The organism is Ancylobacter sp., assembly GCF_965249975.1.
Lineage (GTDB): Bacteria > Pseudomonadota > Alphaproteobacteria > Rhizobiales > Xanthobacteraceae > Ancylobacter.
In genome coordinates this window covers 56,066-111,620 of the sequence record NZ_CBDFNE010000009.1, presented here as the reverse complement: position 1 = coordinate 111,620, position 55,555 = coordinate 56,066, and the positions used below count along the sequence as shown (strand labels likewise).

Annotated in this window: 53 protein-coding genes and 1 tRNA gene (1 of these 54 only partly in view); 31 read left to right on the top strand and 23 right to left on the bottom strand. The window is 67.8% G+C overall.

Going from position 1 to position 55,555, the window contains the following annotated elements; translation table 11 throughout:
* The 6 genes from ACP2AH_RS10070 to ACP2AH_RS10045 form a co-directional block, all read left to right on the top strand.
* Positions 1-166 carry the final stretch of a Bug family tripartite tricarboxylate transporter substrate binding protein gene (locus ACP2AH_RS10070; protein ID WP_425105673.1) on the top strand. The gene continues 845 nt to the left of window position 1, outside the view, so only the last 166 of its 1,011 coding nucleotides appear in the window; the start codon falls outside the window, past its left edge; its stop codon occupies positions 164-166.
* Positions 167-426: 260 nt separating this feature from the next.
* Complete coding sequence (locus ACP2AH_RS10065) at positions 427-927, top strand: tripartite tricarboxylate transporter TctB family protein (RefSeq protein ID WP_425105672.1); 501 nt, start codon at positions 427-429, stop codon at positions 925-927.
* Between the two features lie 45 nt (positions 928-972).
* Positions 973-2,487, top strand: a complete 1,515-nt coding sequence (locus tag ACP2AH_RS10060) for a tripartite tricarboxylate transporter permease (protein WP_425105688.1) — start codon at positions 973-975, stop codon at positions 2,485-2,487.
* A 333-nt stretch (positions 2,488-2,820) separates the two neighbouring features.
* The gene (locus ACP2AH_RS10055) at positions 2,821-3,549 is read left to right on the top strand and encodes a GntR family transcriptional regulator (protein WP_370874165.1); all 729 of its coding nucleotides are present in this window, start codon (positions 2,821-2,823) and stop codon (positions 3,547-3,549) included.
* Positions 3,550-3,795: 246 nt separating this feature from the next.
* Complete coding sequence (locus ACP2AH_RS10050) at positions 3,796-4,257, top strand: TerB family tellurite resistance protein (RefSeq protein WP_425105671.1); 462 nt, start codon at positions 3,796-3,798, stop codon at positions 4,255-4,257.
* A gap of 118 nt (positions 4,258-4,375) precedes the next feature.
* Positions 4,376-5,137: a glutamine amidotransferase gene (locus ACP2AH_RS10045; RefSeq protein WP_425105670.1), complete on the top strand. Its 762-nt coding sequence runs from the start codon at positions 4,376-4,378 to the stop codon at positions 5,135-5,137.
* A 131-nt stretch (positions 5,138-5,268) separates the two neighbouring features.
* Here the strand turns inward: ACP2AH_RS10045 and ACP2AH_RS10040 are convergent, their stop codons facing one another.
* The 3 genes from ACP2AH_RS10040 to ACP2AH_RS10030 form a co-directional block, all read right to left on the bottom strand.
* Positions 5,269-5,733: a MucR family transcriptional regulator gene (locus ACP2AH_RS10040; protein ID WP_421699295.1), complete on the bottom strand. Its 465-nt coding sequence runs from the start codon at positions 5,731-5,733 to the stop codon at positions 5,269-5,271.
* Positions 5,734-6,139: 406 nt separating this feature from the next.
* Positions 6,140-6,784, bottom strand: a complete 645-nt coding sequence (locus tag ACP2AH_RS10035) for a TenA family protein (RefSeq protein ID WP_425105669.1) — start codon at positions 6,782-6,784, stop codon at positions 6,140-6,142.
* 152 nt (positions 6,785-6,936) lie between these two features.
* Positions 6,937-7,746 (bottom strand): SDR family oxidoreductase, encoded by an 810-nt coding sequence (locus ACP2AH_RS10030; RefSeq protein WP_425105668.1) that lies wholly within the window; start codon positions 7,744-7,746, stop codon positions 6,937-6,939.
* A 202-nt stretch (positions 7,747-7,948) separates the two neighbouring features.
* On the opposite strand from ACP2AH_RS10030, the gene pucL reads away from it, so the two are divergent.
* From pucL to uraD, 5 genes are read left to right on the top strand one after another with little or no spacing between them, the layout of a single operon-like run.
* Positions 7,949-8,788 (top strand): factor-independent urate hydroxylase, encoded by an 840-nt coding sequence (gene pucL, locus ACP2AH_RS10025; protein ID WP_425105667.1) that lies wholly within the window; start codon positions 7,949-7,951, stop codon positions 8,786-8,788.
* Between the two features lie 33 nt (positions 8,789-8,821).
* Complete coding sequence (locus ACP2AH_RS10020; RefSeq protein WP_425105666.1) at positions 8,822-9,655, top strand: FAD binding domain-containing protein; 834 nt, start codon at positions 8,822-8,824, stop codon at positions 9,653-9,655.
* Positions 9,652-12,378 (top strand): molybdopterin-dependent oxidoreductase, encoded by a 2,727-nt coding sequence (locus ACP2AH_RS10015; RefSeq protein ID WP_425105665.1) that lies wholly within the window; start codon positions 9,652-9,654, stop codon positions 12,376-12,378. Before ACP2AH_RS10020 ends, ACP2AH_RS10015 begins: the two co-directional genes overlap by 4 nt.
* Positions 12,375-13,739, top strand: a complete 1,365-nt coding sequence (guaD, locus tag ACP2AH_RS10010) for a guanine deaminase (RefSeq protein WP_425105664.1) — start codon at positions 12,375-12,377, stop codon at positions 13,737-13,739. Before ACP2AH_RS10015 ends, guaD begins: the two co-directional genes overlap by 4 nt.
* Positions 13,736-14,623: a 2-oxo-4-hydroxy-4-carboxy-5-ureidoimidazoline decarboxylase gene (uraD, locus tag ACP2AH_RS10005; RefSeq protein WP_425105663.1), complete on the top strand. Its 888-nt coding sequence runs from the start codon at positions 13,736-13,738 to the stop codon at positions 14,621-14,623. Before guaD ends, uraD begins: the two co-directional genes overlap by 4 nt.
* Positions 14,624-14,643: 20 nt before the next feature.
* On the opposite strand, the gene ACP2AH_RS10000 is transcribed toward uraD, so the two are convergent.
* The 5 genes from ACP2AH_RS10000 to ACP2AH_RS09980 form a co-directional block, all read right to left on the bottom strand.
* Complete coding sequence (locus ACP2AH_RS10000) at positions 14,644-15,186, bottom strand: flavin reductase (protein ID WP_425105662.1); 543 nt, start codon at positions 15,184-15,186, stop codon at positions 14,644-14,646.
* 74 nt (positions 15,187-15,260) lie between these two features.
* The gene (locus ACP2AH_RS09995) at positions 15,261-16,574 is read right to left on the bottom strand and encodes an NtaA/DmoA family FMN-dependent monooxygenase (protein WP_425105661.1); all 1,314 of its coding nucleotides are present in this window, start codon (positions 16,572-16,574) and stop codon (positions 15,261-15,263) included.
* A 4-nt stretch (positions 16,575-16,578) separates the two neighbouring features.
* Positions 16,579-17,427, bottom strand: coding sequence for an ABC transporter ATP-binding protein (locus ACP2AH_RS09990; RefSeq protein ID WP_425105660.1), 849 nt, complete (start codon positions 17,425-17,427; stop codon positions 16,579-16,581).
* The gene (locus tag ACP2AH_RS09985; RefSeq protein WP_425105687.1) at positions 17,428-18,246 is read right to left on the bottom strand and encodes an ABC transporter permease; all 819 of its coding nucleotides are present in this window, start codon (positions 18,244-18,246) and stop codon (positions 17,428-17,430) included. It abuts the gene before it with no gap.
* 217 nt (positions 18,247-18,463) lie between these two features.
* Positions 18,464-19,543, bottom strand: coding sequence for a putative urea ABC transporter substrate-binding protein (locus ACP2AH_RS09980; protein WP_244450275.1), 1,080 nt, complete (start codon positions 19,541-19,543; stop codon positions 18,464-18,466).
* Positions 19,544-19,679: 136 nt separating this feature from the next.
* Here ACP2AH_RS09980 and ACP2AH_RS09975 point away from each other — a divergent pair, with 136 nt between their 5' ends.
* From ACP2AH_RS09975 to ACP2AH_RS09965, 3 genes are all read left to right on the top strand, one after another.
* The gene (locus ACP2AH_RS09975; protein ID WP_425105659.1) at positions 19,680-20,303 is read left to right on the top strand and encodes a TetR/AcrR family transcriptional regulator; all 624 of its coding nucleotides are present in this window, start codon (positions 19,680-19,682) and stop codon (positions 20,301-20,303) included.
* A gap of 153 nt (positions 20,304-20,456) precedes the next feature.
* Positions 20,457-20,915: a (2Fe-2S)-binding protein gene (locus ACP2AH_RS09970; RefSeq protein WP_425105658.1), complete on the top strand. Its 459-nt coding sequence runs from the start codon at positions 20,457-20,459 to the stop codon at positions 20,913-20,915.
* A gap of 5 nt (positions 20,916-20,920) precedes the next feature.
* Complete coding sequence (locus ACP2AH_RS09965) at positions 20,921-23,140, top strand: molybdopterin cofactor-binding domain-containing protein (RefSeq protein WP_425105657.1); 2,220 nt, start codon at positions 20,921-20,923, stop codon at positions 23,138-23,140.
* An 81-nt stretch (positions 23,141-23,221) separates the two neighbouring features.
* Here the strand turns inward: ACP2AH_RS09965 and ACP2AH_RS09960 are convergent, their stop codons facing one another.
* The 5 genes from ACP2AH_RS09960 to ACP2AH_RS09940 form a co-directional block, all read right to left on the bottom strand.
* Positions 23,222-24,667, bottom strand: coding sequence for an NAD-dependent succinate-semialdehyde dehydrogenase (locus ACP2AH_RS09960; RefSeq protein ID WP_425105656.1), 1,446 nt, complete (start codon positions 24,665-24,667; stop codon positions 23,222-23,224).
* A 179-nt stretch (positions 24,668-24,846) separates the two neighbouring features.
* On the bottom strand, positions 24,847-25,206 hold the full coding sequence (locus tag ACP2AH_RS09955; RefSeq protein ID WP_425105655.1) for a DUF1428 domain-containing protein: 360 nt from the start codon (positions 25,204-25,206) through the stop codon (positions 24,847-24,849).
* A gap of 140 nt (positions 25,207-25,346) precedes the next feature.
* A complete protein-coding gene (locus tag ACP2AH_RS09950) occupies positions 25,347-26,126 on the bottom strand; it encodes a Bax inhibitor-1/YccA family protein (protein WP_425105654.1) in 780 nt (259 codons plus the stop codon).
* Between the two features lie 171 nt (positions 26,127-26,297).
* Positions 26,298-28,901, bottom strand: coding sequence for an ABC transporter permease (locus ACP2AH_RS09945; RefSeq protein WP_425105653.1), 2,604 nt, complete (start codon positions 28,899-28,901; stop codon positions 26,298-26,300).
* Positions 28,898-29,617 (bottom strand): ABC transporter ATP-binding protein, encoded by a 720-nt coding sequence (locus ACP2AH_RS09940; protein WP_425105652.1) that lies wholly within the window; start codon positions 29,615-29,617, stop codon positions 28,898-28,900. Before ACP2AH_RS09940 ends, ACP2AH_RS09945 begins: the two co-directional genes overlap by 4 nt.
* Before the next feature lie 114 nt (positions 29,618-29,731).
* Here ACP2AH_RS09940 and ACP2AH_RS09935 point away from each other — a divergent pair, with 114 nt between their 5' ends.
* The 4 genes from ACP2AH_RS09935 to ACP2AH_RS09920 all read left to right on the top strand — a co-directional run bounded on the left by ACP2AH_RS09935 (position 29,732) and on the right by ACP2AH_RS09920 (position 35,857).
* On the top strand, positions 29,732-30,397 hold the full coding sequence (locus ACP2AH_RS09935; protein WP_425105686.1) for an arylesterase: 666 nt from the start codon (positions 29,732-29,734) through the stop codon (positions 30,395-30,397).
* A 134-nt stretch (positions 30,398-30,531) separates the two neighbouring features.
* A complete protein-coding gene (locus tag ACP2AH_RS09930; RefSeq protein ID WP_425105651.1) occupies positions 30,532-32,565 on the top strand; it encodes an acyltransferase family protein in 2,034 nt (677 codons plus the stop codon).
* Positions 32,566-32,659: 94 nt separating this feature from the next.
* On the top strand, positions 32,660-34,702 hold the full coding sequence (locus ACP2AH_RS09925; protein ID WP_425105650.1) for an acyltransferase family protein: 2,043 nt from the start codon (positions 32,660-32,662) through the stop codon (positions 34,700-34,702).
* Between the two features lie 108 nt (positions 34,703-34,810).
* Positions 34,811-35,857 carry an aldo/keto reductase gene (locus tag ACP2AH_RS09920; protein ID WP_425105649.1) on the top strand — a complete coding sequence of 349 codons (1,047 nt, stop codon included), beginning with the start codon at positions 34,811-34,813 and terminating at the stop codon, positions 35,855-35,857.
* A 30-nt stretch (positions 35,858-35,887) separates the two neighbouring features.
* Here the strand turns inward: ACP2AH_RS09920 and ACP2AH_RS09915 are convergent, their stop codons facing one another.
* The 4 genes from ACP2AH_RS09915 to dapF are packed head-to-tail and all read right to left on the bottom strand — an operon-like array spanning position 35,888 to position 39,644.
* On the bottom strand, positions 35,888-36,490 hold the full coding sequence (locus ACP2AH_RS09915) for a septation protein A (protein ID WP_425105648.1): 603 nt from the start codon (positions 36,488-36,490) through the stop codon (positions 35,888-35,890).
* Positions 36,491-36,493: 3 nt separating this feature from the next.
* The gene (gene ftsY / locus ACP2AH_RS09910; RefSeq protein ID WP_425105647.1) at positions 36,494-37,447 is read right to left on the bottom strand and encodes a signal recognition particle-docking protein FtsY; all 954 of its coding nucleotides are present in this window, start codon (positions 37,445-37,447) and stop codon (positions 36,494-36,496) included.
* Complete coding sequence (gene mtaB, locus ACP2AH_RS09905; RefSeq protein ID WP_425105685.1) at positions 37,444-38,745, bottom strand: tRNA (N(6)-L-threonylcarbamoyladenosine(37)-C(2))-methylthiotransferase MtaB; 1,302 nt, start codon at positions 38,743-38,745, stop codon at positions 37,444-37,446. Before mtaB ends, ftsY begins: the two co-directional genes overlap by 4 nt.
* 2 nt (positions 38,746-38,747) lie before the next feature.
* Positions 38,748-39,644 (bottom strand): diaminopimelate epimerase, encoded by an 897-nt coding sequence (gene dapF / locus ACP2AH_RS09900; protein WP_425105646.1) that lies wholly within the window; start codon positions 39,642-39,644, stop codon positions 38,748-38,750.
* Between the two features lie 259 nt (positions 39,645-39,903).
* On the opposite strand from dapF, the gene ACP2AH_RS09895 reads away from it, so the two are divergent.
* From ACP2AH_RS09895 to ACP2AH_RS09880, 4 genes are all read left to right on the top strand, one after another.
* The gene (locus ACP2AH_RS09895; RefSeq protein ID WP_425105645.1) at positions 39,904-40,656 is read left to right on the top strand and encodes a GyrI-like domain-containing protein; all 753 of its coding nucleotides are present in this window, start codon (positions 39,904-39,906) and stop codon (positions 40,654-40,656) included.
* A gap of 103 nt (positions 40,657-40,759) precedes the next feature.
* Positions 40,760-42,007 carry a 23S rRNA (adenine(2503)-C(2))-methyltransferase RlmN gene (gene rlmN, locus ACP2AH_RS09890; RefSeq protein WP_425105644.1) on the top strand — a complete coding sequence of 416 codons (1,248 nt, stop codon included), beginning with the start codon at positions 40,760-40,762 and terminating at the stop codon, positions 42,005-42,007.
* A 9-nt stretch (positions 42,008-42,016) separates the two neighbouring features.
* Positions 42,017-42,520, top strand: coding sequence for a hypothetical protein (locus tag ACP2AH_RS09885; protein ID WP_425105643.1), 504 nt, complete (start codon positions 42,017-42,019; stop codon positions 42,518-42,520).
* An 87-nt stretch (positions 42,521-42,607) separates the two neighbouring features.
* Entirely contained in the window at positions 42,608-43,837 is a 1,230-nt protein-coding gene (locus tag ACP2AH_RS09880; protein WP_425105642.1) for an argininosuccinate synthase, read from the top strand.
* 112 nt (positions 43,838-43,949) lie between these two features.
* Here ACP2AH_RS09880 and ACP2AH_RS09875 read toward each other — a convergent pair whose 3' ends face one another.
* Positions 43,950-44,702, bottom strand: coding sequence for an SDR family NAD(P)-dependent oxidoreductase (locus ACP2AH_RS09875; protein WP_425105641.1), 753 nt, complete (start codon positions 44,700-44,702; stop codon positions 43,950-43,952).
* Positions 44,703-44,836: 134 nt separating this feature from the next.
* Between ACP2AH_RS09875 and ACP2AH_RS09870 the strand changes: the two genes are divergently transcribed.
* On the top strand, positions 44,837-45,724 hold the full coding sequence (locus tag ACP2AH_RS09870; RefSeq protein WP_425105640.1) for an AraC family transcriptional regulator N-terminal domain-containing protein: 888 nt from the start codon (positions 44,837-44,839) through the stop codon (positions 45,722-45,724).
* Between the two features lie 18 nt (positions 45,725-45,742).
* On the opposite strand, the gene ACP2AH_RS09865 is transcribed toward ACP2AH_RS09870, so the two are convergent.
* The gene (locus tag ACP2AH_RS09865) at positions 45,743-46,240 is read right to left on the bottom strand and encodes a pyridoxamine 5'-phosphate oxidase family protein (protein WP_425105639.1); all 498 of its coding nucleotides are present in this window, start codon (positions 46,238-46,240) and stop codon (positions 45,743-45,745) included.
* 151 nt (positions 46,241-46,391) lie between these two features.
* On the opposite strand from ACP2AH_RS09865, the gene ACP2AH_RS09860 reads away from it, so the two are divergent.
* Positions 46,392-47,519, top strand: a complete 1,128-nt coding sequence (locus ACP2AH_RS09860) for a site-2 protease family protein (RefSeq protein ID WP_425105638.1) — start codon at positions 46,392-46,394, stop codon at positions 47,517-47,519.
* A gap of 22 nt (positions 47,520-47,541) precedes the next feature.
* Here ACP2AH_RS09860 and ACP2AH_RS09855 read toward each other — a convergent pair whose 3' ends face one another.
* Entirely contained in the window at positions 47,542-47,820 is a 279-nt protein-coding gene (locus tag ACP2AH_RS09855) for a hypothetical protein (RefSeq protein ID WP_425105637.1), read from the bottom strand.
* A 194-nt stretch (positions 47,821-48,014) separates the two neighbouring features.
* Here ACP2AH_RS09855 and ACP2AH_RS09850 point away from each other — a divergent pair, with 194 nt between their 5' ends.
* The 3 genes from ACP2AH_RS09850 (at position 48,015) to ACP2AH_RS09840 (ending at position 50,874) form a co-directional block, all read left to right on the top strand.
* On the top strand, positions 48,015-48,248 hold the full coding sequence (locus ACP2AH_RS09850; RefSeq protein ID WP_425105636.1) for a hypothetical protein: 234 nt from the start codon (positions 48,015-48,017) through the stop codon (positions 48,246-48,248).
* 127 nt (positions 48,249-48,375) lie between these two features.
* Positions 48,376-50,205: a translational GTPase TypA gene (gene typA, locus ACP2AH_RS09845; protein WP_421699328.1), complete on the top strand. Its 1,830-nt coding sequence runs from the start codon at positions 48,376-48,378 to the stop codon at positions 50,203-50,205.
* Between the two features lie 159 nt (positions 50,206-50,364).
* Positions 50,365-50,874: an N-acetyltransferase family protein gene (locus tag ACP2AH_RS09840; protein WP_425105635.1), complete on the top strand. Its 510-nt coding sequence runs from the start codon at positions 50,365-50,367 to the stop codon at positions 50,872-50,874.
* Positions 50,875-50,963: 89 nt separating this feature from the next.
* Here the strand turns inward: ACP2AH_RS09840 and ACP2AH_RS09835 are convergent, their stop codons facing one another.
* Positions 50,964-51,299: a DUF167 family protein gene (locus ACP2AH_RS09835; RefSeq protein WP_425105634.1), complete on the bottom strand. Its 336-nt coding sequence runs from the start codon at positions 51,297-51,299 to the stop codon at positions 50,964-50,966.
* On the bottom strand, positions 51,296-51,580 hold the full coding sequence (locus ACP2AH_RS09830; RefSeq protein ID WP_244450303.1) for a YggT family protein: 285 nt from the start codon (positions 51,578-51,580) through the stop codon (positions 51,296-51,298). The genes ACP2AH_RS09835 and ACP2AH_RS09830 overlap by 4 nt, the downstream gene beginning before the upstream one ends.
* Before the next feature lie 237 nt (positions 51,581-51,817).
* On the opposite strand from ACP2AH_RS09830, the gene ACP2AH_RS09825 reads away from it, so the two are divergent.
* Positions 51,818-51,893 (top strand) — tRNA-Ala (locus ACP2AH_RS09825).
* 35 nt (positions 51,894-51,928) lie between these two features.
* Here the strand turns inward: ACP2AH_RS09825 and ACP2AH_RS09820 are convergent.
* On the bottom strand, positions 51,929-52,369 hold the full coding sequence (locus ACP2AH_RS09820) for a hypothetical protein (protein WP_425105633.1): 441 nt from the start codon (positions 52,367-52,369) through the stop codon (positions 51,929-51,931).
* A gap of 227 nt (positions 52,370-52,596) precedes the next feature.
* Here ACP2AH_RS09820 and ACP2AH_RS09815 point away from each other — a divergent pair, with 227 nt between their 5' ends.
* The 3 genes from ACP2AH_RS09815 (at position 52,597) to ACP2AH_RS09805 (ending at position 55,419) form a co-directional block, all read left to right on the top strand.
* Positions 52,597-53,166, top strand: a complete 570-nt coding sequence (locus tag ACP2AH_RS09815) for a hypothetical protein (RefSeq protein ID WP_425105632.1) — start codon at positions 52,597-52,599, stop codon at positions 53,164-53,166.
* Positions 53,167-53,327: 161 nt separating this feature from the next.
* Positions 53,328-54,599, top strand: a complete 1,272-nt coding sequence (locus ACP2AH_RS09810) for a hypothetical protein (RefSeq protein ID WP_425105631.1) — start codon at positions 53,328-53,330, stop codon at positions 54,597-54,599.
* Positions 54,600-54,603: 4 nt separating this feature from the next.
* Positions 54,604-55,419, top strand: coding sequence for an ATP-dependent Clp protease proteolytic subunit (locus tag ACP2AH_RS09805; RefSeq protein WP_425105630.1), 816 nt, complete (start codon positions 54,604-54,606; stop codon positions 55,417-55,419).
* Positions 55,420-55,555 lie beyond the last annotated feature (136 nt).

Genomic DNA, 55,555 nt, shown 5'->3' with positions numbered 1-55,555 from the left:
TCTGTTCAAGAAGGTGCGCGAGACCCCCGAGTGGCAGCAGCTCATGAAGGACGGCGCGTTCAATCAGACCTTCATGGCCGGCGACGAGTTCAAGGCGTGGCTCGACCAGTCCGAGAAGACGCATAAGGACCTGATGACGGCGGCTGGCTTCATCGCCGGCAACTGATGCGCCTTCTGACGGCGTAGCCCCGAGCACGGCCGACCCCCTAAGGGCGATCCCTAAGAGCGATCCTCACGGGCCGGCCGCGCGATCCTCGACCGGATCGCGGCATGCGCGGCGGGAAAGCGGAGACGGCTCCTCGTCTCCGCCGGGCCGCACCCCGGCCGGGACACAACAACAATCATTCAGCGGGCTGGCGCCAGTGTGCCGTCGACGGGCCTTGTCCCGCCGGCCCGGCTTTTGCGCGGATTTTCGGAGACATCTCGATGGAACAGTCTCACCACGGAGCCGAGTCGGGGCCCAAGCAACGCGCCGTAGAAGTCGGCACGGCGCTGCTGACCCTGGTCTTCGGCCTCATCGTTCTCTACGGCAGCGTGATCGTCGGCTTCGGGTGGGGTTCCGACGGCCCGCAGGCCGGCTTCTTCCCCTTCTATGTCGGGCTCATCATCTGCGTGTGCAGCATCATCAACATGGTGTCCGGCCTGCGCGAAGATCCCGACGCGCTCTTCGCCGAGAACCAGCAGCTCGTGCAGGTGCTGAAGGTCCTCATTCCCGCCTGCATCTATGTGGCGCTGGTGCCCTTCCTCGGGATCTACCTTCCCTCGGTGGCGCTCATCGTCCTCTTCATGGTTTGGCTCGGCCATTATGGCTGGCCGCTCTCCCTGGCCGTCGCCCTCGGCGTCCCGGCCTTCTTCTACATCACGCTCGAACGGTGGTTCATGATCCCCCTCCCGAAGGGGCCGATCGAGGCCATGCTCGGTCTCTGATCCGGACAGACAAGAAGGCCACCCAAGGGGATAGCGCCCATGAACATGATTGCTGAGAATTTCACCTTCCTCTACCACGGCTTCGGCATCGCCTCCGATCCGTTCAACATCCTTTTGATGGCCATCGGCATTCTGCTGGGCGTCATCATCGGCGTGCTGCCGGGCCTCGGCGGCGCCAACGGCGTCGCCATCCTGCTGCCGCTCACCTTCTCCATGTCGCCGACCTCGGCGATTATCCTGCTGACCTGCATCTACTGGGGCGCGCTGTTCGGCGGCGCCATCACCTCCGTGCTGTTCAACATCCCGGGCGAGCCCTGGTCGGTGGCAACGACGTTCGACGGCCATCCCATGGCGCGGTCGGGGCGGGCCGGCGAGGCGCTGACGGCGGCGTTCACCTCCTCCTTCGTCGGTGCGTTCTTCGCGATCGTCATGATCACGCTGATCGCCCCGCTGGTCGCACAATTCGCGCTGCAGTTCGGGCCGGCCGAGAAGTTCGCGGTCTACTTCCTCGCCTTCGCCTCCTTCGTCGGCATGAGCAAGGAACCGCCCGCCAAGACCATCGTCTCCATGATGATCGGCTTCGCCCTCGCGGCGGTCGGCCTCGACATGGTGACCGGCCAGCTGCGCCTGACCTTCGGCATCACCGAACTGCTCAACGGCTTTGACTTCCTCATCGCGGTCATCGGTCTGTTCGGCATCGGCGAAATCCTGCTGACGATGGAAGAAGGCCTGGAGTTCCGCGGCAAGGCGGCGAAGATCGACCCGAAGGTGGTGTGGAAGACCTGGAAGACGCTGCCGCGCTTCTGGATGACCTCGCTGCGTTCCTGCATCATCGGCTGCTGGATGGGCATCACCCCGGCGGGCGCCACCCCGGCCTCCTTCATGGCCTATGGCATCGCCAAGCGCGTGTCGAAGAACGGCAAGAACTTCGGCAACGGTGAAATCGAAGGCGTCATCGCCCCCGAGACCGCCGCGCACGCCGCCGGTACCGCCGCCATGCTGCCGATGCTGGCGCTGGGCGTTCCCGGTTCGCCGACCGCCGCGGTTCTGCTCGGCGGCCTGCTGATCTGGGGTCTCCAGCCCGGCCCGATGCTCTTCGTCGAGCAGGCCGAATTCGTGTGGGGCCTCATCGCCTCCATGTATCTCGGCAACATCGTCGGCCTCATCCTCGTGCTGACCACGGTGCCGCTGTTCGCCTCGATCCTGCGCATCCCCTTCTCGATCATCGCTCCGGTGATCCTGGTGATTTGCGCCATCGGTGCCTACACGGTGAACAACAACGTGTTCGACGTGATCATGATGATGGTGTTCGGTGTCCTCGGCTACCTCTTGAAGAAGACGAACTACCCGCTGGCGCCGCTGGTGCTGGCCATCGTGCTCGGCGACAGTGCCGAGGAAGCCTTCCGCCAGGCCCTGCTGTCCTCTGGTGGTGCCGTCTCGGTGTTCTGGTCAAACGGCCTGGTGTCCTCGATCATGGGTCTCGGCCTCGTCGCCGGCCTGTGGCCGCTGATCGGCCTGGCGTTCAGCAAGCTGCGCGGCAACTCCGCCCAGCCGGCCTGAGCCCGGTAATCAACGGACCCGCCGCGCGGCAGCGTGCGGCGGGTTCAGCCGCGAGAAGGGTGACGTATTGTCATCCGCCTCGGGCGCCCAGGCGAAGGGCGGGGCCAATCGCTCTTCCGCCGAATCCCTCGCCCCCGGAGAGGGAAATCGGGCCATCAACGGTCGCGGGATATTCCGGCGCCCGAGCCACGCAGCAGAAGGTGGCCGGCGGATGGAAGCGCGAACCGACGTTTCGGGGGGACGGGAGGCAACGCCAATGATCTACGCCGATACGGAGCTTCATCGCCGATGCCCAGGGCCGACGCCCGGGCGCAGGCAGGGGATGGAAGCCTCATGATGAGCGTCGAGAGCACGATCCGCCGGGTCAATGGAGGAGCGGCCAAGCTCTCCGTGGCGCCGCTCGAAGACACCTCCACCTTCAAGAACCGCGCTTATACCGCGTTGAAGGAGGTGATCGTCTCGCTCAACATCTACGACCAGGCCGGCGAGGTGCGCCTCGACGAGCGCCAGCTGGCGCAGAGCCTCGGGGTCAGCCGCACCCCGGTGCGCGAGGCGATGGCTCAGCTGGAACGCGAGGGCTTCGTGCATTCCGTGCCCCGGCGCGGCATCTATGTGGTGCGCAAGACGCGCCGCGAAGTCATCGAGATGATCCAGGTCTGGGCGGCGCTCGAAAGCCTCGCCGCGCGGCTGATCACGGTCCATGCCAGCGACGAGGAGATCGGCCGGCTGCGGCAGATGTTCGCCTCCTTCGACGAGGCCGGCGGCCCGCATGCCAAGCTGGACGAATATTCGGAGGTGAACATCCAGTTTCACCAGACGATCATCGCCATGGGCGGCAACGGCATTCTGGTCAATCTGGCGGAAAACCTGTTCACCCATATGCGGATGATACGTCGCAAGACCATCGGCGAGGAGAACCGGGCCGACCGCTCGATCCAGGACCATCTCGCCATCATCCAGGCGCTGGAAGCGCGCGACACCGACGCGGCCGAGGTGCTGGTGCGCAACCACGCGCTGGGCCTCGCCGACCACGTCGCGCGCTACGCCGACTATCTCGAATAGGGGCCGCGCCACGGCGGCGGCGCCCGATCCCACACTCCGACCCGGCGGGTTCCTCGACCCCGCCGGGCTTTTTTGCCTGGGGGGCGGCGAGGTGTGGCGCGGCTGCACCGGCGTCGCGCCTTCGGTCGCGCGCGGCAGACCGGCCGTTGCGCCCTTGCGGTGATTGGGTTACCCACGCTTCAGGTCCACCCTCGGGCCCCATCCCATCGCCGTACCGACCGACCCGCCGCGGAGGAGCCGCCCTTCATGCTGCGCTCGCTGACCGATTTCATCGCCGAGATTGCCGGGGGCGGTCGCGAGACCTCCGCCTTTGCCGAGAATGACTACCGGCTGGCAGCGGCGGCGCTGCTGGTGCATGTCGTCACCATTGATGGCGTGATCGGCGCCGACGAGATGGACAAGCTGCGCCGCCTGCTCGCGGCGCGCTTCACCCTTTCCGAGGATGACGCGGAAAAGCTGCTGGAGGCCGCCATCGCCCGCGACGCCGAGGCGGTGGACCTCTACGCCTTCACCAGCGTGCTGAACCGCGCCATGGACGAAGAAGGCCGCCGGCGGGTGGTGGAGATGATGTTCGAAGTCGCCTATGCCGATGGCGGGCTGACCGAGTTCGAGGACAATCTGGTGTGGCGGGCGGCGGAACTGCTCAACGTCACCTCCCGCGATCGGGTGAACATCCGCAGGCGCGTGCGCGACGCCTTCGAGGGCTGAGGCCGGCACTCGCGGCGAGGTAGGCGAGGGCGGGGTTGAGGCGCGGCGCGAATCGTGGCGTCATCCTTGCTTGCGGGGATTCTCAGCACTCTCCGTCCCGTTCGTGCCGCACGAGATCATGGCTGTCGCAGAAACCCCGCTTCCCATCCTTATCGTGCTCCATCAGGAGCATTCCTCGCCCGGCCGCGTCGGGCGCCTTCTGGCCGAGCGCGGCCACAGGCTCGACATAAGGCGGCCCTGCCTCGGCGATGAACTGCCCGCCACGCTCGCCGGTCATGCCGGGGCGGTGGTGTTCGGCGGGCCGCAAAGCGCCAATGACTGCCATGATTATGTGCGGGCCGAGATCGACTGGATCGGCGTGCCGCTACGCGAGGGCAAGCCCTATCTCGGCATCTGCCTCGGCGCGCAGATGCTGGCGCGCCAGCTCGGGGCGCGCGTCGCCCCGCACCCGGACGGGCTGGTCGAGATCGGCTATTACCCGATCCGCGCCACCGAGGCGGGAACGCGGATGCTGCACGCGCCGCCCATGTCGACCTTGCCCGGCCCGGCCTGGCCCGACCATGTCTATCACTGGCACAGCGAGGGTTTTGAACTTCCCAGCGGGGCGGAGCTGCTGGCGAAGGGCCCGACCTTTCCCAACCAGGCCTTCCGCTACGGCCCGCGCGCCTTCGGCATCCAGTTTCACCCTGAGGTGACGCACCACATGATGTGCCGCTGGACGGTGCAGGGCGGCGAGCGGCTGGATCTGCCGGGCGCCCGCCCGCGCCGGGCGCATTTCACCGACCGGCTGCAGCATGATGCGCGGATCCGGCTCTGGCTGGAGGCGTTTCTCGGCCGCTGGCTGGGCGATGAGGACGCGCTGCCCGCCTCCGGCCATTAGGTCGCCGATCGCCAGCGGGCGGCAGCGCCGAGGAGCCAAGGCGAAAAAGGCCGCGCGGTTGCCCGCGCGGCCTTTTCTCATTCACTCTTATAACCTTGCGCAAACCGCCAGCGGACCGCTGACGGTGCGTCTCAGGCTACCTTCTTGGCGCGACCGCGCGGCTTGGCCACCGGGGCCGGCGCGGGCTTCTTGCGCTGCTGGCCGAGGCCCATCTTCTTGGCCAGATTGGAGCGCGCCTCGGCATAGCTGGGGGCGACCATGGGATAGTCGTTGGGCAGGCCCCATTTGGCGCGGTATTCTTCCGGCGTCATGTTGTACTTCGTGCGCAGATGACGCTTCAGCGACTTGAACTTCAGCCCGTCTTCCAGGCAGATGATATATTCCGGCGTCACCGACTTCTTCACCGGCACCGCAGGCTTCAGCACCTCTTCGACGACAGCCGGAGCGGGAGCGGAGAGGCGAAGCAGGGCGCCGTGGACCTTGGCGATCAGATCGGGAAGTTCGGCGGCGGGCACCGAGTTGTTGCCGACAAATGCCGCAACGACATCCGCAGTGAGGCCGAGATAATCAGCCGACACGCTTTCCTGCTCAGACATCTATTTTCTCCATTGAGACTGAGATCGATTTAACATCAAACGGGCAAACGTCAATAAGCAATTGACAAGCAAAGCGGCGTTCATGTGGCAGCTTTCTCGGCTCTAAATGAAAAATACCACGCCGAGCGTTGTGTTTTGGAGGCTTCCACTGACACACGGCTTTGCTGCGGCGGCTTCTGACCAAGTCGAACGAAGTGGCGCGCCGAAAAAGGTTTTTCGCCCGCGCCGGCCACGCCCGCCACCAAGACTAAATGGGTGCCCTTGTACTGCCGCAGCGTCACGGCGTGACGTCAGCAATGAAGGAATGTGGCTAAGAATAATCGGATCGGCACCCACAATTTCTTGATGAGGGTTGCCGCCAAGTACAATCTCTGAGCGGCCGGGGCACAGCGCACACTTACTCGAATCACTCATAGATGTGATCGAAGAAAGCCCGCTCCAGCGTCACGGCGCGACGGAAAAAGGCGGCGGCATCGGCCCGCCCGGCGTCGTCGATGACCGCGCCGACGCGGTCGAGTTCGCCGCGCAGCCAGGTGACGAAGCCACGGAAGCCCTCATTATTGTGCAGAGTGATCCATTCCGCATGCACGAAGTCCGGCGGCAGTGCTGCACCCGCCCGGTCGGCCCAGCTCAAATAGAGCCATTCGGCGACGGTGAGCACGGCGAGGCAATTTGCGTAGCCGCGGCTGGCGGCGGCATCCTTCATCAGGGTCTGGAAGCCGGCGGTGGGCGCGGTGAGCACAGGATGCGCCCGCTCCGCCTCCGGCACGCCGAGCGCGACGAAGGCGCGCTGGAAATAGGTGTTCTCGTCGCTGGTGATCATGGCCGCGAACTGGGCGAAGCGGATGCGCGAGTCGAAGCGGTCGGCGGTGGCGATGGCCATGCCAAGCAGAGCGACGAAACCGTCGATGAACTGATAGTCCTGCGCGAGGTAGCGGCGCATGACATTGGGCGCAACGGTACCGGCGAAGATCTCCCGGACGAAACGGTGCTCGACACAGGCCTGCCAGTCCTGTGCGTTCGCCTGCCGAAGTTCATCGCTGAAGCTCATCGTTTCCTCTCCGCCGTGTGTCCGTCGTCGGGAGTTTATCTAGAGCCCTTTGCAGACAAGTGAAATCATTGGCTGAGGAAGAGCGGCGCTATCCTTAACGCCCCCCAGCATGTCGCGTCGCCCGGGTAAGATGTGAGGCGGCGGGGTGGCGCTCACATGCGGACCGACTGTCCGCCATCGACCACGAGCACATGGCCGTTGACGAAGGAGGCCTCGTCCGAAGCCAGGAACACCGCGGCGGCGCCGATTTCCGGCGGATGGCCCCAGCGCCCGATAGGCACGCGGGTGTCGACGAAGGCGGAAAAGGCGGCGTCGGCGACCAGGCCGGCATTGGTCTCTGTCGCGAACATGCCGGGCGCGATGGCGTTGCTGGTGATGCCGACGCGGGCATAGTCCACCGCCAGCGCCCGCATCAGCCCGGAGAGCCCGGCCTTGGCGGCGGTGTAGACCGGGTCGTGCCGGTTGGCGATGTGCGCGGCGATGGAGGTGACGGTGATCAGCCGGCCGTGGCGGTGCGCCGCCATGTGCTCGGCCGCCTCGCGCGCCAGCAGCATCGGGCCGATGAGATCGGTGGCGATCAGCGCCGTGGCTTCACCGGCGGTGAAGTCTTTCAGCGGACGGCGGTCGCGGGCGCCGACATTGTTGACCAATATGTCGAGTCGGCCGTGTTCCGCCGCGATGCCGGCGATGGCCGCGCGCCCGGCGGCGGTGTCGGCGATATCGAACGGGGCAACACCGACCGGCCGTCCCGTGGCTGCGGCCAGAGCCTCCGCCGCCGCCCCCAGCCGCCCGGCATGGCGGCCATTGATGACGACATGCGCGCCGGCGGCGGCGAGCGCCTTCGCCATTTCGAAGCCGAGCCCGCGCCCGGCCCCGGTCACCAGCGCGACCCGCCCGTCAAGGCGGAAGGGGCGCGGCAGAGGATCGGGAGTCGAGGAGGCAGGCGGCGGTAAAATAGTCATGATGGACTCGGTTTGGGCAGGAGCGCGCAGTTTCGCCCGCCCGGCGGGCCGGCGCCACCCGCTTTCGCGATGCCCACGCCGCCGGCGTTTCGGTCCGGCCGGTCCGGGTCTCTTTCGCACCGCGCCGCGCGGTGCCAGACTGGCACCGGTTTCGCATAACCGATCGTTCCGAACGACCGATCCGCACGGGGGGACAGTGCCGATGCCGCTTATTTCCAACAGCTATGGCAAGGGCCGCGTGCGCATCATGCGCGTTGAGCGCGACAGCGCCCGCCACACGGTGCGCGAGCTGTCCGTGCAGGCGATGCTGACCGGCGACTTCGCCGCTGCCTACACGCAGGGCGACAACCGGCAGGTGATCGCCACCGATTCGATCAAGAACATCATCAACATCGTCGCCCGCGACCATGTCGGGGCGGAGAATGAGGTGTTCGCCGGCGCGCTGGCGCAGTATTTCCTCGATCGCTACCCCCATGTCGCCGGCGTCTCCATCACCGCCCACGAGACCAAATGGCGGCGGCTGGACGTGAACGGCGCGGCGCATGACCACGCCTTCGCGCTCGACGGTAATGGCCGCCCCGTCGTCCGGCTGGAGGCGACGCGTGAGGGCAGCCACCTCGCCTCTGGCGTCGAAGGCTTCACCTTCCTGAAGACCACGCAATCCGGCTGGGAGGATTACTGGTTCGACGAGGCCACGACGCTGAAGCCGACCGCCGACCGCCTGTTCGCCACCGCGATGGAGGCGCAGTGGCGCTGGAGCGGTGTGCCCGCGAGCTATGAAGCCGCCAATGCGGCGGTGCTCGACGCGGCGCTGAAGGTGTTCGCCACCACCTACAGCCCCGGCGTGCAGGCGACGCTGTACCAGATGGGCGAAGCGGTGCTCGCCGCCGTGCCCGAGGTGGCGGACATCTCCATGGCCTGCCCGAACAAGCATTACCTCCCCATCGACCTCTCGCCCTTCGGCCGTGCCTTTGACGGGCAGGTCTTCACCCCGACCGACGAGCCGCACGGCCAGATCGTCTGCACCATCGGTCGGGGCTGAGCGGGCGGGAAGGGCGGCGACGGGGATCGGCCGATGGACCTCAACACGGTTTCCGAGGTGCTGCGCCCGCGTGCACGGGCGGAGCTTCCGACCGCCGGTGCGGGCGACGCGGTGCTCGGCGGCGGCACCTGGCTGTTCTCCGAGCCGCAGCCTTCGGTGCGGCGGCTGGTCGATCTCTCCGGCTTCGGTTGGGAGCCTTTCCGCGCCGGGACGGGCGGGCTGAGCATTGCCGCGACCTGCACCATCGCCGAACTCGCCGGATTCGAGCCGCCGGCGGAGTGGCGGGCCGGTTTCCTCATCCGCGAATGCTGCCGCTCCTTCCTCGCCTCGTTCAAGATCTGGAACATGGCGACGGTGGGCGGCAATATCTGTCTTGGCCTACCGGCCGGGCCGATGATCTCGCTCGCCGTCGCGCTGGAAGGCGAAGGCGTGCTGTGGGGACCGGACGGGGCAGAGCGGCGGGTACGCATCGTCGATCTCGTGCGCGGCCCGCGCGAGGTGGCGCTGGTGCCGGGGGAGGTGCTGCGCGCGGTGGAACTGCCGGCGTGGGCGCTGCGCCGTCGGGCCGCCTTCCGCCGCGCCTCGCTCACCCCGCTCGGCCGCTCCGGCGTGCTGCTGATCGGCACACGCGCGGCGGACGGCGCCTTCGCGCTCACGGTGACGGCCTCCACAAGGCGGCCGGTGGAAATCGCCTTTCCCGCCTTGCCGGGCGCGGCGGAGCTGGCTGCGCGGCTGGCGGCGGCGATCCCGCAGGCGCTCTATTATGACGACATGCACGGGCGGCCCGACTGGCGCCGCCACATGACGCATCTTCTCGCGCAGGAAATCCGCGACGAACTGAGTGAACCGGGCGAGGGGCGCGCGTGAGGCTGACCGTCAATGGCCGTGCCGTCGAGACCGAGGCCCGGCCGGGCCAGTGCCTGCGCACCCTGCTGCGCGAAATGGGCTGGTTCGGCGTAAAGAAGGGCTGCGATGCCGGCGATTGCGGCGCCTGCACGGTGCATCTCGACGGGCGGCCGGTGCATAGCTGCGTCACCCCGGCCTTCCGTGCCGAGGGGCGGGTCGTCACCACCATCGAAGGGCTGGCGGACACGGCGGAAGGTGACGGCCTGCACCCGATGCAGGAGGCGTTCCTTGCGGCGCAGGGCTTCCAGTGCGGCTTCTGCACCGCCGGCATGGTGATGACATCGGCCGCACTCGACCAAGGCCAGAGGGCGGACCTGCCGGATGCGCTGAAGGGCAATCTGTGCCGCTGCACCGGCTATGCCGCCATCGCCGATGCGGTGGCCGGGATCGCGACAGTGGAGGCCGACGCGCGGCAGGGCCGCGTGGGCTGCTCCGTCGCCGCGCCGGCCGGGCCGGCCATCGTCACCGGCGCCGCGCGCTACACCATGGATGTGGCGCCGGAGGGCGAACTGGCGGGGCTGCTGCACATGAAGCTGCTGCGCTCGCCGCATCCGCATGCCCGCATCCGCGCCATCGACACGGCGGCGGCGCTCGCACTGCCGGGGGTAGTGGCCGTGCTGACGCATGAGGACGCGCCTTCCCGCCTGTTCTCCTCCGCCCGGCACCACCACGCCACCGACGATGCCGACGACACCCGCGTGCTCGACGATGTGGTGCGCCATATCGGCCAGCGTGTGGCGGCTGTGGTGGCGGTGAGCGAACAGGCGGCGGAGGCCGGCTGCGCGGCGCTGCGCGTGGATTACGAGCCGTTGCCGGCGGTGTTCGACCCGGAGGAGGCGATGCGCCCCGGCGCGCCGCTGGTGCATGGGGACAAGGGGCCGGACAGCCGCATCGCCGACGCTTCCCGCAACATCGTCGCCGCGCTGGCGGGGGAGGTCGGGGACATCGCCGCCGGCTTTGCGCTGGCCGATGTGATCCATGAGGCGACCTATGAGAGCCAGCGCGTCCAGCACGCGCATCTGGAAACCCATGGCTGCATCGGCTGGCGCGACAGCGAGGGCCGGCTGGTGATCCGCAGCTCCACCCAGACGCCCTTCCTCACCCGCGACGCGCTGGCGGCGCTGTACGACCTGCCGCGCGAAGGCGTGCGCGTCTTCGCCGCGCGGGTGGGCGGCGGTTTCGGCGGCAAGCAAGAAATGCTCACCGAGGACATCGTGGCGCTCGCCGTGCTGAAGACCGGGCGGCCGGTGAAGCTGGAATATACCCGCGCCGAGCAGTTCGCCGCCTCCACCAGCCGCCACCCGATGAAGGTGACGGTGAGGCTCGGTGCGACGCGGGACGGGCGGCTCACCGGCTTTTCCATGCGCATGCTGCTGAACACCGGCGCCTATGGCAACCATGCGGCGGGCGTGCTGTTCCACGGCTCGGGTGAGAGCGTCGCGCTGTATAATTGTCCGAACAAGCGGGTGGAGGGCTGGTCGGTCTACACCCATTCCCTGCCGAGTGGCGCCTTTCGCGGCTATGGGCTGAGCCAGACCATCTTCGCGGTGGAATCGGCCATGGACGAGCTGGCGCATAAGCTCGGCCTGGACCCCGTCGCGCTGCGCCGGCTGAACATGGTGCGGCCGGGCGACGCCATGGTCTCTTCTGGCGAGCCGCACCACGATGTCGAGATGGGCAGCTACGGCCTCGACCAATGCCTCGACCGGGTAGAGGCGGAACTGGCCAAGCCCTCGCCGGCGCGGCTGGGGGCGGAGTGGCTATTGGGGCGCGGCGTCGCGGCGGCGATGATCGACACCATTCCCCCGCGCGGCCATGTCGCCCAGACGCGGCTGACGTTGACGCCCGACGGCACCTATGAGCTGCGCACCGGCACGGCGGAATTCGGCAACGGCACCACCACCGTGCATGTGCAGATCGCCGCCACGCTGCTCGGCGCGCGGCCGGAACAGATAAGCGTGCGCCAGTCCGACACCGCCCATGTCGATCACGACACCGGCGCCTATGGCTCGACCGGCACGGTGGTGGCCGGAAGCGCGACGCAGGCGGCGGCGGAAAGGCTGGCGGTGGCGATCCGCGCGGCGGCGGCGGCACGGCTCGGCGTGCCGGCCGAGACCTGCCGGATCGACGGTGAGGCGGTGGTGGCGGGGGAGAGGCGGATCGCCCTTGCCGCGCTGGCGCCACTGGAGGCGGTGGGCGACGCGGCGGGCAGCCCGCGCTCGGTGGCGTTCAATGTGCAGGGCTTCGAGGTTGCGGTGCATGGACGCAGCGGCGAAATCCGCATCCTGCGCTCCGTCCATGCGGCGGATGCCGGAACGGTGGTCAACCCGATGCAGTGCCGGGGGCAGGTGGAGGGCGGCGTCGCTCAGGCGATCGGCGCCGCGCTCTATGAGCGGCTGAGGATGGACGAGGCGGGCGCGGTGACCAATGCGAGTTTTCGCGGCTATCATATCCCCGCCTTCGCCGATGTGCCGCGCACGCTGGTGTTCTTCGCCGAGACGTTTGACGCCATCGGCCCGCTGGGAGCGAAATCGATGAGCGAGAGCCCGTTCAATCCGGTGGCGGCGGCGCTCGCCAATGCGATCTTCGACGCCACTGGCGTGCGGTTGCGCGCCACGCCCTTCGTGGCGGATGAACTCTACGCGCTGCTGCCCGCCCAGGCGGCGGAAGAGGTGGCGTCATGAGTGGGAGCCTTCAATCGCGGGTGCTGCGCGGGCCGGCGGCGACGCTGGCGGGCAATCCATTCGAGCAGCCCTCGCGCGGCTGCCTCATCACCCATGACGACGCGCTCATCGTCATCGAGGATGGGCGGATCACCGCCTTCGGCCCCTATGCGGAGCTCAGCGACACGCTGCCCGAGGGCGTGGCGGTGGAGCATTATCCCGGCCATCTCCTCGTGCCCGGTTTCATCGACGCGCATGTGCATTACCCGCAGATGCAGGTGATCGGCGCCTTCGGCACGCAATTGCTGGAATGGCTGGAGACCTACACTTTCCCCGCCGAGATGAGCTTCTCCGATTCCGGCCATGCCGGGCGGGTGGCGCATCTGTTCCTGCGCGAATTGCTGCGTGCCGGTACCACCACGGCGATGGTGTATTGCACCGTGCATCCGCAATCGGTCGACGCTTTCTTCACCGAGGCAGCACGATTCGACGCGCGGATGATAGCCGGCAAAGTGCTGATGGACCGCCACGCGCCCGCCGGCCTGCTCGACACGGCCCAGCGTGGCTATGATGAGAGCCTCGCCTTGATCGAGCGCTGGCACGGGCGGGGGCGCGCCCTCTATTGCGTCACCCCGCGCTTCGCCCCGACCTCGACCGACGCCCAGCTCGATGCCGCCGGGGCGCTGCTGAAGACCCGTGACGGGCTCTTCCTGCAGACGCATCTGTGTGAGAACCTGGCCGAGATCGAATGGGTGCGCGAACTCTTCCCCGCACGCGCTTCCTATCTCGATGTCTATGCGCATGCCGGGCTGGTCGGGCCGCGCTCCATGTTCGGCCATGGCATCCATCTGCATGAGGGCGATTTCTGCACCTGCCACCAGGCGGGGGCGGCGCTGGCGCATTGCCCGACCTCAAACCTGTTTCTTGGCAGTGGCCTGTTCCGCCTGTTCGAGGCGGTGGACCCGCGCCGGCCGGTGAAGGTGGCGCTCGGTACCGATGTCGGCGGGGGCACGTCGCTGTCGCAGCTGCAGACGCTGAACGAGGCCTATAAGGTCGCGGCCATGGTCGGCCACAAGCTCGACGCGGTGCAGGGCTTCTATCTCGCGACGCTGGGCGGGGCGCGGGCTCTGGGGTTGGACGACCGGATCGGCCGGCTGGCGCCGGGGATGGAGGCCGATATCTGCGTGCTCGACCCGAAGGCCACCCCGTTCATGGCGTTCCGCGCCGGCTATTGCGCCTCGATGGAGGAATTGCTGTTTCTCCTGATGACGCTGGGCGACGACCGGGCCGTGCGCGCCACCTATGTCGCCGGCCGTCCCGTCTATGACCGCGACCGGCCGGGCGATCCGTTCCGGCCGGCGCATGGTGAGGAGCAACCGTGACGCATCCCGTCTCCCTCGACACGCTGAACACGCTCGACCGCGACGGCTTCATCGCCGCGCTGGACGGCATTTTCGAGCACGCGCCCTGGGTGGCGGAGGCCGCTTTCGCCCATGCGCCCTTCGCCACCGTGTCGGGACTTCACGAGGCGCTGATGGCGGCCGTGCGGGCGCGGCCGGAGGCGGAGCGCGTCGCCTTCGTCGCGGCGCATCCCGACCTCGCCGGCAAGGCCGCGCGGGCCGGCGACATCGCCCCCGCCTCGGTGTCGGAGCAGGCGGGGCTGGGGCTCGACCGGCTGTCGGAGGCCGAATTCGCCCGCTTCGAGCGGCTGAACAGCGCCTATCGCGCCCGCTTCGGCTTTCCCTTCGTCATCTGCGTGCGACGGCAGACCCGCGACGCGCTGCTCGACGCCTTCGAGGCGCGGCTCTTGCACAAGCGCGACGAGGAACTCGCCGCCGCCTTGGTCGAGATCGGCCATATCACCGCGCTGCGGCTGGTGGAGCGGGTGACGGGTCCCGGCCAGCCGAAAGTGCATGGCCGGCTCTCCACCCATGTGCTCGACACCCATAGAGGCGGGCCAGCGCAGGGCGTGCGGGTGGAGCTCTACGAGGTGGGGGCGAGCGCGCGGGCGCTTCTCACCGAGGCGGTGACCAATGCGGACGGGCGCACCGACGCGCCACTGCTCTCCGGCGCGCCGCTGCGGGCGGGGCGCTATGAGCTGGTGTTCCATGTCGGCGCCTATTTCACCGCGCGCGGGCTCGATCTGCCCGGCCCGGCCTTTCTCGACACGGTGCCGCTCCGCTTCGGTATCGCCGAGCCGGAGGGGCATTATCATGTGCCGCTTGTGGTGACGCCGTGGAGCTATTCCACCTATCGCGGCAGCTGAGGGGCGGGCCCGCGCCCGCTTCAGTCGTCGGTGGGGCCGGACAGCGTGTGGTAGCGGCGGCTGTAATAGATGAGGCTCTCATTCGAGCCACCCTCGGCGACGCCGACCACCTCGCAGAACAGCACGTCATGGGTGCCGACCTCGACCGTGCGGACGATGCGGCAGTCGAAGGCGACGACCGCGCCGTCCAGCATCGGCGCGCCGGTGACGGCCGGCCGCCAGCTGCCGCTGGCGAAGCGCTCCTCCGGGGGGGTGCGGCCGCCGAAGAGGTTGGACAGCGGCTCGTGCCCGGCGGCCAGCGTGTTGATGCAGACCACGCCATTGGCATGGACGGGAGCGGCGGCGGAGGAGCCCTTGTTGAGGCACACCAGCAGGGTCGGCGGGCTGTCGGTGACCGAGCACACCGCCGAAGCGGTGAAACCGTGTCGGCCACCGGGTCCATCTGTCGTGACGATGTTCACCGCCGCGCCGAGGCGGGCCATGGCGTTGCGAAAGCCCTGCCGGGTCACCGGCGGCGGGCCGTTATCGGGAGCGCCGTCGAGCGGCGAGCACGGGGGGGACATGCCCTTCTCCTTCCTGCCGGTTCAACGCCGGCGCCGGCGGGCGTGGGGAATCCACGCCCGATGGTTCGCGCGGGTCAGAACTCGCGCAGATTGTCGCGCAGCAGCTGGTGCTTGTATTCGGTGCGCACGAGGCCGCGGGCCTGCAGCTCCGGCACCAGCCCGTCGCAGATTTCGGTGATGTAGCGGCGGGAGACGCGCAGTACCGGGGTGGTGATGAGGAAGCCGTCGCCGCCCACTTCCGCCATCGCCTCGCCCATCTTGTCGGCGACCTGCGCCGGGGTGCCGATCAGCTCCATGGAGGAGACGAGGCCGCCGCCGCCCGAGGCGGCGAGCTCGCGCAGCGTCTTGCCCGAGCCCCATTGCTGGAACTTGTCGAGCGTGCCGGATTCGCCGTTGGTGACGAGCTTTTCCGGCAGCGGCTTGTCGAGATCGTATTTGGAGAAGTCGATCTCGGTGATGGCGGAGATGGAGATCAGCACGTCGGTGACGAAATTGTCCGACATGGTGACGTTCTCATAGCGGGCGCGCGCCTCCGCTTCGGTCTCGCCGAGGCTGGGGCAGATGCAGAAGAACACCTTGATGTCGTCCGGGTTGCGGCCGATGACTTCGGCGCGGGCGCGGATGTCGGCGCGGAACGCCTTCATGCCCTCGACGCCATTGGCCACCGAGACGATGGCGTCGGCATAGCGGGCGGCGAAATCGCGCCCGCGCGGGGAGGCGCCGGCCTGCAGATAGACCGGGCGGCGCTGCGGTGAGGGCACGGTGTTGAGCGGGCCGCGCACCTGGTAATACTTGCCCTTGTGGTCGATGGTGTGGACCTTGGAGCCATCGGCATAGATGCCGTTCTTGCGGTCCAGCACCACGGCGTCCGGCTCCCAGCTGTTGAACAGCTTGTCGCAGACTTCCATGTACTCCTCAGCCATGGCGTAGCGGTCCTCGCGCGGAGGCAGCTTGTCCATGCCGAAATTCTTCGCCATCAGGTCCTCGGCCGAGGTGACGACGTTCCAGCCGAAGCGGCCCTTGGTGAGGCTGTCGATGGTGGAGGACAGCCGCGCCAGCATGAAGGGCGGGTAGGCCATGGTCGACATGGTGGCGACGACGCCGAGATGCTGCGTCGCCATGCCCATGGCCACCGCCAGCGGAGCGGGGTCGGCCTTCGGCACCATCATGGCGTGCTTGAGCGACAGGTCGCGCGAGCCGCCATAGGTCTCCGGCACCATCAGCTTGTCCTCGATCATGATCAGATCGAAGCAGGCGCGCTCCATCGCCTGGGCCATCTCGATGTAGAAACGGCCGTCCCACGGGTTGCCGCCCTGGCCGAAAGGTTCGCGCCATTCGTCGGGCGTGAAGTTCATGAACCAGGCGAGGTGGAAGCGCTTGTCGGCCATTGTGTCAGTCCTTCACTAAAGCAGTCTCGAATGCCGGAACGGCCGGGTCGTCCCCGGTGGCGGACGCGGCGGCGAGCAGGGCGAGGCGCACACGGGCGCGCTCCGCCTCGAACAGGCGGGATTCGCGCACGCTGCGGCACTTGGCTTCGAAATCGGAGACGATGCTGGCGCCGAAGCGCTCCGGCGCCTGCGGGTCGTTGCGCCGCTTGTCGACGGCGATGACGCGGGTGCCGAGCAGGAAGGCTTCGGGCAGATCATGCGTGACCATGACGATGGTCATGCGGTTCTCTTCCCAGAGTTCGCCCACCAACTCGTGCATGGATTTGCGGGTGCCGGGGTCGAGCGCCCCGAAGGGCTCGTCGAGCAACAGCACCTTCGGCTTCATGATCAGCGCCTGCGCCAGGGCGAGGCGCTGCTGCATGCCGCCGGACAGCTGGGCGGGGTATTTGTGCGCGTGCTCGCCGAGCCCGACTCGGGTGAGCAGCGCCATCGCCTTGTCTTCCAGGGCCTTGCGGCGGGCGCCGAAAAAGCGGCCGAGGAAGGGCGCGCCGGCCCATTGCGGGCCCATCATCACATTGCCCAGCACGGTGCGGTGCGGGAACACGGAATAGCGCTGGAACACCACGCCGCGATCGGCGGTCGGCTCGCTGGCGATGGGTTCGCCATCGATCAGGATGCGCCCGCGCGTTGGCTGTTCCTGCGAGAGCAGCATGCGCAGCAGCGTGGTCTTGCCGACGCCGGACGGGCCGATGATGACGAGGAACTCATGGTCGTCGAGCGACAGGTTGACCTGTTCGAGCACGACCCGCTCGTCATATTCCTTCCAGACATTCTCGAAGGTGATGGTGGTCATTCAGGCCGCCTTTATCTGGTCCCAGGGATAGGCGGCGACGGCGAGGCGGCGCAGCGCGTAATCCATGAGGAAGGCGAGAAGGGTGATCCAGATGACGTAGGGAAGGATCACATCCATGGCGAGGTAGCGCCGCACCAGGAAGATGCGGTAGCCGAGGCCGCCCTCGGAGGTGATGGCTTCCGCCGCGATGACGAACAGCCAGGCGGCGCCGAGGGAGAGCCGCACCGAGTCGATGAGGCGCGGCATCACCTGCGGCAGCACCACGCCGGAGATCATCTGCCAGGTCGAGGCGCCGAGCGTCTGCGCCTTGATGATCTGTTCCGTCGGCAGGGCGGAGACCCGCAGCATCACGTCGCGGATGATGAAGGGAGCGATGCCGAACACGATCAGCACGATCTTCGAGGCTTCGCCGAGGCCGAACAGGATGAACAGGATGGGCAGCACCGCCAGCGGCGGGATAAGCGAGAAGGCGGCGAAGAACGGCTCGAAGGTGGCGCGCAGATAGGGCACGAAGCCGACGATGATGCCGAGCACAAGGCCGAGCAGGGCGGAAATGCCGAGGCCGAGGAACAGGCGCTGCAGGCTGAGCCAGGTGTCCCACCAGAGCAGATACTGGCTCGTCGCCTTGTCCACCGTGGTGGCCATGCGCAGCATGGTGTTCCAGAAGCTGGCGAAGCTCGGCATCAGCTTGTCGGCCGGCTCCACCGCGAGGCGGGCATTCGAGCCCAGCATGTAGATCGCCAGCACCACGACGAAGGGCAGGATGGCGAGGATGAGCCGGACGCCGGGCCGGGGGGCGTAGTTGATGATGCGGCGCATGCGGGGCCTTTCGGTTGCGATCGTCATCCAGAGGCTGATCCGCGCCCGTGATGACCGTCATCCTGAGGCGCCCGTCCGCAGGGCGGGGCCTCGAAGGATGGTTGGGTGGCGCTTGGGGAGCCCATCCTTCGGGGCGCGCCATGCTTACGCCTCAGGACGACGGTGCTGTTGAGCGGTCTCTCAGGCGTCGCCGGGAACGGGCGCAGAAACCTGCCGCTCACAGCTTCCCGTCGGCCGCGTCCTTGGTGAAGCTGGCATTGACCCGCATCTTGATGTTGGCCTTGTCGCCCAGCACGGTGCCGTCGGCGACTTCGATGCCGATGGAATCGACGCTGGTGGCGCCCTGGCCGAACAGGCCCTGCTGGAAGCAGAAGGTGCGGATGTTGTTCCAGATCTTGGCGTTGTCCGGCGAGAGCAGGAAGCTGGCGGCCTCCTGGGGGGTGTAGAAGAAATGGGTGGTGTCGAGCTGGGCCTGCAGGCCGCCGGCATCCGTGCCCATGGCGCTGGTCATCACCGCGCGCATTTCCTCGCCCGCCGCGCCGCCGGCCTTGAGGATGCCGAGCGCCTCGTACCAGGCGCCGACCACGGCCTTGGCGAAGTCCGGATTATCCTTGAGCGTGGCGGTGTTGCCGATGAACACGTCCATGATCTCGCCGGGGATCTTGGATGAGTCGAACAGGTTGGTGGTGCCGGAGACCTTAAGCATGTCCTCGGTGAGCGGCTTCCACGACACGGCGTGCTTCATGTCGGCTTGCGAGATGAAGGCGGCGGAGATTTCCGAATCCGAGATGTTCACCGTCTTGGTGGCGGTGGGGTCGTCGATGCCGGCGAGCTGAAGGCCGCGATTGAGCAGATAGTGCGAGACGCTGTACTGCAGCAGGTACACGTCCTGCCCGGCGAGTTCCTTCACGTTCTTCGCGGTCTTGGACAGTACGATGTCGTTGCCGTTGGAATAGTCGGTGATCAGCAGGATAGAGGTGTCGACGCCGCCGGCTGCCGGCATGGTGAGGCCGTCCATCGAGGCCACGCCCACCGCATCGATCTCGCCGGCGATGAACTGGTTGATCGAACCTACATAGTCGTTGGCCTGGATGATCTCGACATCGATGCCGTATTTGTCGGCCCATTTCTTCATGATGCCGGAAGACTTCATGTAGGCGAAGGGCATGAAGCCGATATAGACGGTGTAGGCGACCTTGAAACTCTTCTTCGGGGCGGCATGCGCCGCAGGCGCCCCCGCAAGAGCTGCGGCGGCGAGGCTGGCGAAGACGGCTGCAGCCCTGATTATGCGCTTCATGAGGGGTGGCTCCGGTCGCTGAAATGGCTGGACCGGGCTATTAAACGGTGACTTAATATGACGTGCAAGCCCAACAAATGGGCACGCTTAGCATATGAGCAAGGCAGAAAATTCCGTACAAATACGGAGGAAACGCATGACCGCACGCACCGCGCGCAAGCGCCTTCAGCCCGCCGAGCGGCGGGTGCTGATCCTGGAAGAAGCGTTGCGGCTGTTCGCGTCGCGCCATTTCTCCGTCGTCACGGTGCGCGACATCGCGCTGGTCTGCGACATCAATGTCGGGCTGCTCTACCACTATTTCGAGAACAAGGACGATCTGGTGCGCCGCGCGCTTGGGCACGCCATCGAGCAGCTCGTGGCCGGCTATGAGGAGCGGCGCGCTGCCGGGGCGGAACCACTGGCGGAAATCCTCGCCTGGCTCGACATCCATATGGAGCTGGCGCCGACCCTCGCCCTGATGGTCAAGCTGATGAGCGACTATGCCTCTTCCGGCCTGCGCGACGCGGAACTCGACGCGCTGATTGCCGGCTTCTACGGTCGCGAGCAGCAGCTGCTGGAGGGCGCGCTGGCGCGCGGGGTCGCGAGCGGCGCCTTTGCCCCGGTCGACATCGGCCGCACCGCCCGGCGGATTGGGCTGATGCTCGACGGCATCTTCCACGCCTCCGCCAGCCGCGGCGACGACCGTATCGTCGCCGACATCGCCGATCTCGCCGATTTCGTGCGCGAATTGCTGGCGGTGCGCCGGGGCTCGGTGGCCTGAGCGACCCTGCCTTCACGTAAGGGTGATTAGATGACGCTCATCATGAAGCGCTAGCCTCCCGCCGGGAGCGCAGACACCCCGTCCAGCCGTTGCTGTTGCGGTGGACAGGGTGCCGTTGCGCGTCCTCATCCCCGGGAAGGAGAGGGCGTTCTGATGAAATTCACACTCAATGGTCGCGAGCAGACGCTGGACGCTGACGGCGCTATGCCGCTGCTCTGGGCGATCCGCGACTTGGCCGGGCTGACCGGCACCAAGTTCGGCTGCGGCGCCGCCCTGTGTGGCGCTTGCACCGTGCATGTGGACGGGGCGCCGGTGCGCTCCTGCCAGACCTTCCTATCCGATGTCGAGGGCAAGAGCGTCACCACCATCGAGGGCGTCGCCGCCACCGGCAAGGTGGGCGCCGCAGTGGTCGACGCCTGGCGCAAGCTGGACGTGGTGCAGTGCGGCTATTGCCAGTCGGGGCAGATCATGTCGGCCGTCGGCCTGCTGAGCGAGAACCGTGCCCCGAGCGACGCCGATATCGACGCGGCCATGGACGGCAATGTCTGCCGCTGCGCCACGTATCAGCGCATCCGTGCCGCCATCCACGAAGCCGCCTCCAACCTCGGGTGATCGCCATGCACCTCCTGACACCCGACCAGTACCGGCAGATGCTCGCGGGCATGGGCGCCCCGGCGGCGGCCACGCGTCGCGGCTTCCTCAAGGGGCTCGCCGCCGCCGGCGGCGCGCTCGTCATCGGCGTGCATCTCTCCCCGCGCCTCGCGCAGGCGGAGGAAGCCGCTGCCGCCCCGCCCGCGCCGCCGATGCCCAATGCCTTTGTGCGCATCGCGCCCGACAATACGGTGACCGTCCTCATCAAGCATGTCGACATGGGGCAGGGCGTCACCACCGGCCTGCCGACCATCGTGGCGGAAGAACTCGACGCCGACTGGGGCCAGATGCGGACCGCCTTCGCCCCGGCCGATGCCAAACTCTACAACAACCTCGCTTTCGGCCCGGTCCAGGGCACGGGCGGCTCCACCTCCATCGCCAATAGCTGGGACCAGCTGCGCCGCGCCGGCGCGGCGGCCCGTGCGATGCTGGTCGAGGCGGCGGCCCGGCAGTGGGGTGTGCCGGCCGACAGCATCACGGTCGAGAAGGGCGTGCTAAAAAGCGGCACGCATTCCGGCAGCTTCGGCGACTTCGCGGAAGCCGCTGCCCGGCTGCCCGTGCCGGCCGAGGTGAAGCTGAAGGACCCCAAGGATTTCACGCTGATCGGCACGAAGCTGCCGCGGCTCGATTCCGCCACCAAAACCGACGGCACCGCCACCTATGCGCTGGACATGCGCCGGCCGGGCATGCTCACCGCCGTGGTCCGCCGGCCGGATCGCTTCGGCGCGACGGTGAAAAGCTTCGACGCCACCGCCGCGAAGAAAGTGCCTGGTGTGGTCGAGGTGGTGGCGGTGCCGTCCGGCGTCGCGGTGCTCGCGACCAATACCTGGGCGGCGATCCAGGGCCGCGACGCGCTTGCCGGCCTCGTCTGGGACGAGACCAAGGCCGAGACCCGCGGCTCTGCCGCGCTGTTCGAGGAATACGCCAAGCTGGCGAAGACGCCGGGCCTCCCCGCCGCCCGTCGGGGCGACGCGGCCAAGGGGCTGGAACGGGCGGCGAAAATCATCGAGGCCGAGTTCAGCTTCCCTTATCTCGCGCATGTGCCGATGGAGCCGCTGAACTGCGTGATCGAGAAGACCGGCGAGGGCGTCACCATCTGGACCGGCTCGCAGTTCCAGACCATCGAGCAGGCGGTGACCGCCGGCATTTTCGGCCTCAAGCCGGAGCAGGTGAAGATCGAGTCGCTCTATGCCGGCGGCTCCTTCGGCCGCCGCGCCAACCCGCCGGCGGACTATGTCGCGGAGGCCGCCACCATCCTCAAGGCGATCGACGGGCGCGCGCCTGTGCATCTCGTCTGGACCCGCGAGGACGACATCAAGGGCGGCTATTACCGGCCCATGTTCTACCACTCGGTGCGGGCCGGCCTGACGGCGGACGGCAAGATCGCCGGCTGGGACCAGCGCATCGTCGGCCAGTCCTTCATCGTTGGCACCCCGTTCGAGGCCTTCATCATCAAGGAAGGCGTCGACGGCACATCGGTGGAGGGGGCCTCCGATACCAATTACGCCATTAATGATTTCCGGGTCGACCTGCACACGGTGAAGGTCGGCGTGCCCACGTTGTGGTGGCGCTCCGTCGGCCACACCCACACCGCCCATGTGGTGGAGGTGATGATCGATGAACTCGCCCATGCGGCGGGACGCGATCCCGTGGCGTTCCGGCTGGAGCTGCTGAAGGACAAGCCGCGCCACGCGGCCGTGCTGAAGCTGCTGGCGGAGAAGGCGGAATGGGGCGGGAAGCCCGGCGCCGGCAAGGGGCGCGGCGTGGCGCTGCATGAGAGCTTCAACACCGTGGTCGGCAGCGTCATCGACGTGTCGGTGGTCGAGGGGCGGATCAAGGTCGAGCGCGTCGTCTGCGCGGTCGATTGCGGCATCGCCATCAACCCGGACGTGATCGCGGCGCAGATCGAAGGTGGGGTCGGCTTCGGCCTCGGCGCGGCGCTGCATGACGAGATCACGCTCGACGGCGGCGTGGTCGAGCAGGCCAATTTCGACACTTATGTGCCCCTGCGCATGTCGGAAATGCCCAAGGTCGAGGTGCATATCCTCCCCTCGGCCAACCCGCCGACCGGCATTGGCGAACCGGGCGTGCCTGGCGTGGCGCCCGCCCTCTCCAACGCCATCTTCGCCGCCACCGGCCAGAGGCTACGTTCGCTGCCCTTCCGCTTGGAGGACTTCAAGGTCTGACGGCGCGTCCGGCGCAACCCATCGTAAAATGAAAAGGCCGGTCGCGAGACCGGCCTTTTGACTCAAGGGTATTTTGCCGGCTTACAGGCCGCCAATGCACACATATTTCACATCGAGATATTCCTCGATGCCGTATTTCGAGCCTTCGCGGCCGACGCCGGATTCCTTCACCCCGCCGAAGGGCGCGACTTCCGTGGTGATGACGCCGGCATTGATGCCGACCTGGCCATAGCGCAGCTGCTCCGAGACCCGGAAGGCGCGGGCGAGATCGCGCGTGTAGAAATAGCAGGCGAGGCCGAACTCGGTGTCGTTGGCGAGGCGCACCGCCTCTTCCTCGGTCTCGAAGCGGAACACCGGGGCGACCGGGCCGAAGATTTCCTCGCGGGCGAAATTCATCTCCGCCGTTGCATCGGCAATGACGGTGGGCTGGAAGAACTGGCCGCCGAGGGCGTGCCGTCCGCCGCCGGTGACCACCTTGCCGCCCTTGGCGAGCGCGTCGGCGACGAAGCTCTCGGTCTTCGCCACCGCCTTGTCGTCGATCAGCGGCCCCTGCACCACGCCTTCCTCAAGGCCGGAGCCGACCTTCAGCTTGGCCGAGGCGGCGGCGAGCTTCTCGACGAAAGCGTCATAGATGCCGGCCTGGGCATAGAAGCGATTGGCGCAGACGCAGGTCTGGCCGGAGTTGCGGTATTTGGAGGCGATGGCGCCTTCCACCGCCTTGTCGAGATCGGCGTCGTCGAAGATGACGAAGGGCGCGTTGCCGCCGAGCTCCATCGACACGCGCTTCACCGTGTCGGCGGCCTGCTTCATCAAGAGCTTGCCGATGGGGGTGGAGCCAGTGAAGGTGATCTTGCGCACGATCGGGTTGGTGGTCATCTCGCCGCCAATGGCCGAGGCCGAGCCGGTGAGGATGTTGACCACGCCCTTGGGATAGCCGGCCTGTTCGCACAATACGCCCCAGGCGAGGCCGGAATAGGGGGTCTGGGTCGCCGGCTTCATCACCGAAGTGCAGCCGGTGGCGAGCGCCGGGCCGATCTTGCGCGCCGCCATGGAGGAGGGGAAGTTCCACGGCGTAATGGCCGCGACCACGCCGACAGGCTGCTTGGTCGCGAGGATGCGCCGCTCGCCCCAGGGCGAGGGAATCACGTCGCCATAGACGCGGCGGGCTTCTTCCGAGAACCACAGCACATAGGCGGCGCTGGCGCCGACCTCGCCCATGGATTCGGTAAGCGGCTTGCCCTGCTCGATGGTCAGCAGTTCGGCGAGCGCGCGCTGATTGTCCATGATGGCGGTGTAGAGGCGGCGCAGCAGCTTTGCGCGCTCATCCGCCGTGGTGCGCGAGAAGCTCTCGAACGCTCGCTCGGCGGCGGCAATGGCGCGGCGGGTTTCGTCCGTGCCGGCATTGGGCACGGTGCCGATCACTTCCCCCGTGGCCGGGTTGGTGACCTCGATCGTGCCGCCGCCATCGGCGCCGACCCACTGCCCGTCGATGAGATTCGCGTCGCGCTTGAAATCCGCCCAGCTCATGGGTTCCGCCTCTCCGTCAGGGGGAGGCTGGAGAACCCGTCAGGCGGTACGCCCTGACCGGCTCAGCCTCCCGGGGCGCGGCTCTTTTGGCCGGCGCCGGCCAAGGCTATGTAGCGCCCGGCCAGCATGGCGACAATCACTCGCCGGTCACATCCGTTGTGAAGGCGTGGGGCAAGGCTTCAGTCCGGCCGCATGTCGACCAGCGGGGTGAAGCCGCCAAAGATCATGCGGGCACCATCGAAGGGCATGTCGGTGAATTGCTTGAGCCGCGGGTCGTCCATGAACGCCTTCATGCCGGCATCGCGCGCCTCGCGCGAGGGCCATTCGATCCAGGAAAACACCACGGCTTCCTCGGGCGTCGCCTTCACCGCCCTATGGAAATCGGTCAGCTTGCCGTGCGGGACGTCGTCTTCCCAGGTCTCCATCAGCCGCAGGGCGCCGTGATCGAAGAAGATCGGCGCCGTCTTTTCCGCCATGGTGCGGTAGGCCTCCTTCTTGGCGGTCGGCACGGCGATGACGAAACCGTCGATATAGCTCATGGCGTCCTCCTCCCTTGGCCGGGTTGGACGCGATAGTAGGTCCATTCCCCTGTGGAAGAACGGTAAGCCGGGCGGGAGCTCCAACGAAAAAGCCCCGGTGCGAACCGGGGCTTCTCCTCATCTTGGTGTCGTCAGATCGCTCAGTTGTTCCGGTTGCCGAACAGCTGCAGCAGCATGAGGAACATGTTGATGAAGTCGAGATAGAGCGTCAGCGCGCCCATGATCGCCTTGCGGCCGGCCACCACGTCGTCGTCGCCGGCGAAGTACATCTCCTTGATGCGCTGGGTGTCGTAGGCGGTGAGGCCCGCGAACACCAGCACGCCCACCACCGACATGATGAACTGCAGCATCGAAGAGACGAGGAAGATGTTCACCACCATGGCGACCAGAATGCCGATCAGGCCCATGACGAGGAACGAACCGAGGCCCGACAGGCTGCGCGAGGTGGTGTAGCCATAGAGGCTGAGGCCACCGAACGCCGCCGCGGTGATGAAGAACACCCGGACGATGCTCTCATGCGTGTAGACCAGGAAGATGCTGGCCAGCGACACGCCGACAAGCGCGGCATAGACCCAAAAAATGGTCTGCGCGGTGGCGACGCTCAGCCGGTCCACCCGGAAGCTGAGGAACAGCACGGCGGCGAGCGGCGCGAACATCACGACATAGCGCAGCGGGCTGCCGAACAGCGTCGCGCCGAACTCGGTCAGGTAGATGCCGGCGAACTGGTAGGGCGTCGCCACGTCGGAGACGGCGAGCATGTAGATGCCAAGCGCCGCCGCGCCAGTGATGGCGAGGCCGAGCGTCATGTAGTTGTAGACGCGCAGCATATAGGCGCGCAGGCCCTGGTCGATCTCGGCCTGCGTCCGGGCCGCGGTCGCCCCGAAGCGCGGCACGGAGGCGTTGCGGTTAAAGTCGGACATGGTCGAATCCTCTCGCGAAATCCCGTCACTCACCCCGCCACCGGCGCTCCGCCGTGCAGTGTGGGTCAGTGCGTCGAATATGAGGGCGCGACCTTCCTGCCGCAAGTGAAGTTTGCGACAGGTTTGACGCTACGGCACGCAGCGCGTGCCGCCGGCTTGGTGCCCGGCGCGCTACAGATTGCGCAGGATGCGCGCCGGTTTCTGCCCCAGCGCCCGCCAAGTGCCGATGAGGCCGAAGCCGACGGTGAGCACCAAAGCCACCGCGACGGCGCCGAGCGCCGCGCCGGCGGACCAGGCGAAGCCGAGCTTCATCACATAGACGACCACCACATAGGCCGCCGCCGTGCCGGCACCGACAGCGACCACCGCCGTGACGAGGCCGAGCGCGGCATATTCCAGCGCATAGGCGGCCACCAGCCGCGCCCGCGTGGCGCCGAGTGTCTTCAGGATCACCGCGTCATAGACCCGGTGATGCTGGCCCGCCGCCAGCGCGCCGGCGAGCACCAGAACGCTGGAAAGCAGGGTGACGAGGCTGGCGCCGCGAATGGCGATGAGTAGGTTGCCGACGATCTCGCCGATCTGGGTCAGCGCTTCCTTCACCCGCACGGCGGTGACGGCGGGGAAATCCGCCGCCACGGCGCGGCCGAGGCTGCGCTCGGTGGCGACATCGCCGCCTTCCGGCAAGGTGAGCGTGGCCAGCGAGGTGTGCGGCGCGCCGGCGAAGGTGTTGGGCGAATAGACCATGACAAAGTTGATGGCCAGCCGCTCCCACTCCACATCGCGCAGATTGGCGATGGTGGCGGTGATGGAGCGGCCGAGCACGTTCACCGTCACCTCGTCGCCGATCTTCAGGCCGAAGGCGTCGGCGATCTCGCGCTCGAAGGAGACGAGCGGCGGGCCGGCATAATCGGCCGGCCACCATTCCCCGCTGGCGAGGACCGAGCCCTCGGGCAGGTCCTGCGCATAGGTGATGCCGCGATCGGAGGAGAGCACCCAAGCGAATTCCGCCGGCGGATCGAGGCTCTCCGCCGCCCGCCCGCCCAAAGTGAGGATGCGCCCGCGCAGCATCGGCACCACCTCGACCTCGCCCTCCGGCGCCTTCTGCTTGAGGAACTGGGTGAAGGCTTCGGTCTCGCCGTTCTGGATGTCGAGGAAGAAGAAGCTCGGCGCTTCCGTCGGCAGACGCGACGTGAGCTCGCGCGTCAGGCTGCGGTCGATCAGCGCCAGCGTCACGAGCAGCGTGAGGCCGAGGCCGAGCGAGAGCACGATGGTGGGGGTGAGCGCCGCCGGCCGGTGGATATTGGCGAGCGCGAGGCGCAGCGCCGTGGAACGCGGGCGCGGCAGCCGGCGGGCGATGGCCATGATGCCGGCGCCGACCAGCCGCAGCACCACGAGCACGCTCGCCGCCGCCGCCAGATAGATCATCGCGATGTTGCGCTGCTCCGACGCGTAGACGGCGAGTGCCGCCAGCGCCAGCACGGCGAGGCCGGTGAGCGCGACATAGACGAGGCGCGGCCGGCGGCGCCCGCCTTCCACATGCTCGCGGAACAGCGCCGACACCGGCACATCATGGGCGAGGCCCAGCGGCCAGAGCGCGAAGGCCAGGGCGATGAGCGCGCCATAGGCCAGCGCCAGCAGAATCGCCCCGGGCTGCAGGCTCGGCTCGATGGCCACCGGCAGCAGGTGGCCGAAGGCGGCATTGGCGAGGAAGGGCAGCGATGACCCCACCGCGATGCCGATGGCGATGCCGATGGCCGCGATCAGCCCCACTTCCGCGAGATAGATCGCGAACACCGTCCGCCCCGGCGCGCCGAGGCTCTTGAAGGTGGCGATGACGCCGCGCTTGGCGTCGAGATGGCTCTTCACCGCATTGGCGACGCCGACACCGCCGACGAGGAGGGCGGTGAGGCCGACGAGGGTGAGATATTCGGTGAAGCGGCGGACATTGTTTTCCAGCCGGGGAGCGGCGGCCTCGCGGGTGCGGGCTTCGAAGCCGGCCTCCGGCGCGCCCTTCTGTACCTGCTCGACAAAGGCCGAAAGCTCAGCGGGGCGGTCCATCCGCACCCGGTAATGCCAGCGCACCAGGCTGCCGGGTTGCAGCAGATCGCTGGCGCGCAGCGCGTCGATCGCGATCAGCACGCGCGGGCCGAAGCCGATGCCGGTGGAGAGCAGATCCGGCTCGTGCTCCAGCGTGCCGCGCAGGATAAGCGTCGCGGCGCCGAGCTGGAAACGGTCGCCGGTCTTCAGCTGCAGCCGGTCGGCGAGGGCGGGGTCGACCAGCGCGCCATAGGCGTCGCCGTCGCGGGCCAGCGCCGCGGCGAGCGGCTGCGGCGGGGTGATGTCGAGCGTGCCGACCGTGGGGTAGACGCCGTCCACCGCCTTCACCTCCGCCAGCGTGGCGTCGAGCGCCTCGCCGCTGCCGGCCCGCGCCATGGCGCGCAGGGTGGCCACGGTAGAGACGCGCCCGCCCGCCTCGATCAGCCGGTATTCCTCCGGGCTCGCCTCGCGCTGCACCAGGGTGAAGGCGGCATCGCCGCCGAGCAGCGTCGTGCCCTCGCGGGCCAGCCCGTCGGTCAGCGCCCGCGAGAAGGCGCCGACACCGGCGATGGCGGCGACACCGAGCGCGAGGCAGGCGAGAAACACGGCGAAGCCGCGCAGGCCGCCGCGTAATTCCCGCAGGGCGAAGCGCAGCGGCAGGGTGCGGCGGCTCGGCGCGCGCACCGGCACGGCATGGCCGGCGGCGGCCGCCGGTGTCGAGATCTGATCCGTGCTCATGCGGGGATCCCGGCGCCGGCCAAGGCGTCCGCCGTCTCGACGGCACCGGAGCGCAGCCGCACCGTGCGGTTGCAGCGGCTGGCCAGCGTCGGGTCATGGGTGACGATGACCAGCGTGGCGCCCCGCCGCGCCTGCGCCTCGAACAGCAGGTCCATGATCTGCTTGCCGGTCGCCTCGTCCAGATTGCCGGTCGGCTCGTCGGCGACGAGGATGCGCGGTTCCGGCGCCAGGGCGCGGGCCACCGCCACGCGCTGCTGCTCGCCGCCGGAGAGCTGCGAAGGGTAGTGGTCGAGCCGATGGCCGAGGCCGACGGCGGTGAGTTCGGCGGCGGCGCGGGCGAAGGCGTCGGCACGGCCGGCCAGTTCCAGCGGCACCGCCACGTTTTCCAACGCGGTCATGGTCGGGATGAGGTGAAAGGCCTGAAAGACGATGCCGACATGCCGGCCGCGGAACCGCGCCAGCGCGTCCTCGTCAAGCCCGGTGAGTTGCTGCCCCGCCACCTCGACCCGGCCGGCATCCGCCCGCTCCAGCCCGGCCAGCACCATGAGCAGGCTCGACTTGCCCGAGCCGGACGGGCCGACGAGGCCGACCGCCTCTCCCTGCTGAATCGCGAGCGAAACGCCCTTGAGGATATGCACGCGCGCCGCGCCGCTGCCGAGGGAGAGTTCGACGCCATCAAGGCGGATGGCGGTGGCCTGAGTCGTGTCAGAAGGCATGGGGCTCTTTTCGCGTCTGTTGCGGGCCGGCGGAGGCTTGCCATCTGGAGGCCGGCATCCCGTGCACCATATGTTGCGCTGCACCGTTTCCGAAAGGGTAGGCCTTTGTCACGATTGCTCCATCGGCTCTTTGCTCTGTGCGCCCTTGCGCTTGTTGGCGCGACGGCCACCGCCGGCGCCGCCACTGCCGAACCCGTGCGCCTGGTGGCGTTTGGCGACAGCCTCACCGCCGGCTATGGCCTCGCCGCCAGCCAGGCCTTTCCGGTACGGCTGCAGGCGGCGCTGCGGGCCAAGGGACACGAGGTTGTGATCGAGAATGCCGGGGTGTCCGGCGACACCACCAGCGCCGGTCTCGCCCGGCTGGACTGGTCGATCCCCGAGGGGACGGACGGGGTGATCCTTGAACTCGGCGCCAATGACGCGCTGCGCGGCCTCGATCCGGCGATCCCCGAGCGCTCGCTCGACGCCATTCTCGCGCGGCTGAAGGCGCGTGGCATTCCGGTGCTGATGGCCGGCATGCGCGCGCCGCCCAATCTCGGCAGTGCCTATCAGGCGCGCTTCGACGGGATCTATGAAAAGCTGGCGCGGAAATACGACGTGCCGCTCTATCCGTTCTTTCTCGACGGCGTGGCTGGCAAAACCGGGCTGAACCTGCCCGATGGCGTGCACCCCACGGCGGCCGGGGTGGACATCATCGTCGCGGGCATGCTGCCGGCGGTGGAGGCGTTTCTGGCGACGCTGAAGCCCCAGGCCCCTGCCGGCGCCGCCACTCCTGACTGACGTACCTCCGCTACCCCGGCGGTAGATGGCAGGATTGTGACGTTGTGTGTCCCGCCGGTTCTCGACGGGCGTGACGGGGCGGGCTAACGCTCGGTCCGGGGCATAGCGTGCATAGTCGGCCTGTGCGGGGGCACATGAAGTATCGAAGCGAGATCGACGGCCTTCGGGCCGTCGCCGTCGTTCCTGTCATCCTGTTTCATGCCGGTTTCGGAGCCTTCTCCGGCGGTTATGTCGGGGTCGACGTTTTCTTCGTCATCAGCGGCTATCTGATTACCGTCATCCTGCTCAGCGAGATCGAGGCCGGCACCTTCTCCATCGCCCGGTTCTATGAGCGGCGGGCGCGGCGCATCCTGCCGGCGCTCAGCGTGGTGATGCTGGCCTGCCTGCCCTTCGCCTGGCTGTGGATGATCCCGGACCAGCTCAAGGAGTTCGGCCAGAGCGTCACGGCGGTCGTGTTCTTCGTCTCCAACTTCCTGTTCTGGAAGGAGGAGGGCAGCTATTTCGCCGCCGCCGCCGAATTGAAGCCGCTGCTCCACACCTGGAGCCTGGCGGTGGAGGAGCAATATTACCTGTTCGCGCCGCTGACGCTGGCGGCGCTGTGGCGCTTCGGCCGCCGCCGGCTGTTCTGGATGGTGGTCGGGGTGGCGGTGCTCAGCCTGCTCGCCACCGAATGGGGCTGGCGCTACGCGCCGCGCGCCAATTTCTACCTGCCGCAATTCCGCATCTGGGAACTGCTCGCCGGGTCGATCTGCGGCTTTCTCGCCACGAGTCATGCGCCGCGTGCCAGCAATGGGCTGAGCGCGCTCGGGCTGGGGATGATCCTGTTCGCCATCTTCGCCTTTGACGAGGCGACGCCGTTCCCGAGCCTCTATGCGCTGGTGCCGGTGGGGGGCGCGGCGCTGGTGGTGCTGTTCGCGCACAAGGGCACGGTGGTGGCGCGGGTGCTGTCGGCGCGGGTGCTGGTCGGCATCGGGCTGATCAGCTACAGCGCCTATCTCTGGCACCAGCCGCTCTTCGCCTTCGCGCGCATCCGCTCGCTGGTGGAGCCGGCGCCGGCGCTGATGACGGCGCTGGCGGTGCTTTCCCTTGTGCTTGCCTATCTCAGCTGGCGCTATGTCGAGCAGCCCTTCCGCCGCCGCCCCGTGCCGCTGCTGCCGGGCCGGCGCGACCTCTTCCGGGCGAGCGCGCTGGTCGGGAGCCTGTTCGCCGTCGTCGGGATCTACGCCAATGTCTCCAAGGGCATTCCCTCGCGATTGGCCAGCATCGAGAAGGGGAGCCACGCGGAACAACTGATCACCTCGGCCAATCGTCCCACAATCGACGCCCATTGCGATCGCAGCGGCGTCCCCAACCAGGTCGGGCCGCTATGCCCGATCTTCCAGCCGGCCAATCCGCGCCACCGCATCCTCATCATCGGCGACAGCCATGCCCAGGCCACGCTGCCCGCCTTCGCCGGGGTGGGCGAAACCGACGCCGTCTACTGGATGGGCGCTGCGAGCTGCCCGCCGCTGATCGGCGTTTCGGTGCATGGCGGGATGTTCGAACTCGGCGTGTGCGAGGATCTCGCCCGGCGCCAGCTGCGCGCGGCGGAGGAGGGCGCTTTCGATATCGTCGTGTTCATCGCGCGCTGGTCGATGTACCATTTCGGCCTGAGGAACAAGGTGTTGATTTCGCTTGAGGGCGCGGGGCGCTACCCCTCGCAGGCGGACGCGCGGGACGCCTTTGCCGCCATGCTGCCCGAGACGGTGCGGCGCTATGTCGACCTGGGCGTGACGGTGGTGCTGCTGGACCAGATTCCCGAGCAGGCCGTGCTGCCGCAGAAGGTCCTGGAACAGGCGGCTCTGCTCGGGCTGCGCGGCGGGTTCGACGGGGAGGCGCTGGAACAGGCGATCTGGGAGAGTTCCCCCGCCCTGGAGACGGATGCCGCGCGCCAGGCTTTCAGCATGGGCGAGCTGCAGAAGGTGAAGGGCGAGAAGGTGTGGCTGCTGTCCTTCGACGAGGTCTTCGAGCGTAAGGGGCGCTATGTCTGGGGCGATCGCGACGGGGCCTTCTATTCCGACCGCGACCATCTCTCAGTTCATGGCAACGCGTTTCTGCGCGACAGCGTGACAAAGGCCTTCGCGGAGATCTCCCGCCCGCCGGACGGCGCGGTGACACCCGGATTGTGACGTTGTGTGTCCCGCCGGTTCTCGACGGGCGTGGCTGGGCGGGGTAACGCCCGGTCCGGGGCATAGCGTGCATAGTCGGCCTGTGCGGGGGCACATGAAGTATCGAAGCGAGATCGACGGCCTTCGGGCCGTCGCCGTCGTTCCTGTCATCCTGTTTCATGCCGGTTTCGGAGCCTTCTCCGGCGGTTATGTCGGGGTCGACGTTTTCTTCGTCATCAGCGGCTATCTGATTACCGTCATCCTGCTCAGCGAGATCGAGGCCGGCACCTTCTCCATCGCCCGGTTCTATGAGCGGCGGGCGCGGCGCATCCTGCCGGCGCTCAGCGTGGTGATGCTGGCCTGCCTGCCCTTCGCCTGGCTGTGGATGATCCCGGACCAGCTCAAGGAGTTCGGCCAGAGCGTCACGGCGGTCGTGTTCTTCGTCTCCAACTTCCTGTTCTGGAAGGAGGAGGGCAGCTATTTCGCCGCCGCCGCCGAATTGAAGCCGCTGCTCCACACCTGGAGCCTGGCGGTGGAGGAGCAATATTACCTGTTCGCGCCGCTGACGCTGGCGGCGCTGTGGCGCTTCGGCCGGCGCCGGCTGTTCTGGATGGTGGTCGGGGTGGCGGTGCTCAGCCTGCTCGCCACCGAATGGGGCTGGCGCTACGCGCCGCGCGCCAATTTCTACCTGCCGCAATTCCGCATCTGGGAACTGCTCGCCGGGTCGATCTGCGGCTTTCTCGCCACGAGTCATGCGCCGCGTGCCAGCAATGGGCTGAGCGCGCTCGGGCTGGGAATGATCCTTTTCGCCATCTTCGCCTTTGACGAGGCGACGCCGTTTCCGAGCCTCTATGCGCTGGTGCCGGTGGTCGGGGCGGCGCTGGTGGTGCTGTTCGCTCATAAGGGCACGGTGGTGGCGCGGGTGCTGTCGGCGCGGGTGCTGGTCGGCATCGGGCTGATCAGCTACAGCGCCTATCTCTGGCACCAGCCGCTCTTTGCCTTCGCGCGCATCCGCTCGCTGGTGGAGCCGGCGCCGGCGCTGATGATGGCGCTGGCGGTGCTTTCCCTTGTGCTTGCCTATCTCAGCTGGCGCTATGTCGAGCAGCCCTTCCGCCGCCGCCCCGTGCCGCTGCTGCCGAGCCGGCGCGACCTCTTCCGCGCGAGCGCGCTGGTCGGGGGCCTGTTCGCTGTCGTCGGGATCGCGATGAGCGTCTCTGGCGGCTTTCCAGGCCGGCTCGCCGGTGTTGCCCCCGGCAGCTATGCCGACACGCTTCTGGCCTCGTTCCGCCGGTCGTCGGTCAAGCTCGACTGCGCTTCAGTGCCGCCGGGCGAGAATCGGGCGCCGCTCTGCGCCGTGTTCACGCCGGAACACCCGAAGCTGCGCATCCTCATTATCGGCGACAGCCATGCCGGTTCGATCCTGCCCGCCTTTGCCGGGGTCGGACGCGACAACGCGGTCTACCAGATGGCACTGGCGAGTTGCCCGCCGATCAACCGCACCACGCTGCACCGGGCGATCTTCGACATCGGCGTATGCGAGCAGGCCACGCGTGACCAGCTGCAGGCCGCACGCGACGGGCATTTTGACGTGGTGGTGCTCGCGGCGCGCTGGTCGGTCTATGCCCGGCGCGGGCGGGGTCGCTCCTTCGCGCTGGGGCCGGAAGGCGACCCGTCCTTCCCGTCCTTCGAGACGTCGCGCGCCACCTTCTCCAGCCATCTGGCCGCGACGGTGCAGGATTATCGCGCTCTCGGCGCCGCCGTGGTGCTCATCGACCAGGTGCCCGAACACCCGGTGGTGCCGCGCAAGGTGATCGAGCAGGCGGTGCTGCTCAATCTCGACCATGGCAGCGGTCCGGCGCAGTTCGAGAAGGCGGTGGAGGAGAGTTCCACCACCGTGGAGGCGGATGGAAAACTGCAGGGCTTCGCCGAGGCGGAGCTGGACAAGCTGCGCGGGGAGAAGGTCTGGGTCCTCTCCTTCGACGCGCTCTTCGCCCATGGCGGGCGCTATCTCTGGGGCGATCGCAACGGGGCCTACTATATCGACGGCGACCACCTTTCTCCCTATGGCGCGGCGCTGGTGGAACCAGCGATGACGGCTGCGTTCTCGACGATCGCAAAGGACCTGCAGGCCGGCGGGAGCGCCCCGCCGGTGCCGTAACGGTAGCCGGTAGATGTGCCGAAGGTCAGCGGGGCGGCGGCTTGCCGCCTGGCCGGGGGCTACCTATCTTGTCCGCTCCTTCCCCCGTCTTTGCGAAAAGCTCCCCCCATGCAGTATCGCCCGCTCGGCCGCACCGGCCTCGAGGTCTCCACGATCTGTCTCGGCACCATGACCTATGGCGAACAGAACACAGAGGCCGAAGGCCACGCGCAGATGGACTATGCGCTCGACCACGGCATCAATTTCTTCGACACCGCCGAACTCTATTCCATTCCGCCGAAGCCCGAGACGCAGGGCTCGACCGAGCGCATCATCGGCAGCTGGTTCAAGGCACGCGGCAACCGCGACAAGGTGATCCTCGCCACCAAAGTGTGCGGCCTCTCGCAGATGGACTGGTTCCGCGACGACGGCGTACCTGCGCGCCCGACGCGTGGCCAGATTCGCGAGGCGGTGGAAAAGAGCCTCGCGCGGCTGCAGACCGACTATATCGACCTCTATCAGCTGCACTGGCCGGGCCGGCCGGTGGCGCTGTTCGGTGCCAACCCGACCCGCTGGGAGAGCGCGCCCGGGCCGGAGACGCCCATCGCCGAGACGCTCGATGCCTTCGCCGAACTGGTGAAGGAGGGAAAGATCCGCCATTTCGGCCTCTCCAATGAGAGCGCCTGGGGCACGATGAAATTCCTCGCCGAGGCGGAGCGGACTGGCGCGCCGCGCGTCGCCTCGCTGCAGAACGCCTATAATCTCCTGAACCGCACTTATGAGACGGCGCTCGCCGAAGTGAGCCTGCGCGAGGATGTGGCACTTCTCGCCTATTCCCCTCTCGGCCAGGGTTACCTCACCGGCAAGTACCAGAAGGGCGCCCTGCCGGTGGGCTCGCGCACCGCGCTGTTCCAGCGCGCGACCCGTTATCAGGTGCCGGGGGCGGAGGAGGCGATCGACGACTATCTCGCCATTGCGCGCGACGCCGGGCTCGATCCCTCGCAGATGGCGATCGCCTTCTGCCTGACGCGCGACTTCATGACCTCGGTCATCATCGGCGCGACGACGATGGAACAGCTCGTCACCGATATCGGCGCGGTCGACGTGACGCTGTCGCCGGAGGTGCTCAAGCGCATCGATGCCGTGCACCAGCTTCGCGGCAATCCCTGCCCCTGAGCGGGCGCGGGCGGCGGGACAACCCGCCGCCTATTTCTCGCCTGTGCTTTCGGGCGGGGCGTGGCGGGTCATCAGCGGTACCTGCGCCATGGCGAAGACGAGGGTGATCGGCAGATAGCCGAAGGTCTTGAACGCCACCCAGGTGTCGGTGGAGACGCTGCGCCAGACGATTTCGTTCAGCACCGCCATGACGAGGAAGAACATGCCCCAGCGTATCGTCAGTTCGCGCCAGCCCTGGTCGGTGAGCACGAAGACATCGCCCAGCACATAGGGCAGCAGCGGCTTGCGCAGCCACAGCCCGCCGAGCAGCGCGACGCCGAACAGTGCGTTGACCAGGGTCGGCTTCATCTTGATGAAATGGTCGTCCTGCAGCACCAGAGTGAGCGTGCCGAACACCAGCACCACGCCGGCGGAGACCAGCGGCATGACCGCGATCTTGCGGGCAATGATCCACATGACAGCCAGGGCGGCGAAGGTGGCGACCATGAAGGCACCGGTGGCGACATAGATGCCGCCGCGCCCATTGGCGATGAAGAACACCACCAGCGGGCCCATTTCCAGCGCGAATTTGAGTAGCGGGTGCATGGTGCGCAGCCGGGTGCCGGTGGCGGGGCCGGATGGTGCATCGCTCATGGGTCAGTCCTCCAGTCCGACGATGGCGCGGGCGAAATCGCGCGCCGCGAAGGGTTGTAGGTCGTCAATGCCCTCGCCGACGCCGATGAGGTGGATTGGCAGGCCGTGCTTGGCGGCGATGGCGACCAGGATGCCGCCGCGTGCCGTGCCGTCCAGCTTGGTCATGACGAGGCCGGTGACGCCGGCCACCCGCTTGAACGCGTCCACCTGCTGCAGGGCGTTCTGGCCCACCGTGGCATCGAGCGTCAGTACCACGGCATGCGGCGCGGTCAGGTCCTGCTTCTTGATCACGCGGACGATCTTTTCCAGCTCGTCCATCAGCTCGACGCGGTTTTGCAGCCGGCCGGCCGTGTCGATGATGAGCACGTCGGCGCCCTCCGCACGGGCCTGCTGCAGCCCGTCAAAGGCGACGCCGGCGGCGTCGGCGCCGGGGGCGCGGGAGACGAGGCTGGCGCCGGTGCGTTCCGCCCAGACCTTCAGCTGCTCAATGGCCGCCGCCCGGAACGTGTCGCCGGCGGCGAGCACCACCTTCTTGCCCTGCGCGCGCAGGGTGGAGGCGAGCTTGCCGATGGTCGTGGTCTTGCCCGAGCCGTTCACGCCGACCATCAGCAGGATGAACGGCTTGGTCTCACCGGCGAAGGCGAGCGGCTTCGCCACCGGCTTCAGCACCGCCTCGATCTCGGCGGCGACGAGGGCGCGCACCTCCTCGGGCTCGATGGTCTTGTCGTAGCGCCCCTTGCCGACGGCAGCGGCGATGCGGGCGGCCGTGTCCATGCCGAGATCGGCGCGGATCAGTACGTCTTCCAGGTCTTCCAGCGTGTCGGCATCGAGCTTGCGCTTGGTGAACAGGTCAGTGATGCCGGTGGATAGACCGGTGGCGGTCCGGGTCAGCCCCTGGGTCAGGCGCTTCCAGAAACCGGGGCGGGCCTTCGTCGTCTCGTCATTCATGTCGTTCATGCCGCGATCAGCCGAACGCCGTCATGGCCGGCGATGCGGATATGGGTCAGCGTTCCGGGCGCGAGCGCCGAGGCCAAGCGCACCGGGGTGAAGCTCTTGGTGCGCGCGATACCGCCACGCTCGGCCAGCACTTCGCGCCGAGCCCCGACCTCGGCGGCGAGGTGGCGCAGCAGCGCATGCGCCCCCTTTTCCCGCAAGCGGCGGGCACGCTCCTTCACGAGAGCGGGGTCGACCGCCGGCATGCGCGCCGCCGGGGTGCCGGGGCGCGGGGAGAAGGGGAAGACGTGCAGATGCGTCAGCCCGCAGGCGTCCACCAGATCGAGCGAGGCGCGGAAAGCCGTCTCCGATTCCGTGGGGAAGCCGGCGATGAGATCGGCGCCGAACACTACATCGGGACGGGCCTGGCGCAGTGCGCGGCAGAATCCGATGGCCTGCTCGCGCGAATGCCGGCGCTTCATCCGCTTGAGGATCAGATTGTCGCCCGCCTGCAGCGACAGGTGGAGATGCGGCATCAGCCGTTCCTCTTCCGCCAGCGCGCGCATCAGCTCGTCGTCGACTTCCACGGAATCGAGCGAGGAGAGCCGCAGCCGGGGCAGTTCCGGCACATGGCGCAGCAGGGTGCGTACCAGCGTGCCGAGCCGTGGCGCACCGGGAAGGCCAGCGCCATAGGAGGTGAGGTCGACCCCGGTGAGCACGATTTCGCGCGTGCCCTGTTCCACCAGCTCGCGCACCCGCGCCACGACGGCGCCCATCGGCACGGAGCGGGAGTTGCCCCGTCCATAGGGGATGACGCAGAAGGTGCAGCGGTGGTCGCAGCCATCCTGCACCTGCACGAAGGCGCGCGTGTGCCCCTCGATCGTGTCGGCGGGACCGTCGAGCAGATGCGGCGCGGTCTCGCGCACCGCCATGATGTCGCCGACGACGATCTTCGCCTCAGGACCGAGGCCGAAATCGAGCGCGGCGCGGGTCGCCTGCCATGCCTCCGGCGCGGTCTTCTCGGCCGTGCCGAGCACGCGATCGACCTCGTCCATGGCGGCGAAGCGGGCGGGCTCGGTCTGCGCGGCGCAGCCGGTGACGATGATGCGGCGGGAGGGCGCCTCGCGCTTGAGCCGGCGGATGGTCTGGCGCGCCTGCTTCACCGCCTCGGCGGTGACGGCACAGGTATTGACGATGACAGCGTTCTCCAGCCCCGCCGCGCCGGCCATCGCCTTGGCGCTGGCGGAATCGAGCGCGTTCAGCCGGCAGCCGAAACTGACGACCTCAACGGCGGACGCAGGGGCCGGGGCGGCGAGGGGCATCGTCACTCGGCTTCGCCGGACGTGATGGCAGAAGGCTCGGCTTCGCCGAGCATGGCGGCGGTGAGCCGGCCGTCGAACTCGAATTCGGCGGGGCCGGTCATCAGCATGTGGTCGTCGCTCTCGCGCCAGTCGATGACGAGATCGCCGCCGGGTAGGCTGATGGTGACGCGCCGGCCGGTGAGGCCGAGGCGCGCCGCGCAGACGGCGGTGGCGCAGGCGGCGGTGCCGCAGGCGCGGGTGAGGCCGACGCCACGCTCCCACACCTTCAGCACGATGTGGTCGGGCGAGACCACCTGCGCGGCGGAGATGTTGGCCCGCTCCGGGAAGATCGGATGGTGTTCCAGCTCCGGCCCCAGAAGGGCGAGGTCGACCGCGTTGATGTCCTCCACCCAGAAAATGGCGTGCGGGTTGCCGACATTGACCACGGCCGGCGCGCGCAGCACGGGCGCTTCCGCCGGCCCGGCCTGCAATTCGATGGCGCGGGTGTCCGCTACCGGGCCGGCGAGCGGGATGTCGTGCCAGCCGAAACGCGGCACGCCCATGTCGACGGTGATGCCTTCCGGGGAGAGAGTGCATTCCAGCGGGCCGGCGACGCTCTCGAACCGCATCTGGTGCGCGCCGGTACGCCCGGATTCATAAAGCGCGATGCAGCGCGTGCCGTTGCCGCAGGCCCCGGATTCCGAACCGTCGGCATTGATGATGCGGACAAAGGCGCGCGTGCCCTCGGTCTGGGGCGGGTAGAGCGCCATGATCTGATCGAAGGGCAGCACCTCCGGCCGGGCGAGGGCGCGCGCCTCTTCCGGCGGCACGGCGAGCGGGGCGTCGCGCAGATCGAGCACCACGATCTCGTTGCCGAGGCCGTTCATCTTGACGAAGGGGCGGTTTTCCAGCGCGGCCATGAACCCGGTTTCGCGGCAGCGGCGGACGGGCCGCCGGTGGGTTGACGAGGATGCGGTCCTTATATGGCGAAGCGCCGAGGCTTGACCAGACTTATCGCCGGCTGGTCCACCCCGGGGCGTGAGTGTCGCGGCACGGCGACAGGGGGCGGCGAAGCGGCGCGGCGGGCCGCGCGGGCCGTCGCGGGCGCGCCTGCGGAATGCTAGGAATCGCGTTGTTGCCTTGTTTCCGGCGCCGCGCCCCTTTTCCGGTGAATCGACCATGATGGTGAACGTCTCCGCCCGCCCGCTGCCGGGCCGGCTTCTCCTCCTGCTGGCGCTGCTGGCCGTGCCGGCGCTGCCGGCCACGCTGCGCGCGCAGGACGCTGCCCCGCCCGCCGCCGCCCCGCCCGCCGCCGCGCCGCCCGCGAACGCCGCGCCCGACGACCCCGCGCCGGCCGGGCCTGATGCGCGTCCGCTCGACGACGACGACATGATCGCCCCGCCGATGATCGACCCGCGCGCGGTGGAAACGCAGAATGTCGCCCCCGCGCCGGACCCCATGAAGCGGCCCGACGGGTTCGGCGAGGAATCGGTGATGAAGCCGGTGCCGGTGCTGATGAAGGCCGGCCACGCGAACTGGGACGACGCCTTCAAGACCATCGTCGAGGCGCTGAAGGAGATCGACGCCGAGATGGCGCGGCTGAAGCTGAAGCCCAACGGCGCCTCCTTCATCATCTATACCGCGACGGACGACCTCGGTTTCGATTTCGAGGCGGCGGTGCCGTTCGAGGGCGCGACGGTGGACAAGCCGCAGAACGGCATGATGTTCTCCGCCTCGCCCGCCGGTCGGGCGCTGCGCTTCACCCATCGCGGGCCCTATGATTCCATGGACCCGACCTATGAGCAGATCGCCAACCTGCTCGATGCCAAGGACCTGGAAGCGCAGGACCTTTATGTCGAGGAATACCGCTCCGACCCCCGCACCACGCCGGAGGACGACCTCGTCATCGACATCTGGGTGCCGCTGAAGTGATCATCGGCGGCACCCCACCGCATGGGTGCCCGGCGTCCCGGCCATTCGCCTCGCTCGCCGCTCTGTGCTATGAGGCGCGCAAACGGACATCTTCGATAGCGACATGAACCTCATCGATACCACAGCGGCCTCCGCCGCCGGGGCGCGTCTCCCCGTCGAGGGCGCGTCCGCCGAGACGCCGCGTGCGGAGGCGAAGCGCTCCCTTGCCGGGCTCGATCGCGCCGGGCTGGCCGAGGCGTTGGCCGAGATCGGCCTGCCGGAGCGCGAACGCCGCATGCGCGTCGCCCAGCTCTGGCACTGGATCTATCTGCGCGGGGCGCTGTCCTTCGACGAGATGACCAATGTCGGCAAGGGGCTGCGCGAAAAGCTCAGTGCTGCCTTCTCACTGGACCGTCCCGAGGTCGTGGTCGAGCAGGTGTCGAATGACGGCACCCGCAAATGGCTGCTGCGCCTGCCGCCCGACATTGCCGGCGACAAGCCGCACGATGTCGAGATGGTCTACATCCCCGAGAGCGACCGCGGCACGCTGTGCGTCTCCTCCCAGGTCGGCTGCACGCTCAACTGCTCCTTCTGCCACACCGGCACCCAGCGCCTGGTGCGCAACCTCACGGCGGCCGAGATCGTGCTCCAGGTGATGGTGGCGCGGGACCGGCTGGGCGACTATCCCGGCCGCGAGCGGGCGACGGGTCCCGGCCTTCCCACCGAAGGCGACCGGCTGGTGACCAATATCGTGTTCATGGGCATGGGCGAGCCGCTCTATGCCTATGATTCCGTCGCCAAGGCGATCGAGGTGCTGGCGGATGGCGAGGGGCTGGGCATCGGCAAGAGGCGCATCACCGTTTCCACCTCGGGCGTGGTGCCGGAGATCGAGAAGCTTGGCCGCGAGGTCGGGCCGATGCTCGCCATCTCACTGCACGCGGTGCGCGACGAGCTGCGCGACGTGCTGGTGCCGATCAACAAGAAGTACCCGCTGAAGGATCTGCTGGAGGCGTGCCGCACCTATCCGGCCGCGTCCAACGCCAAGCGCATCACCTTCGAATATGTGATGCTCAAGGGTGTCAACGACAGCCCGGCCGACGCCAAGGCGCTGGTGCGGCTCCTGGCCGGCATTCCCGCCAAGATCAACCTGATCCCGTTCAACCCCTGGCCGGGCACGAAATATGAGTGCTCGGACTGGGAGACCATCGAACAGTTCTCCGACATCGTCTTTCGCGCCGGCTATTCCAGCCCGGTGCGCACGCCGCGCGGGCGCGACATCCTCGCCGCCTGCGGCCAGCTGAAAAGCGAGACGGAGAAGCTCTCCGCCCGCGAGCGCCTCGCCTTGCGCGCGATGGCGGCGGCGGCGGAATAGGGGCGCGACATGGACAATCTGCTGCGGCTGCTGCTGCGTCTCCTCATCGTGCCGCTCGGCGGCGTGGCGGGAATGATCGCCGCGCTGGCCATCATCCTTGTCGGTTACTGGCAGCTGGGCGACCTGATCTCCGGCGCGACCGAGATCGAGGCGGTGGCGCTGGCGGATGCGCTGACCACCGCCGCCTTTGCGATGATGGCCATTGTCGTCCTGATGGGCGGTCTCGCGCTGATCGGCGTGCTCTTCGCCGAGGCGTTCGCGGTGCGCTCCTGGATGTTTCACGTCGCCAATGGCGCGGTCTCGGCCTTGATCGCGGCACAGATTTTCCCGCCCTATCCGGATGCGCCCGTGCCGTTCAACGGCATGCTCTACATTCTCGGCGCTGGCCTCGCCGGAGGGCTGGTCTATTGGGCGGTGGCGGGATGGAGCGCTGGTTTCTGGAAGCCGCTGGGCCCCGCGCAGCCCGCCGCGCCGCTGCCGCCGGCCCAGCCCGCTCCCCCCACGGCGCCCTGAGCGCTGTTGCAACGCTTGCACCGGCGCGCGCCATGCCTATAGTCCGCGCGCCCTTCCGGGCTCGGCTCCTTTCCTGCGGAACGTGATATGGCGAACGATGTGAAGAAGGTGGTGCTCGCCTATTCGGGCGGTCTCGACACCTCGGTGATCCTCAAATGGCTGCAGACCACCTATGGCTGCGAGGTGGTGACCTTCACCGCCGATCTCGGCCAGGGTGAGGAGCTGGAGCCGGCGCGCAAGAAGGCCGAGCTGCTCGGCATCAAGCCGGAAAACATCTTCATCGAGGACGTGCGCGAGGAATTCGTCTCCGAATACGTGTTCCCGATGTTTCGCGCCAATGCGCTGTATGAGGGGCTGTACCTGCTCGGCACCTCCATCGCCCGGCCGCTGATCTCGAAGAAGCAGATCGAGATCGCCCGCAAGGTGGGTGCCGATGCTGTGGCGCATGGTGCCACCGGCAAGGGCAACGACCAGGTGCGCTTCGAGCTCTCCTATTACGCGCTGGAGCCGGAGATCAAGGTGATCGCGCCGTGGCGCGAATGGGAGCTGACCTCGCGCACCCGTCTGCTGGAATTCGCCGAGACGCACCAGATTCCGATCGCCAAGGACAAGCGCGGCGAGGCGCCGTTCTCGGTCGACGCCAACCTGCTGCACTCCTCTTCCGAGGGCAAGGTGCTGGAAGACCCGGCCGAGGAAGCGCCGGAATATGTCTACCAGCGTACCATCTCGCCCGAGGCGGCGCCTGATAAGGCGACCTACATCACCGTCGGCTTCGAGAAGGGCGACGCGGTCTCCATTGATGGCGAGAAGCTCTCCCCCGCCACGCTGCTGACCAAGCTCAACGAACTCGGCAAGGCCAATGGCATCGGCCGGCTCGACCTCGTCGAGAACCGCTTCGTCGGCATGAAGTCGCGCGGCGTCTACGAGACCCCCGGCGGCACGATCCTTCTGCAGGCGCATCGCGGCATTGAGAGCATCACGCTCGACCGCGGCGCGGCGCATCTGAAAGACGACATCATGCCCCGCTATGCGGAGCTGATCTATTACGGCTTCTGGTTCTCGCCCGAGCGCGAGATGCTGCAGGCGCTGATCGACAAGAGCCAGGAATTTGTCACCGGCGAGGTTCGGCTCAAGCTCTACAAGGGCAATGTCGAGGTGGTCGGCCGCTCCTCGCCCTATTCGCTGTACAATCAGGACCTCGTGACCTTCGAAGAAGGCGCGGTGGCCTATGACCACCGCGACGCGGCCGGCTTCATCAAGCTGAACGCGCTGCGCCTGCGCACGCTGGCCAATCGCGACCGCAAGGTCCGGGGCTGAAGTTGTCGAGCGAAGTCATGCCCGGAGATACCCGGGGACCCAGAGTTTCCGGCGCGCACTGACCCTGGGTGCCCGGGTCAAGCCCGGGCATGAGGGGGTGTGAGAGACGTCCTCAGATCGCCTGACCGCCCGACACCTCGATGCGCTGGGCGGTGACCCAGCGATTGTCGGGCGACAGGAGGCTTGCCACCATCGGGCCGATATCATCAGGCACGCCGACGCGGCCGAGCGCGGTGATGCCGGCGAGCTGCTTGTTGATCTCGGCATTGTCACGCACCGCGCCGCCGCCGAAATCGGTCTCGATCGCGCCCGGCGCCACCGTGTTGACGGCGATGCTGCGCGCCCCGAGTTCCTTGGCCATATAGCGGGTGAGCACTTCCACCGCGCCCTTCATCGCCGCATAAGCGGCATAGCCGGGATAGGCGAAGCGGGTGAGGCCGGAGGAGAAATTGACGATGCGCCCGCCATCAGTGATCAGCGGCAGCAGCGTCTGGGTGAGGAAGAACACGCCTTTCACATGCACGTCGACCAGCCGGTCGAACTGCGCCTCGGTGGTGTCGGCGATGGACGCATAATCGCCATGGCCGGCATTGTTGACGAGATGGTCGAAGCTCTCGCGGCCCCAGACTTCTGAAAGGGCGGCGCGCAGCTTCTCCGCGAAGGCGGGGAAGTCGGCGATCCGCCCGGTGTCGAGCTGCAGCGCCACCGCCTTGCGGCCCAGCGCCTCGATCTCGGCCACCACGGCCTGCGCGTCCTCGGCGCGGCTGTGATAGGTCAAGACCACGTCGCCGCCGCGCCGGGCCACGCTGAGGGCGGTGTTGCGGCCGAGCCCGCGGCTCCCGCCGGTGATGAGGGTGATCGTCATGGGTCCGTCTCCTGTCATTGGGGTGAGACAGATATGACGCGCGGCGCGCGGCCGGGGTTGCCGGATCGGCGGAGCTTCTTGCCTATTTCTCCGAAGGTGCTTTCCTTTCTCGGCCGCCGGGCTAGCATGCCGGCATGACAACGCTGCTCGACATCATGGATCGGCACGGCCGGCTTCACGCCGATGCCAACGGCATCGCCACGACCCCGATCCCCGGCGTCATGTTTTTCCGCGTCACCGCCCCGTCGGGCGTCAGTCATGCCATCGCTCGGCCGCTGGTCTGCCTGGTCGTGCAGGGCGCCAAGCAGGTGACGATGGGAGGGCGGGATTTTTCTCTCGGTGCCGGCGATTCGCTCCTGATCACCGCCGACGTGCCGATCGTCAGCCAGATCACCAAGGCAGGCCCTTCCGCGCCCTATGTGTCGCTGGTGCTGGAGCTGGACCTTGCCATCGTCGCTGAGCTGGCGCGGGAAATGGGACCGGCGCTGGCCGGGGCGGCGGACCCTGTGCGGGTCGACCCGACCGATGGCGAGGTGGCGGGCGCGGCGCTGCGGCTGCTGCACTTGCTCGATCGTCCCGCCGCGCTGCCGGTGCTTCAGGCGCCGCTCATTCGCGAGATGCATTACTGGCTGCTGGCCGGGCGGCACGGCGCCGCCATTCGCCGGCTCGGCTGGCCGGACAGTCACGCCCAGCGCATCGGCCGCGCGGTGGCGCTGCTGCGCGCGGAGTTCGCCAAGCCCTTGCCGGTGAACCGACTCGCGGAGGTGGCGGGAATGAGCGTCTCCACCTTCCACCAGCATTTCCGCGCCGTCACCTCGCTGTCGCCGCTGCAATTCCAGAAGCAGCTTCGGCTGATCGAGGCGCGGCGGCTGATGGCGGCGGAAGGGGCGTCCGCCAGCATGGCGGCCTTTGCGGTTGGCTATGAAAGCGTGCCGCAATTCACCCGCGAATATGGACGCCTGTTCGGTGCGCCGCCGGTGCGGGACGTGAAGGCGGCGCGGGAGCAGATGCGCGCCGCCTGAATGTCGTGAAGCGCGGTCTCAGTCCAGCGGCACCTTGCGATTCTCACCGAGATCGGTGGTGGAGCCGGAGAGACGCGCCGCCATCATCTTGAACAGCACGCCAATGGAATTGGACGGACCGTCCCAATATTCCGCCTGGTCGGGGATGAAGCGCAGCACGCAGATATTCGGGTCGGTCTTGCCCTGCGGCCAGAACGCCTTGTTCATTTCGCTCCACAATTCGTCGATCTTGGCCCGGTCGTTGGAGACTTCGGCCTGGCCGGAGACGGAGAGGTAGTTGTTGTCGCCCGGCTTGGCGAAGGTCAGCGCGGCCTGCGGGTCCCGCTCCACCTCGTCGTCCTTGTGGCCGCGACGGTCGGAAAGGAACCAGACGCAGCCTTCCTCGCGCGAGGGATGGGCGTCCATCGGCCGGGCGCGCAGCGTTTCGCCCTCGCGGGTGACGAGCATGCAGATGCGCATATCCTCCATCATCTCCCAAACGCGGTCGATGGCTTCGGCGGTGGTCTTGTCATCCATGTAAAAAGCCTCCTCGGGTTCGAGGGGAGAACCCGGAGCCTCTGCGCTGGTTCCTCGCGTCGTGCGGCGATCCGCCTGCGGCATCCGTGCTGTTCCGCTGTCATGTGGCGGCGCTCTCGCTATGCTAGCGAACCCACGCAAGGAGACGCTCATGGCCTGGTCGCTCACCGTCGGATATGTCTATGGCACCGCGGTCCGCATTCATGTGACCTTCCTGCTGTTCCTCGCCTGGATCTGGGTCGCGTATTACCAGCGGGGCGGGGCGGGCGCGGCTTGGGACGGCGTCGCCTTTGTGGCGCTGCTTTTCCTCTGTGTGCTGCTGCACGAATTCGGCCATATCTTCGCGGCGCGGCGCTATGGGGTGAAGACGCCGGAGGTGACCCTCTGGCCCTTCGGCGGCATCGCCCGGCTGGAGCGCATCCCGGAAAAGCCGTCGGAAGAATTGGTGGTGGCGCTGGCCGGGCCGGCGGTGAATGTGGTCATCGCCGCCGTGCTGCTGCTCTTCCTCGGCGGCAATGTCGGGGTCGAGCACATTGAGAGCATCGAAAACCCGCAGGTGAGCCTGCTGGCCAAGCTCGCGGCCGCCAATATCTTTCTCGTGGTCTTCAATCTCATTCCCGCCTTTCCCATGGATGGCGGGCGGGTGCTGCGGGCGCTACTGGCAATGCGGATGAGCCACGCGCAGGCGACGCAGACGGCGGCCTCCATCGGCCAGGGCCTTGCCATCGGCCTCGGCGTGCTCGGCATTTTCGGCAACCCGATGCTGATCATCATCGCGGTCTTCGTGTTTCTCGCAGCGTCCGGCGAGGCCGGGCAGGTGCAGATGAAGCAGGTGGCGCAGGGCCTGCTGGTGGAAGACGCGATGATCACCCAGTTCGAGACGCTGGGCCCGACGGCGAGCGTCGGCGACGCGGCGGAGGCGCTGATCCGCACCACCCAGAAGGAGTTTCCCATCGTCGACGGCGCGGTCCATCTGCGCGGCGTGCTGACCCGTGACGCCATGATCCGCGCGCTGCAGGCGCAGGGCCCCGGCGCCTCGGTGCTGGAAGCGATGGCGGAGGTGCCGACGGTGGGCACCCGTACCCCGCTCGACCGTGCGCTGGCGCTGATCACCCAGCGCGGCGCGCCGGTGGTCGGCGTGGTGGATGCCGGCGGAAGGCTGGTCGGCCTGCTCTCGCCGGAGAATGTCGGCGAGATGATGATGCTGCGCGCCGCCCAGCCAGACGCCCGCTTCGGGCCGTGGGCGAAGCGCAGTCCGCCCGCGCGGCCTGTGGCGTGAAAGCGCGGGCGAGCCGTGAGGTCTAGCCGGCTTCCTTGACGCCGGTCACGCCGGTGAAGGAGGGCGGGTCGCTGGCGGGAAAGCTCTCGTCCAGCGCCTCGTCGACGTCCGCGTCGCTGGCGTGATGGGCCGGCGGGATGACCTCAGTGCCGCCGGGAACGCCGCCATCGGAGGGTGGCACGTCGCCGGTGATGCCGCCAAGTGCCGGCGGATCGCTGGCGGGGAAGGTGTCCTCGACGCTCTCGTCGATCTCGGCTTCGGTATATTCCGGCTCGCCCGGCTTGCGGCTGTCCTGAACCATGGCCCACTCCTGTGTCTGACAGCTTCAAGGTGGGGCCAAAGCGGGTGGCTTCAAGGGTTTGAGGCGGCCGCGCGCGCCGATTACCCGGCACGGAACCTTGGGCGGCCCCGCGCGTTGTCGGCAACGTCGCGCCTTGTTCCAGCGCGCGGGCGCGGCGGCGTTTCCCGATCTCTGGCGCGCCGAGGAGTAGGTTCATGACCCACGTTCACGAGCCCGTCCGGCTGCAATACTGGCCGCCCTCCCACACTGTGGATGCCCCTGACAAATGGCCCGATTCCTATGAATTCGGCTCGGTGGAAGATGCGGTCGCCTTTGCCATGACCCAGTCGCCTTCCCACCGCGAGGTGGCGTGGCTGCGCACGGCCGAGGGCGAAATCCTCAAGCCCGCGCAGATCCGCCGGCTGTGGGAATTGCGGCGCGACCATTGATCGCTTTTTCGTCCGCGACGGCGGAGCGCACCGCTTCCGTCGTTGATCTTGCGGGCTTTGTGAGTATAGTGCGCCGCAAAATTCACGCGGGTCCGAAGACTTCGGGCCCGCTTTTTGGTGTTTTCATATGAAGCTGCGCAACATCGCCATCATCGCCCACGTCGACCACGGCAAGACCACGCTGGTGGACGAACTGCTGAAGCAGTCCGGTTCCTACCGCGAGAACCAGCGCGTCGCCGAGCGTGTGATGGATTCGAACGATCTCGAAAAGGAGCGCGGCATCACCATCCTCGCCAAGGCCACCTCGGTGGTCTGGAAGGACACCCGGATCAACATCGTCGACACCCCCGGCCACGCCGATTTCGGCGGCGAGGTGGAGCGCATCCTCAACATGGTGGACGGCGCCATCGTGCTGGTCGACGCCGCCGAAGGCCCGATGCCGCAGACCAAATTCGTGGTCGGCAAGGCGCTGAAGGTCGGCCTGCGCCCGATCGTGGCGATCAACAAGGTCGACCGCTCGGACGCCCGCGCGCAGGAAGTCATCAACGAGGTGTTCGACCTCTTCGCCGCGCTCGACGCCAATGACGACCAGCTCGACTTCCCCATTCTCTACGGGTCCGGCCGCAATGGCTGGATGGCGCATTCGCCGGAAGGCCCGCAGGACGAGGGCATGGCCCCGCTGTTCGATCTCGTGCTCAAGCATGTGCCCGAGCCGACCGTCGATGATGGCCCGTTCCGCATGATCGGCACGCTGCTGGAAGCCAACCCCTTCCTCGGCCGCATGATCACCGGGCGCATCACCTCCGGTTCGATCAAGCCGAACCAGTCCATCAAGGTTCTGGCGCAGGACGGCTCGCTCGTCGAGCAGGGCCGCGTCTCCAAGATTCTCGCCTTCCGTGGTATTGAGCGCCAGCCGATCGAGGAAGGCGTGCAGGGCGACATCATCGCCATTGCCGGCCTTTCCAAGGGCACGGTGGCCGACACCTTCTGCGCGCTCGAAGTGTCCGAGCCGCTCAAGGCGCAGCCGATCGATCCGCCGACCGTCACTATGTCCTTCATCGTCAACGATTCGCCGCTCGCCGGCACCGAGGGCGACAAGGTGACGAGCCGCGTCATTCGCGACCGCCTGCTGCGCGAGGCCGAAGGCAATGTCGCGCTGAAGATCGAAGAATCCTCCGACAAGGATTCGTTCTTCGTCTCCGGTCGCGGCGAATTGCAGCTCTCGGTGCTGATCGAGACCATGCGCCGCGAAGGCTTCGAAATCGCCGTGTCGCGTCCGCGCGTGGTGTTCTCGAAGGACGAGGCGACCGGCGAGATTCTTGAGCCGATCGAAGAAGTGCTGATCGACGTCGATGAGGAATATTCCGGCGTCGTGGTGCAGAAGATGTCCGAGCGCCGGGCCGAAATGGTGGAGATGAAGCCTTCGGGCGGCAGCCGCCAGCGCCTGGTGTTCTACGCCCCCACCCGTGGCCTCATCGGCTACCAGGGCGAGCTGATGACCGACACGCGCGGCACCGCCATCATGAACCGGCTGTTCCACGCCTATCAGCCGCATCGTGGCGAGATCCCCGGCCGCCGCAACGGCGTGCTGATCTCCAACGAGGCGGGCGAAGCCGTGGCCTACGCGCTGTGGAACCTCGAGGACCGCGGCCCGATGATGATCGAGCCCGGCTGGAAGGTCTATCAGGGCATGATCGTGGGCGAGCACAACCGCGAGAACGATCTGGAAGTGAACGTTCTCAAGGGCAAGAAGCTCACCAACATCCGCACCACTTCGAAGGACGAAGCGGTGCGCCTCACCCCGCCGATCCGCATGACGCTGGAGCGCTCGCTGGCCTGGATTCAGGATGACGAGCTGGTCGAGGTGACGCCGAAGTCCATCCGCATCCGCAAGCGCTTCCTCGATCCCAATGAGCGCAAGCGCGAGGAGCGCCGCAAGGAAGCCGAAGGCGTCTGACGCCAGCGTCGGCAAGGGATGAAAGGCCTGTCCGCCTGCGCGGGCAGGCCTTTTTCATGGGGCCGGAGCGTGACCCCGGCGCCACGGTGCGGTGGAACGATCGCCCCGACGCTGCGGAAAGCCCTTGATCCCGCGGAGCGCATTTGCTCCCATCAGTTCATGAGCACGCTTCTCGTCGAGACACGCCGGGCGCGCCTGGCCGATGCAGGCGACATTGCCGATATCCACGATGCGGCATGGCGGGTGGCCTATCGCGGCCTCATCCCCGGCGCCGAGCTGGAGAAGATGATCCAGCGCCGGGGCCCCGCCTGGTGGCACACCGCGCTGAAGCGCGGTTCGCGCGTCATTGTCCTCACCTTCGGCGACGCCGTGGCCGGCTATGCCAATGTCGGGCGCAACCGGGCGCGCGGGCTGCCCTTCGAGGGCGAGATCTACGAGCTTTATCTGCGGCCGGAATATCAGGGGCTGGGCTTCGGGCGCCGCCTGTTCGAAGATGCGCGCAAGGAACTCGCCAGTGCCGGTTTTGACGGGCTGGCCGTGTGGGCGTTGGCGGCCAACGAGCCGGCCGTGGGTTTCTACCGCGCCATGGGCGGCATGGGCGTCGCGCGTTCCACCGAGAGCTTCGGCGGCCGCGCGCTGGAGAAACTGGCCTTCGGCTGGAACGCCTGACGCCTCTTCGAGCATAACTTAGAGACTGATCCACCGATCAGGTTGCTTCAACCTGATCGGATCAGGCTCCAGCGACCTTGCAGAATTGATCAGCCGGCAGCGTCGGCGAGGCGCGTCAGCCGGGCGGCGATCTCCTGCGCGTTGCCGGCAAGCCGAAAGCTCTTGGTCCGGCCCGTCGCGCCCGCCAGCAGTTCCACCCGCGAGGCCGCGAGACCGGCCGCCTTGGCCAGCAGTTTCGCTAGCGCGGCATTGGCCTTGCCGTCCTCGGCGGCGACACTGACACGCGCTTTCAGCGCGCGCCGCCCGTCGCCGAGTTCGACGATGCCGTCAATCGCATCGCGCCCGCCGCGCGGGGTGGCGCGCACCGTCACCGTCACCCCCTCGGCCGTCAGTGTCCAGGGCAGCGCCGCAAGGGGCGCGGTCACGAGCCGGCGACGAGTTCGAACACCAGGTTGCGGATGAAATAGAGCAGGATGATCAGGATGACCGGCGAGACATCAATGCCGCCGAGATTGGGCAGCACACGCCGCAGCGGCGCCAACACCGGCTCGGTCACCCGCCAGAGGAATTCGCCGATGCTGCGGACGATGGGGTTGTGCGCGTTGACCACGTTGAACACAACCAGCCAGGACAGGATGGCCGAGGCGATGAGGATCCAGACATAAAGCGTGATCAGCGTGTCGAACAGCCAGAGAATCGAATACATCGGCAGCCTCGGAACAGGGGCGGGAGCACGGCGCGGACGTGTCTCGTCAGACTGGAGACCGAGCTGCCGAGCCGGCTTTTCCACCGGCCCGGATCGGCCGCCAAAGCGCCGTCCGTCACGATGCTTAATGCTGCCGCTGCATTGCGGCAACCCTGATTCACAGCCCTGTGCGCCAAGCGCACCGAGCCGCCTTGACACAGCCCCGGCGGCGAACGTACAAGGCGCGGCCTGAGGCTTGGGGCCGTAGCTCAGTTGGGAGAGCGCTGCAATCGCACTGCAGAGGTCAGGGGTTCAAATCCCCTCGGCTCCACCAGGTCTTCTCCAGGCGACCACCTCAAAATCACATCCTTAAAACCGCCGCGCCGTCTGGTACGCCGATGGCTCTAACGCATAGGCCTCGGCCATCCGCGCTCTTGCGCGCTGGTTTAGGTGAAGAGACCTCTGCGCGCGGCTCGGGGATGTGTTCTGCAACCAGCGCATTGCCGCGTTCTGGCCGAAGGCGCGAGCGAGCTGCTGCGCGCGGGAGTCGGCATGACGTTGTTTGCGACCAGGGACGTCCAAAGCGCGGGCGTCGCCGGTGAGCGGCGGGCGGCGATTGCCCCCGAGGATCTGTCTTTTCTGATCTGCGTCGAAGGCAACGCGCTCGGTTCGCAGGCGCTTCTGCTCTGCGAGAGCCTGCGCCGCCGCGGCGGCGCCTATGCGCGCTGCGCAATCTGGGCCGTCTCGCCCCGACCCGAGTTTCCCGTGGCGCCGGATGTCGAGAAAGCTCTGCTTGGGCTCGGGGTCCACGTCGTCGCGCTCCCCCTCAACACGACCGGTAGCACCTATGGGCCGATCAACCGGATCGTTGCGGGAGCCTGGGCCGAGGGCAGCCTGACAACGCGCTACCTCTGTGTTCTCGACACCGATACCCTCTTCATCCGGCCACCGAGCTTTCTCGAAGCGGGCGCGGGTGTCCGGCCGGTGGACTGCAAGGGCACGGCAAGCGCCGGCGAGGCGGACGCCTTCGACCTCTATTGGGCCGAGATCTGCGCTCTGGCCGGCATTCCGCTCAACCGGCTGCCCATTGTCCAGACAACCTGCTGCCGCACCACCATCCGCGCCTCCTACAATGGGGGCTTTCTCGTCGCGCGGCGCTCACTTGGCATTCTGGCGGAAACGAAGCGGATCTTCTGCGTCGCTGCCGCCGCAATCTCCGCCCTGCGCCGGCAGCCACGCAGATTTATGCCTCCGGCGGCAATACCGGCCCCGAGGCGGCGAGCTGGTGGGGATCCAGCCAGGCGGCATTGTCAGCGGCGATCCGGGCCAAGACCGACGACATCCTCCTCTATGACAACGCCTACAACATTCCCCTGCACATTTTCGCCGAGGCGCGGCAGCCGCTCTTGTCTTTCCGGCCCCGCTTTCCCTTCGACCCCGGCAAGGCAGTGCTGGTGCATTACCACTATCTCGCCGCCGAGCGGCACCGGGCCGATTTCCTTAAGGTCCTGAAGCGGATTCGCTGCCCGGCGGACGTGGCCGAATGGGTGCGGCACCGCTGCGCCGAACTCGACTGGCCGATCGCCGGCGATGGTCCGGACAAATGACCGCGGGTGTCCGCGGGCCGTAAGGGCGGCCAGTGAAGAGCCGGCGCGACGTGCCGGTCACGGGGCTGTGACGGCTGGCGCAGGCTGCACGTGCCTCTGCGTCACATTGCGGGCGTAAAGCCCGGCAAAATCAGCCAAGTTTTTCCACGAAGGTTCCCTGAATGGTATCGGCTCTGCGCGAAGGCGTGTCCGGGCTCGACGTGACCATGCGCCTCACGCTTGCCGTGCTGGCGCTGGCCTCGGGTGTCTACACCTATCTCGGCGTGCGTGAACTGCTCGACGGTCCGCCCGTCATGACCGTCTTCGCCGCGATCATCTATTCGAGCGCGGTTTCCGTCGCCATCTACGCCTTCTGGTCGTTCCTGCTGCGCTTCCTGCCACATGTGCGCGATGTGGCGAGCCGGCTGTGGCTGACGGCGGCGATGCTGCTCGGCTCGTTGATGATCATTGCCATGTCGTCCTGGCTGAACGCGGCGGCGCTCGCCGGGGCGGCGGCGATCGAGCAGCACCTCGCGGTAACAGTGCAGAACTACACGCGCGACCTCGACACGGCGCACAACCGGGCGCTTGGCGCGCAAAGCCTGCTGCCCGACATCCAATTGGCGTCGACCCGCTTCGCCCGACTGGCGGAGGCCGAGCGTGGCGGCGCTCTGACCGGCACCGGCGGCTCCGGCACGGTGGTGCAGCTGCTGAGCCAGATGTCGAGCCAGCTCGATGATCTCGCGCGCGAAGTGGCGGCGAGCGGGGAGCGGGCCAAGGCGTTCTATGCCGAGGGCAGCGCGCAGATCGCCCGCATGCGCGAATTCGTTTCCGGCCAGGGTGACATCAAGGCCCGCTCGGACGCCTTCGGCGCCGAGGCGCTGGCGTTGATCGGCACCATCGCCGCGCTGGAACAGACCTCCATGGCGCCGGCGGTGCGACGGGCGGCGGACGATCTCGTCACCGGCTTCATCGCCCCCGCCGCCGATGGCCGTACCGCCGATCTCGCCGGGCGGCAGAGCACGGTCGTCGGCAGCGTCGAGAAGGCGGTGCAGGCGCAGGCGAGCGCGCTCTCGCAGGCGGCCGACAAGATCATCGGCACCGGCACGGTGGAACCCGCGCGCTTCCAGCCGCTCTCCACCGCCGAGGCGGTGGTGCGCTATGCCAGCGACTTCCTGCCGAGCTGGGCCGGGGCGATCTCCATCGACCTGCTTCCGGCGGTGCTGGTGCTGATCCTGTGTGTCGTTCACGCCGCGATTCGTCGCGAGGAGCAGCCGGCCGAGGCGGAGACGATGTCGGCGGCGCAGCTCATCGCCGCGTTGCGGCTGGCGCGGCAGGTCGGCGAGGAGCGGCGATCGGCTGAGGAGGGGGAGAGTTTCGAGGCGGTCATGGCCGAGATGTCGCCGGCCGCCACCGTGACCCCTCTGCCCGCCGGCCGGGCCAAGAAGGACTGAGCCTGTGGATGCCGCCGCCCCGCCATCCCCTCCCCCTCCGCCGGCCCGATGGCGCCGCGCCCTCGGCGACCGACCGGACGAGACCCTGCTGCGGGCGATCTTCCGCAGCCTGGTCGTGCTGTCGGTGGTGGCGGTGGCGTGGGATATCTATGACCGCGAGCAGGCGCCGCCCGTCCTCCCGGGCGCGAACCCTTCCGCCCCGGCCGAGGCGCCAGCGGTGCCCTATCTTCCTTCCGCCCGTCCGGATCGGGCGGCGCCGGAGAAGGACCGCCCCGGCCGTGCGCCCGATTCCGCGCTGCGCCAGCCGATGAGCCTCGAATTGCTGGCCGATGGCCGGCTGGAAGCGCGCGGCACCATCACGCCCGGCACGGCCGAGCGATTGACGGCCGAACTCAACAAGCGCGGCTCCTATGTGAAGACCGTCGTGCTGAACTCTCCCGGCGGGGCGGTGTCGGATGCGCTGGCCATGGGGCGGGCGATCCGCGCGCGCGGGCTCGACACCCGTGTCGAACGAACGGGCCTGTGCGCCTCTTCCTGCCCGCTCATCTTCGCGGCGGGGGTGGCGCGAACGGCGGAGCCCGGCGCGGCGATCGGCGTGCATCAGGTTTTCGCCGCGCAGCCGCCGGGAACGCCCCGCCTCGACGGCGCCGAAGGCATGGCGCAGGCGCAGCGCGTTTCCGCCGAGGCGCAGCGCCATCTCGTCGATATGGGCGTCGATCCGCGGGTGTGGATCAACGCCATGGAGACCCCGCCGCAGGAGATGTTCTATTTCACGGCGCCGGAATTGCGGGAGCTGAAGCTGGTGACATCACCGTCCTGACGGCAAGAGGTCGCAGCCTGGTGAAAAATCCGCCCCGACGCGGTCATTTTTGCAATTCATCAATGGCTTGCCCGCATGGATGCGCGTCATCCAGAAGCGGGCCGGCGCGCCTATATACAGCGCCTCACTGAACGGA

Excerpts from the sequence above, each read along its gene's own strand:
- ACP2AH_RS10065 (WP_425105672.1), top strand. The coding sequence starts at position 427 with ATGGAACAGTCTCACCACGGAGCCGAGTCGGGGCCCAAGCAACGCGCC.
- ACP2AH_RS10060 (WP_425105688.1), top strand. The coding sequence starts at position 973 with ATGATTGCTGAGAATTTCACCTTCCTCTACCACGGCTTCGGCATCGCC.
- ACP2AH_RS10055 (WP_370874165.1), top strand. The coding sequence starts at position 2,821 with ATGATGAGCGTCGAGAGCACGATCCGCCGGGTCAATGGAGGAGCGGCC.
- ACP2AH_RS10050 (WP_425105671.1), top strand. The coding sequence starts at position 3,796 with ATGCTGCGCTCGCTGACCGATTTCATCGCCGAGATTGCCGGGGGCGGT.
- ACP2AH_RS10045 (WP_425105670.1), top strand. The coding sequence starts at position 4,376 with ATGGCTGTCGCAGAAACCCCGCTTCCCATCCTTATCGTGCTCCATCAG.
- ACP2AH_RS10040 (WP_421699295.1), bottom strand. The coding sequence starts at position 5,733 with ATGTCTGAGCAGGAAAGCGTGTCGGCTGATTATCTCGGCCTCACTGCG.
- ACP2AH_RS10035 (WP_425105669.1), bottom strand. The coding sequence starts at position 6,784 with ATGAGCTTCAGCGATGAACTTCGGCAGGCGAACGCACAGGACTGGCAG.
- ACP2AH_RS10030 (WP_425105668.1), bottom strand. The coding sequence starts at position 7,746 with ATGACTATTTTACCGCCGCCTGCCTCCTCGACTCCCGATCCTCTGCCG.
- pucL (WP_425105667.1), top strand. The coding sequence starts at position 7,949 with ATGCCGCTTATTTCCAACAGCTATGGCAAGGGCCGCGTGCGCATCATG.
- ACP2AH_RS10020 (WP_425105666.1), top strand. The coding sequence starts at position 8,822 with ATGGACCTCAACACGGTTTCCGAGGTGCTGCGCCCGCGTGCACGGGCG.
- guaD (WP_425105664.1), top strand. The coding sequence starts at position 12,375 with ATGAGTGGGAGCCTTCAATCGCGGGTGCTGCGCGGGCCGGCGGCGACG.
- ACP2AH_RS10000 (WP_425105662.1), bottom strand. The coding sequence starts at position 15,186 with ATGTCCCCCCCGTGCTCGCCGCTCGACGGCGCTCCCGATAACGGCCCG.
- ACP2AH_RS09995 (WP_425105661.1), bottom strand. The coding sequence starts at position 16,574 with ATGGCCGACAAGCGCTTCCACCTCGCCTGGTTCATGAACTTCACGCCC.
- ACP2AH_RS09990 (WP_425105660.1), bottom strand. The coding sequence starts at position 17,427 with ATGACCACCATCACCTTCGAGAATGTCTGGAAGGAATATGACGAGCGG.
- ACP2AH_RS09985 (WP_425105687.1), bottom strand. The coding sequence starts at position 18,246 with ATGCGCCGCATCATCAACTACGCCCCCCGGCCCGGCGTCCGGCTCATC.
- ACP2AH_RS09980 (WP_244450275.1), bottom strand. The coding sequence starts at position 19,543 with ATGAAGCGCATAATCAGGGCTGCAGCCGTCTTCGCCAGCCTCGCCGCC.
- ACP2AH_RS09975 (WP_425105659.1), top strand. The coding sequence starts at position 19,680 with ATGACCGCACGCACCGCGCGCAAGCGCCTTCAGCCCGCCGAGCGGCGG.
- ACP2AH_RS09970 (WP_425105658.1), top strand. The coding sequence starts at position 20,457 with ATGAAATTCACACTCAATGGTCGCGAGCAGACGCTGGACGCTGACGGC.
- ACP2AH_RS09965 (WP_425105657.1), top strand. The coding sequence starts at position 20,921 with ATGCACCTCCTGACACCCGACCAGTACCGGCAGATGCTCGCGGGCATG.
- ACP2AH_RS09960 (WP_425105656.1), bottom strand. The coding sequence starts at position 24,667 with ATGAGCTGGGCGGATTTCAAGCGCGACGCGAATCTCATCGACGGGCAG.
- ACP2AH_RS09955 (WP_425105655.1), bottom strand. The coding sequence starts at position 25,206 with ATGAGCTATATCGACGGTTTCGTCATCGCCGTGCCGACCGCCAAGAAG.
- ACP2AH_RS09950 (WP_425105654.1), bottom strand. The coding sequence starts at position 26,126 with ATGTCCGACTTTAACCGCAACGCCTCCGTGCCGCGCTTCGGGGCGACC.
- ACP2AH_RS09945 (WP_425105653.1), bottom strand. The coding sequence starts at position 28,901 with ATGAGCACGGATCAGATCTCGACACCGGCGGCCGCCGCCGGCCATGCC.
- ACP2AH_RS09940 (WP_425105652.1), bottom strand. The coding sequence starts at position 29,617 with ATGCCTTCTGACACGACTCAGGCCACCGCCATCCGCCTTGATGGCGTC.
- ACP2AH_RS09930 (WP_425105651.1), top strand. The coding sequence starts at position 30,532 with ATGAAGTATCGAAGCGAGATCGACGGCCTTCGGGCCGTCGCCGTCGTT.
- ACP2AH_RS09925 (WP_425105650.1), top strand. The coding sequence starts at position 32,660 with ATGAAGTATCGAAGCGAGATCGACGGCCTTCGGGCCGTCGCCGTCGTT.
- ACP2AH_RS09920 (WP_425105649.1), top strand. The coding sequence starts at position 34,811 with ATGCAGTATCGCCCGCTCGGCCGCACCGGCCTCGAGGTCTCCACGATC.
- ACP2AH_RS09915 (WP_425105648.1), bottom strand. The coding sequence starts at position 36,490 with ATGAGCGATGCACCATCCGGCCCCGCCACCGGCACCCGGCTGCGCACC.
- ftsY (WP_425105647.1), bottom strand. The coding sequence starts at position 37,447 with ATGAACGACATGAATGACGAGACGACGAAGGCCCGCCCCGGTTTCTGG.
- mtaB (WP_425105685.1), bottom strand. The coding sequence starts at position 38,745 with ATGCCCCTCGCCGCCCCGGCCCCTGCGTCCGCCGTTGAGGTCGTCAGT.
- dapF (WP_425105646.1), bottom strand. The coding sequence starts at position 39,644 with ATGGCCGCGCTGGAAAACCGCCCCTTCGTCAAGATGAACGGCCTCGGC.
- ACP2AH_RS09895 (WP_425105645.1), top strand. The coding sequence starts at position 39,904 with ATGATGGTGAACGTCTCCGCCCGCCCGCTGCCGGGCCGGCTTCTCCTC.
- rlmN (WP_425105644.1), top strand. The coding sequence starts at position 40,760 with ATGAACCTCATCGATACCACAGCGGCCTCCGCCGCCGGGGCGCGTCTC.
- ACP2AH_RS09885 (WP_425105643.1), top strand. The coding sequence starts at position 42,017 with ATGGACAATCTGCTGCGGCTGCTGCTGCGTCTCCTCATCGTGCCGCTC.
- ACP2AH_RS09880 (WP_425105642.1), top strand. The coding sequence starts at position 42,608 with ATGGCGAACGATGTGAAGAAGGTGGTGCTCGCCTATTCGGGCGGTCTC.
- ACP2AH_RS09875 (WP_425105641.1), bottom strand. The coding sequence starts at position 44,702 with ATGACGATCACCCTCATCACCGGCGGGAGCCGCGGGCTCGGCCGCAAC.
- ACP2AH_RS09870 (WP_425105640.1), top strand. The coding sequence starts at position 44,837 with ATGACAACGCTGCTCGACATCATGGATCGGCACGGCCGGCTTCACGCC.
- ACP2AH_RS09865 (WP_425105639.1), bottom strand. The coding sequence starts at position 46,240 with ATGGATGACAAGACCACCGCCGAAGCCATCGACCGCGTTTGGGAGATG.
- ACP2AH_RS09860 (WP_425105638.1), top strand. The coding sequence starts at position 46,392 with ATGGCCTGGTCGCTCACCGTCGGATATGTCTATGGCACCGCGGTCCGC.
- ACP2AH_RS09855 (WP_425105637.1), bottom strand. The coding sequence starts at position 47,820 with ATGGTTCAGGACAGCCGCAAGCCGGGCGAGCCGGAATATACCGAAGCC.
- ACP2AH_RS09850 (WP_425105636.1), top strand. The coding sequence starts at position 48,015 with ATGACCCACGTTCACGAGCCCGTCCGGCTGCAATACTGGCCGCCCTCC.
- typA (WP_421699328.1), top strand. The coding sequence starts at position 48,376 with ATGAAGCTGCGCAACATCGCCATCATCGCCCACGTCGACCACGGCAAG.
- ACP2AH_RS09840 (WP_425105635.1), top strand. The coding sequence starts at position 50,365 with ATGAGCACGCTTCTCGTCGAGACACGCCGGGCGCGCCTGGCCGATGCA.
- ACP2AH_RS09830 (WP_244450303.1), bottom strand. The coding sequence starts at position 51,580 with ATGTATTCGATTCTCTGGCTGTTCGACACGCTGATCACGCTTTATGTC.
- ACP2AH_RS09810 (WP_425105631.1), top strand. The coding sequence starts at position 53,328 with ATGGTATCGGCTCTGCGCGAAGGCGTGTCCGGGCTCGACGTGACCATG.